52 protein-coding genes and 1 pseudogene (1 of these 53 running past the window's edge) are annotated in these 57,671 nt (G+C 64.8%); 33 read left to right on the forward strand and 20 right to left on the reverse strand.

The genetic code is table 11. The features are described from left to right. Positions 1–70: 70 nt before the first annotated feature. A complete protein-coding gene (locus M0R80_10335; GenBank protein MCK9460025.1) occupies positions 71–484 on the forward strand; it encodes a hypothetical protein in 414 nt (137 codons plus the stop codon). Between the two features lie 16 nt (positions 485–500). On the opposite strand, the gene M0R80_10340 is transcribed toward M0R80_10335, so the two are convergent. Further along, a complete protein-coding gene (locus tag M0R80_10340; GenBank protein ID MCK9460026.1) occupies positions 501–1,427 on the reverse strand; it encodes a peptidoglycan-binding protein in 927 nt (308 codons plus the stop codon). Positions 1,428–1,491: 64 nt separating this feature from the next. Between M0R80_10340 and M0R80_10345 the strand changes: the two genes are divergently transcribed. The 6 genes from M0R80_10345 (at position 1,492) to M0R80_10370 (ending at position 5,728) form a co-directional block, all read left to right on the forward strand. Next, positions 1,492–1,791: a phosphopantetheine-binding protein gene (locus M0R80_10345; GenBank protein MCK9460027.1), complete on the forward strand. Its 300-nt coding sequence runs from the start codon at positions 1,492–1,494 to the stop codon at positions 1,789–1,791. Next, positions 1,791–2,891, forward strand: a complete 1,101-nt coding sequence (locus M0R80_10350) for a hypothetical protein (GenBank protein ID MCK9460028.1) — start codon at positions 1,791–1,793, stop codon at positions 2,889–2,891. Before M0R80_10345 ends, M0R80_10350 begins: the two co-directional genes overlap by 1 nt. Before the next feature lie 19 nt (positions 2,892–2,910). After that, positions 2,911–3,333 carry an acyl-CoA thioesterase gene (locus M0R80_10355; GenBank protein MCK9460029.1) on the forward strand — a complete coding sequence of 141 codons (423 nt, stop codon included), beginning with the start codon at positions 2,911–2,913 and terminating at the stop codon, positions 3,331–3,333. Between the two features lie 35 nt (positions 3,334–3,368). Beyond that, complete coding sequence (locus tag M0R80_10360) at positions 3,369–4,595, forward strand: hypothetical protein (GenBank protein ID MCK9460030.1); 1,227 nt, start codon at positions 3,369–3,371, stop codon at positions 4,593–4,595. Positions 4,596–5,072: 477 nt separating this feature from the next. Further along, a complete protein-coding gene (locus tag M0R80_10365; GenBank protein ID MCK9460031.1) occupies positions 5,073–5,321 on the forward strand; it encodes an Arc family DNA-binding protein in 249 nt (82 codons plus the stop codon). Beyond that, entirely contained in the window at positions 5,318–5,728 is a 411-nt protein-coding gene (locus tag M0R80_10370) for a type II toxin-antitoxin system VapC family toxin (protein ID MCK9460032.1), read from the forward strand. Before M0R80_10365 ends, M0R80_10370 begins: the two co-directional genes overlap by 4 nt. Positions 5,729–5,745: 17 nt before the next feature. Here the strand turns inward: M0R80_10370 and M0R80_10375 are convergent, their stop codons facing one another. The 3 genes from M0R80_10375 to M0R80_10385 form a co-directional block, all read right to left on the reverse strand. After that, entirely contained in the window at positions 5,746–6,702 is a 957-nt protein-coding gene (locus tag M0R80_10375) for a hypothetical protein (protein MCK9460033.1), read from the reverse strand. Between the two features lie 3 nt (positions 6,703–6,705). After that, on the reverse strand, positions 6,706–9,459 hold the full coding sequence (locus tag M0R80_10380; GenBank protein MCK9460034.1) for a DEAD/DEAH box helicase: 2,754 nt from the start codon (positions 9,457–9,459) through the stop codon (positions 6,706–6,708). A 587-nt stretch (positions 9,460–10,046) separates the two neighbouring features. Then, complete coding sequence (locus tag M0R80_10385; protein MCK9460035.1) at positions 10,047–10,805, reverse strand: class I SAM-dependent methyltransferase; 759 nt, start codon at positions 10,803–10,805, stop codon at positions 10,047–10,049. Between M0R80_10385 and M0R80_10390 the strand changes: the two genes are divergently transcribed. Continuing rightward, a complete protein-coding gene (locus M0R80_10390; GenBank protein ID MCK9460036.1) occupies positions 10,806–11,054 on the forward strand; it encodes a hypothetical protein in 249 nt (82 codons plus the stop codon). It begins immediately after the preceding gene. Between the two features lie 26 nt (positions 11,055–11,080). On the opposite strand, the gene M0R80_10395 is transcribed toward M0R80_10390, so the two are convergent. Together M0R80_10395 and M0R80_10400 are read right to left on the reverse strand one after the other, a co-directional pair. Beyond that, positions 11,081–12,670, reverse strand: a complete 1,590-nt coding sequence (locus M0R80_10395) for a leucine-rich repeat domain-containing protein (protein MCK9460037.1) — start codon at positions 12,668–12,670, stop codon at positions 11,081–11,083. A 180-nt stretch (positions 12,671–12,850) separates the two neighbouring features. After that, entirely contained in the window at positions 12,851–13,051 is a 201-nt protein-coding gene (locus M0R80_10400) for a hypothetical protein (protein ID MCK9460038.1), read from the reverse strand. A gap of 314 nt (positions 13,052–13,365) precedes the next feature. Between M0R80_10400 and M0R80_10405 the strand changes: the two genes are divergently transcribed. The 10 genes from M0R80_10405 (at position 13,366) to M0R80_10450 (ending at position 25,975) form a co-directional block, all read left to right on the forward strand. Continuing rightward, positions 13,366–13,839: a hypothetical protein gene (locus tag M0R80_10405; GenBank protein MCK9460039.1), complete on the forward strand. Its 474-nt coding sequence runs from the start codon at positions 13,366–13,368 to the stop codon at positions 13,837–13,839. An 84-nt stretch (positions 13,840–13,923) separates the two neighbouring features. Next, entirely contained in the window at positions 13,924–15,030 is a 1,107-nt protein-coding gene (locus tag M0R80_10410; GenBank protein MCK9460040.1) for a hypothetical protein, read from the forward strand. A gap of 87 nt (positions 15,031–15,117) precedes the next feature. Then, complete coding sequence (locus M0R80_10415) at positions 15,118–15,630, forward strand: RNA polymerase sigma factor (GenBank protein ID MCK9460041.1); 513 nt, start codon at positions 15,118–15,120, stop codon at positions 15,628–15,630. Next, positions 15,627–17,027 carry a FecR domain-containing protein gene (locus tag M0R80_10420; protein ID MCK9460042.1) on the forward strand — a complete coding sequence of 467 codons (1,401 nt, stop codon included), beginning with the start codon at positions 15,627–15,629 and terminating at the stop codon, positions 17,025–17,027. Before M0R80_10415 ends, M0R80_10420 begins: the two co-directional genes overlap by 4 nt. A 106-nt stretch (positions 17,028–17,133) precedes the next feature. Then, on the forward strand, positions 17,134–18,567 hold the full coding sequence (locus M0R80_10425; protein ID MCK9460043.1) for a leucine-rich repeat domain-containing protein: 1,434 nt from the start codon (positions 17,134–17,136) through the stop codon (positions 18,565–18,567). Then, complete coding sequence (locus M0R80_10430; protein MCK9460044.1) at positions 18,564–19,454, forward strand: hypothetical protein; 891 nt, start codon at positions 18,564–18,566, stop codon at positions 19,452–19,454. The genes M0R80_10425 and M0R80_10430 overlap by 4 nt, the downstream gene beginning before the upstream one ends. 118 nt (positions 19,455–19,572) lie before the next feature. Further along, on the forward strand, positions 19,573–19,791 hold the full coding sequence (locus M0R80_10435) for a hypothetical protein (GenBank protein ID MCK9460045.1): 219 nt from the start codon (positions 19,573–19,575) through the stop codon (positions 19,789–19,791). Positions 19,792–21,213: 1,422 nt separating this feature from the next. Then, positions 21,214–22,539, forward strand: a complete 1,326-nt coding sequence (locus M0R80_10440) for a DUF1566 domain-containing protein (protein ID MCK9460046.1) — start codon at positions 21,214–21,216, stop codon at positions 22,537–22,539. A 170-nt stretch (positions 22,540–22,709) separates the two neighbouring features. Next, positions 22,710–23,894: a hypothetical protein gene (locus M0R80_10445; GenBank protein ID MCK9460047.1), complete on the forward strand. Its 1,185-nt coding sequence runs from the start codon at positions 22,710–22,712 to the stop codon at positions 23,892–23,894. 488 nt (positions 23,895–24,382) lie between these two features. Beyond that, positions 24,383–25,975, forward strand: coding sequence for a CapA family protein (locus M0R80_10450; GenBank protein MCK9460048.1), 1,593 nt, complete (start codon positions 24,383–24,385; stop codon positions 25,973–25,975). A gap of 930 nt (positions 25,976–26,905) precedes the next feature. Here M0R80_10450 and M0R80_10455 read toward each other — a convergent pair. The 5 genes from M0R80_10455 to M0R80_10475 all read right to left on the reverse strand — a co-directional run bounded on the left by M0R80_10455 (position 26,906) and on the right by M0R80_10475 (position 33,844). Then, positions 26,906–29,473 carry a DUF1566 domain-containing protein gene (locus M0R80_10455; protein ID MCK9460049.1) on the reverse strand — a complete coding sequence of 856 codons (2,568 nt, stop codon included), beginning with the start codon at positions 29,471–29,473 and terminating at the stop codon, positions 26,906–26,908. Between the two features lie 192 nt (positions 29,474–29,665). Next, complete coding sequence (locus tag M0R80_10460; protein ID MCK9460050.1) at positions 29,666–31,405, reverse strand: radical SAM protein; 1,740 nt, start codon at positions 31,403–31,405, stop codon at positions 29,666–29,668. Continuing rightward, positions 31,398–32,471: a HAMP domain-containing histidine kinase gene (locus M0R80_10465; GenBank protein ID MCK9460051.1), complete on the reverse strand. Its 1,074-nt coding sequence runs from the start codon at positions 32,469–32,471 to the stop codon at positions 31,398–31,400. Before M0R80_10465 ends, M0R80_10460 begins: the two co-directional genes overlap by 8 nt. Before the next feature lie 236 nt (positions 32,472–32,707). Continuing rightward, a complete protein-coding gene (locus tag M0R80_10470; protein MCK9460052.1) occupies positions 32,708–33,472 on the reverse strand; it encodes a hypothetical protein in 765 nt (254 codons plus the stop codon). Positions 33,473–33,505: 33 nt separating this feature from the next. After that, positions 33,506–33,844: a hypothetical protein gene (locus M0R80_10475; GenBank protein ID MCK9460053.1), complete on the reverse strand. Its 339-nt coding sequence runs from the start codon at positions 33,842–33,844 to the stop codon at positions 33,506–33,508. A gap of 431 nt (positions 33,845–34,275) precedes the next feature. Between M0R80_10475 and M0R80_10480 the strand changes: the two genes are divergently transcribed. Next, positions 34,276–34,953 carry a response regulator gene (locus tag M0R80_10480; GenBank protein MCK9460054.1) on the forward strand — a complete coding sequence of 226 codons (678 nt, stop codon included), beginning with the start codon at positions 34,276–34,278 and terminating at the stop codon, positions 34,951–34,953. 70 nt (positions 34,954–35,023) lie between these two features. Here M0R80_10480 and M0R80_10485 read toward each other — a convergent pair whose 3' ends face one another. Continuing rightward, entirely contained in the window at positions 35,024–35,665 is a 642-nt protein-coding gene (locus M0R80_10485) for a response regulator (protein MCK9460055.1), read from the reverse strand. Next, entirely contained in the window at positions 35,662–36,015 is a 354-nt protein-coding gene (locus M0R80_10490; GenBank protein ID MCK9460056.1) for a zinc ribbon domain-containing protein, read from the reverse strand. Before M0R80_10490 ends, M0R80_10485 begins: the two co-directional genes overlap by 4 nt. Positions 36,016–36,435: 420 nt before the next feature. Here M0R80_10490 and M0R80_10495 point away from each other — a divergent pair, with 420 nt between their 5' ends. Beyond that, on the forward strand, positions 36,436–37,968 hold the full coding sequence (locus M0R80_10495; protein MCK9460057.1) for a response regulator: 1,533 nt from the start codon (positions 36,436–36,438) through the stop codon (positions 37,966–37,968). Positions 37,969–37,979: 11 nt separating this feature from the next. Beyond that, positions 37,980–38,423: a response regulator gene (locus M0R80_10500; protein MCK9460058.1), complete on the forward strand. Its 444-nt coding sequence runs from the start codon at positions 37,980–37,982 to the stop codon at positions 38,421–38,423. A 30-nt stretch (positions 38,424–38,453) separates the two neighbouring features. Here the strand turns inward: M0R80_10500 and M0R80_10505 are convergent, their stop codons facing one another. Further along, positions 38,454–39,725, reverse strand: coding sequence for a hypothetical protein (locus M0R80_10505; GenBank protein ID MCK9460059.1), 1,272 nt, complete (start codon positions 39,723–39,725; stop codon positions 38,454–38,456). 226 nt (positions 39,726–39,951) lie between these two features. Between M0R80_10505 and M0R80_10510 the strand changes: the two genes are divergently transcribed. After that, positions 39,952–40,809 (forward strand): hypothetical protein, encoded by an 858-nt coding sequence (locus M0R80_10510; protein ID MCK9460060.1) that lies wholly within the window; start codon positions 39,952–39,954, stop codon positions 40,807–40,809. A gap of 323 nt (positions 40,810–41,132) precedes the next feature. Here the strand turns inward: M0R80_10510 and M0R80_10515 are convergent, their stop codons facing one another. The 4 genes from M0R80_10515 to M0R80_10530 all read right to left on the reverse strand — a co-directional run bounded on the left by M0R80_10515 (position 41,133) and on the right by M0R80_10530 (position 43,315). After that, on the reverse strand, positions 41,133–41,708 hold the full coding sequence (locus tag M0R80_10515; protein ID MCK9460061.1) for a hypothetical protein: 576 nt from the start codon (positions 41,706–41,708) through the stop codon (positions 41,133–41,135). 25 nt (positions 41,709–41,733) lie between these two features. After that, complete coding sequence (locus tag M0R80_10520; GenBank protein MCK9460062.1) at positions 41,734–42,315, reverse strand: hypothetical protein; 582 nt, start codon at positions 42,313–42,315, stop codon at positions 41,734–41,736. 29 nt (positions 42,316–42,344) lie between these two features. Further along, positions 42,345–42,764, reverse strand: a complete 420-nt coding sequence (locus tag M0R80_10525; protein ID MCK9460063.1) for a hypothetical protein — start codon at positions 42,762–42,764, stop codon at positions 42,345–42,347. A 137-nt stretch (positions 42,765–42,901) separates the two neighbouring features. Then, positions 42,902–43,315, reverse strand: coding sequence for a winged helix-turn-helix domain-containing protein (locus M0R80_10530; protein ID MCK9460064.1), 414 nt, complete (start codon positions 43,313–43,315; stop codon positions 42,902–42,904). A gap of 498 nt (positions 43,316–43,813) precedes the next feature. On the opposite strand from M0R80_10530, the gene M0R80_10535 reads away from it, so the two are divergent. The 7 genes from M0R80_10535 to M0R80_10565 all read left to right on the forward strand — a co-directional run bounded on the left by M0R80_10535 (position 43,814) and on the right by M0R80_10565 (position 48,333). Next, on the forward strand, positions 43,814–44,599 hold the full coding sequence (locus M0R80_10535) for a DUF1566 domain-containing protein (protein MCK9460065.1): 786 nt from the start codon (positions 43,814–43,816) through the stop codon (positions 44,597–44,599). A gap of 154 nt (positions 44,600–44,753) precedes the next feature. After that, a complete protein-coding gene (locus tag M0R80_10540; protein MCK9460066.1) occupies positions 44,754–45,302 on the forward strand; it encodes a BatD family protein in 549 nt (182 codons plus the stop codon). A gap of 207 nt (positions 45,303–45,509) precedes the next feature. Then, positions 45,510–46,013 carry a hypothetical protein gene (locus M0R80_10545; GenBank protein ID MCK9460067.1) on the forward strand — a complete coding sequence of 168 codons (504 nt, stop codon included), beginning with the start codon at positions 45,510–45,512 and terminating at the stop codon, positions 46,011–46,013. A 114-nt stretch (positions 46,014–46,127) separates the two neighbouring features. Then, positions 46,128–46,457, forward strand: coding sequence for a PadR family transcriptional regulator (locus M0R80_10550; GenBank protein MCK9460068.1), 330 nt, complete (start codon positions 46,128–46,130; stop codon positions 46,455–46,457). A gap of 16 nt (positions 46,458–46,473) precedes the next feature. Beyond that, a complete protein-coding gene (locus M0R80_10555; GenBank protein MCK9460069.1) occupies positions 46,474–47,271 on the forward strand; it encodes a pentapeptide repeat-containing protein in 798 nt (265 codons plus the stop codon). A 171-nt stretch (positions 47,272–47,442) separates the two neighbouring features. Further along, a complete protein-coding gene (locus M0R80_10560) occupies positions 47,443–47,724 on the forward strand; it encodes a hypothetical protein (protein ID MCK9460070.1) in 282 nt (93 codons plus the stop codon). Between the two features lie 180 nt (positions 47,725–47,904). Beyond that, entirely contained in the window at positions 47,905–48,333 is a 429-nt protein-coding gene (locus M0R80_10565; GenBank protein ID MCK9460071.1) for an OsmC family protein, read from the forward strand. A gap of 17 nt (positions 48,334–48,350) precedes the next feature. Here the strand turns inward: M0R80_10565 and M0R80_10570 are convergent, their stop codons facing one another. After that, positions 48,351–50,303, reverse strand: a complete 1,953-nt coding sequence (locus tag M0R80_10570; protein MCK9460072.1) for a PAS domain S-box protein — start codon at positions 50,301–50,303, stop codon at positions 48,351–48,353. 203 nt (positions 50,304–50,506) lie between these two features. Between M0R80_10570 and M0R80_10575 the strand changes: the two genes are divergently transcribed. After that, on the forward strand, positions 50,507–51,319 hold the full coding sequence (locus tag M0R80_10575; GenBank protein ID MCK9460073.1) for a fibro-slime domain-containing protein: 813 nt from the start codon (positions 50,507–50,509) through the stop codon (positions 51,317–51,319). A gap of 1,213 nt (positions 51,320–52,532) precedes the next feature. Here M0R80_10575 and M0R80_10580 read toward each other — a convergent pair. After that, a pseudogene (locus tag M0R80_10580) lies at positions 52,533–52,715 on the reverse strand (collagen-like protein). A 424-nt stretch (positions 52,716–53,139) separates the two neighbouring features. On the opposite strand from M0R80_10580, the gene M0R80_10585 reads away from it, so the two are divergent. The 3 genes from M0R80_10585 to M0R80_10595 all read left to right on the forward strand — a co-directional run. Further along, positions 53,140–54,819, forward strand: coding sequence for a hypothetical protein (locus M0R80_10585; GenBank protein MCK9460074.1), 1,680 nt, complete (start codon positions 53,140–53,142; stop codon positions 54,817–54,819). A 368-nt stretch (positions 54,820–55,187) separates the two neighbouring features. Then, positions 55,188–56,237, forward strand: a complete 1,050-nt coding sequence (locus M0R80_10590) for a DUF4062 domain-containing protein (protein MCK9460075.1) — start codon at positions 55,188–55,190, stop codon at positions 56,235–56,237. A gap of 209 nt (positions 56,238–56,446) precedes the next feature. Beyond that, positions 56,447–57,671 carry the 5' portion of a cold shock domain-containing protein gene (locus tag M0R80_10595; GenBank protein ID MCK9460076.1) on the forward strand. 587 nt of this gene lie beyond the right edge of the window, so only the first 1,225 of its 1,812 coding nucleotides appear in the window; it begins with the start codon at positions 56,447–56,449; its stop codon lies off the right edge, out of view.

The following is a 57,671-nucleotide window of genomic DNA, read 5'->3' on the forward strand; positions in this document are numbered from 1 at the left end:
AAGACCGGACAGATTTGAGTGCGCGCCCCGCAGAACGCGGTCCGTGTCTTTTCAGCAGGTTACGCAGGGCATGTCAGGAGATCTGGATTCGGACTCGGACTCGGATTCGGACTCGGACTCGGACTCGGATTCGGACTCGGATTCGGACTCGGACTCGGACTCGGACTCGGACACCGGCACGGCGGACGGCGCGTGCACGAACAGCGCGGATCTCGAGATCCTCGGGTCGACCGACGTCTCGGGCGCGATGATGACGTGCGCGATGGATTGCTACGGCAACGAGGAGTGTGTCTCGGGATGCATGGCCGACTCCACCGGCCTGTCCGCCGACTGCTCGGCGTGTTTCGGCGGCGTGGCCGGGTGTATCGCGGCCAACTGCCTCTCCGACTGCATGAGCCCGAGCTCGCCGGAATGCGTGACGTGCATCGCCGAGAGCTGCGGCCCGGGGTTCGAGGAGTGCTCCGGAGTCGCCTTCACGATGTGAGCCCCGCCGCGCCTTTCTACGACCAGTAGTTGTCGGGGTAGTCGGGGTTCCACTGCCTGGGGATCGTTCGGCCCTTGCCGATCTTGAACTTGGGCCCGCCGTCCGTCGCGCCGAGCCGCACCATCCACGGCATCGCGATCTCCTTCCAGATCTTGCTCCCCGGGTCTGCCTCGCGCGCCGCGCTCGCCTGCCGGTGCGCGTGGATCATGCGCCAGGTGGCGCCGTGGCCCGCGAACTCGCCCTCGAGCCATCCGAAGAGCTCCTCGAGCGCCGCCTTCTGGGCGGCCGACAGCGTCGTCGCCTCGCCGCCGCCCTTCCAGTGCGTTCCGGGCTTCTCCTCGATCCCGCGGAAGTTGCCGCAGATCTCGATGCCGATCGTGAAGCCGTTCAGCCCGTTGCCGTGGGGCGCCACGACCGTGGGGTCGTTGATCAGGATTACCTTCCCGTCCCCGGTGATCCCGGCGTGCGCGTGCACCGTGTCCCAGCGCGCGGGCGCGTTCGACAGGCGCACCCCGGTCTGGTGCAGCGTGACCCCTTCGATGCGGCTCCACGACCTCCTCGGCCAGCCCTTGGCGTTCTTGTGCGCGTCCCGCCTGTCGACGATCCGCGATCCCTTCGATGGCGCCGGATCAGCCGGTGCCACGGGCGCCGCGCGTGCGGCGAGCTTCGCCTCCAGGGCGCGCCACGTCGCCTCGTCGCAGCTGCCGGTCTCAGCGAGGCCGAACGCCGCCTGCACCGCCCGCACGCCGGCCTCGGTCCGCTCGCCGAAGACCCCGTCGATCTTGCCGAAGTCGAACCCGAGCGCGGTCCCGGCTTCCTGCAGCCTGCGCACCGCCGGCCCGCGCATCAAAGGCGTCTCGAGCTCGAGCAGGACGTCCGCCATGTCGCCACCTCCCGTGTGGTTTTCGTTGCGAACGGTGTCCGAAGTCGGGTCGGGCGTCAAGGTGGGCTTCCTGGGCCGCCGTACATTTGCTATCGTCCCCGGGTTTCGAGGACGGAGGCAATCGATGGACGCTGAGCTGAAACGCCGAATCGACGAACGCGCCGAGGTGCTGCGCGTGATCAAGAGCGACCTCATCACGCGGCTGAACCTCCCGTACGAGCCCGAGGATCTGCACGAGGACGTCTCGCTGCTCGGCTCCGGGCTCGGCCTGGACTCGCTCGACGCGCTCGAGGTGATCCTCGGCGTGGAGCACTCCTTCGACGTGAAGATCGCCGACGACAACATCGCGATCCTGCGATCGATCAACTCCATCGCCGACTACGTGCTGGCCGAGAGGGCCCGCAAGAAGGGGGAGGTGGCGTGATGCGGACGTCCCCGCTCAGGGATCTGCTCGCCTCCCGCGGCGCTGTCTTCGCGGAGCGCGCCGGCGCCGAGATCGCGGCCCGGTTCGGCGAGATCGACGACGAGTACCGCGCGGTCCGCGACGCGGTCGGCATCTCCGACTTCTCCTTCGCGACGCGCCACCGCGTGCCGGAGGCCGGGCTCGACGCCCTCGAGAGCTACGCCACGGGATCGGTGGCCGGGATCCGGTTCGGGCGCGTCCTGCACACGATGGCGGCCGACGACGGCGGGTTCGTCGAGTCGGATCTCTACGTCGCGAACGACGACGAGAACTTCTTCGTCATCGGCGAGAGCCTGATCGACGACGCGGCGACCCGCGCGGCGCTCGAGCGCGCCGGGGCGTTCGAGGCCGGGGCGGAGGACGTCTCCGGGACGACCGCGCTCATCGGCGTCGACGGCCTCCTTTCGTACGCGGTGGTGAAGCAGCTGTTCGGCCCGGACGTGCTCGGGCTGCCCTACCTGTCGATCGAGACCTACGATCTCGACGGCGCGAGCGTGAAGCTCATCCGCGCCGGCAAGACCTCCGAGTTCGGCTACCTCCTGCTCGTGCCGGCGGACGGCGCGGCGGGCGTCTGGGGGCGGATCGAGGAGGCGGGTGCCTCCTACGGCATTCGGCCGGTCGGCGCCGCGGCGCACTCGATGCTCCGGCTGGACGGCCGCTTCTTCAACGTCCACGAGGAGGGGAAGCGCGTCCGCGATCCGCTGGCGCTCGGCCTGCAGTGGATGATCGATCTCGGCGGGGAGCCCTGCCGCGGCCTCGACGCGATCCGGAAGCGGCGCGGGGAGGGCCCGGGCAAGAAGATCATCGGCGTGGTGCCGGCGGACGCCGGGGGAGCGCTCGCGGTCGGCGACGCCGTCCTCGCGGGAGGCGAGCGGGTCGCCGAGGTCGTGAACGCGGCGTACTCGCCGACGCTCGGGGGGCGCGTCGGGCTCGCGGTGTTCGACGCCGCCTACGCGTACGCGGGGCTCTCCTTCGAGGGCGCGGACGGCCGCGGCATCCGCACGGTCTCCATGCCGCCCATCACGCCGAAGAGCTTGGCCGTCAAGCTCGACGAGATGTGATCGCGGAGCGGGGGGCGCGGTGTCGCGGATCATCACGAGGCGGTCGCAGGTCGTCGTCGAGTTCCAGCACGTCGACATGATGCAGGTCGTGCACAACGCGCACTACCTGCGGTGGTTCGAGCTCGGCCGGCTCGCGGTGCTCGAGGGCGTGTTCCCGATGGCGTGGGCGGTCGAGCATCGGATCGCGACGCCGGTCGTCGTCAACCACTGCGAGTACCTGCAGCCCGCGGCGTACGGCGACGAGCTCGTCGTGGTCACCCGCCACAAGCTGATCGACAGGTGGGAGGGGCGGTTCCACTTCGATCACGCCATCTCGAACGCCCGCACGAAGCGCGAGCTCGCGGCCGGCTACTCGGCGGTGACGGTGCTCGACATGGTGAGCGGCAGGCTGATCAAGGATATTCCGGCCGCGATCTGGGATCGCTACCTCGCGCTTGAGTGACTCCGCGCGGCCCGATGGTGTGCTAAGCTCCGGCCATGGCACGCAATCATGAGCTCGCCCTCCTCCTGCTCACCGCGGCGCTCTTCGCGGGATGCGGGAAGGGATCGGGCGCGAAGGACGACGCCGGCACGGGCTCGACGGACGCCGACACGGACGCGGACACGGACGCGGACATAGACACCGACACCGACACCGACACCGACGGCGACACGGACACGGGCGCCGACGCTGGGGCCGACGGCGGCGCGGACGCCGGCCCGTGGAACGGCTGTGTGGAAGGGAGCTTCACGCCGTACTTCGGCAATCTCCACGCGCACACGTCGAACTCGGACGGTGAGGGATCTCCCGAGGAGGCCTTCACGATGGCCCGAGACGCGGCCGGCCTCGACATCATGGCGGTCACGGATCACCTCGAGCAGCTGTACACCCTGCTCGGCCTGCCGAGCGGCGAGTACCCGGCGTGCGCGGCGGCGGCGGCCGAGTTCACCGTGGACGGCGCGTTCCTCGCCCTGTGCGGCTACGAGTACGGGAGCGGCTTCGGCCTCGTCGGCTCCACGGGCCACGATGTCGTGCTGTTCAACGAGTGGCTTTTCCCCATGGTGCAGGTCGACTTCCACGACTTCTACCAGAGCGTGATCGAGTGCCCGTCGTGCGTCACCGAGTTCAGCCACCCGGGCGACGAGGCCGGCATGACGTGGAACAACTTCGAGTACGACGCGGCCGTGGACGAGAAGATGACCCTTTTCGATTTCAAGGGGAACGGCGACACGTGGAGCCTCTACTTCCAGGCGCTGGACGCGGGCTGGCACGTCTCGCCCACGCACAACCAGGACAACCACAGCGCGAACTGGGGCGTTGCGGACGACGCCCGGAGCGCGTTCTACATGAGCACGCTCTCGGCGGCCGCGCTGTTCGACGCGGCGCGTGAGCGGCGCTCGTTCATGACCCACGACAAGAACGCGACGCTGCGCCTCATGGCCGACACGACGTGCTGGATGGGCTCGATCCTCTCGGGGTTCGCCGAGCTCCTCCTCGAGGCCGAGGCGACGGACGCGGAGGCCGGCGACGGCTACGCGGCGCTCGAGCTCTACGGCCCGGGCCAGGCGCTCGTCGCCTCCGTCGACTGCGGCGGCGCGCAGAGCTGCTCCATCACCGAGACCGTCGACGTGACCGGGTCGGAGTACGTCGTGGCCCGCGCGACGCAGACCGACGGCGACGTCCTGGTGTCCGCGCCTGTGTGGATGGGGGAGCCGGAACCGTGAGATCGGGAGGGGGGCGGAGTATAAGGGGGATGAATCACCGAAGAAGAAGGGAGATGCCCCATGGGCGATAAAGGTGGCAAGAAGGACAAGGCGAAGAGCGAGAAGCAGAAGACTATCAAGCACGACCAGGAGACGAAGAGGAAGCTGGACAAGCAGCCGAAGAAGAAGCCCTGAGCAAGAAAACGGGCACCTGCGATATTTCGCAAGTGCCCGATTTCTCTGCGCACCCAGCGCGATTCGAACACGCGACCCTCGGTTCCGTAGTTCACACATTGAAGTAGTCGATAACCAACTGGAATATTTGAATATTCCACCAACGCGCCAGTGATCCGACAGCATCGCGACATCACGATCCGTCACCTGATGTCATGCGGACATCATTGAATGTCATGAGTTGGTACGCGTTGACAGGCCGGAAAAATGATTGCAAATTGGTACCAGGAAGGAGTCCAAATGGAACCACAGCCTCGAGAAAAGGTGTCACTGACCATCAAGGGCGTCCCCGCTCGACTCCGCTCCCGACTCGCCACGCGCGCGGCCGAATCGCACCGCAGCCTCAACGGTGAGATCCTCCACATCTTGGAGGCGGCGGTCGAGGACGAGGAGCCTGGTCGCCTGGCGTCCGAGAGCGCGCTCGCCCGCATCCGCGAGCTGCGGACCCGCATCCGCGGCCCGGGGTTGTCGCCGGAAGAGGTCGACGCCGCGATCGCCCTGGGGCGCCCGTGATCGTCGTCGACACGAACGTCCTGGTGGCGCTCTTGCTGCCCGGCCCCAAGGTCGAGGCCGCCGAGCGCGTGCTCGTCCGGGATGCGGCGTGGTCGGCGCCGGCGCTCGTCTTCTCGGAGCTGCGCAACGTTCTCGTCTCGTACGCGCGCAAGGTGCCGGAATCCAGCGCCCGCTGCGCGGAGATCATCGCCGAGGCGCGGCGCATCGTCATCTGCCCGCCCGCGGAGGAATCGGACGACGCGCTCGTGCTCGAGCTGGCCATGGGCTCGGGATGCACGGCGTACGACTGCGAGTACGTCGCGCTCGCGGAGCGGCTGCGGTGTCGACTCGTCACCTGGGACAAGCAGGTTGTCGTCGCGTTTCCACAACGGGCGACCACGCCGGAGCGCTTCGCCTCCGGCGAATGACCCGGGCCGATTCCGCATCAGGAACGCGGAGCTGACTTCTTCTTCGCGCCAGGTGAGCGCCGTCGGGATGGGGCGGGGAGCGTCACGATCTTCGCCGACCCCGTCGCTTCGGCGACCTTCGAGGCCCGGCTTCGTTTCGGCGGGTTCCCCTTCTTCGGCTCGCGCGTCTTTTCCGGTTCGGCCTTCGCCCGCTTGCGCTTCGTTTTCGGCTTCGGCGCCGCTTTCCCTTGCGCGGTCGCGATCTCGACGCCGAACAGCGCCGAGAGGTCGTCGATGTCGAGCAGCTTCTCCGCGGACGGCGCGCCCGCGCCGAGCGGCAGCCCGGCCCCGGCCAAGGCGACGAGCTCGTTGCCGTCGACGGCGCGCAAGCGGAACAGGAGCTCGGGCTCCACGTCGAGCCGCGCGCCGACGCCGTAAAGCGTCGCCGCGACGTGCTTGCACATCGACGCCCAGTCCGGGCACGAGCAGGAGAAGCGGATCTCCCCGGGCGACGGAAACAGCCCGGTTCGCTGCCGGCAGATCCGGTCCATCGCCGCCCTCGAGAAGCGGCCCTGCAGCAGCTCGACGAGCGAGTCGATGCCGCCGGCGCAGTCGGCGCAGAGCGATGTCCACGTCTCGTTGGGCACCGCGGCGACGGTCACCTTCACCTCGTAGATCCGCGTGCCGCTGACGAGCGCGGCGACGATCCCCTCGGCGATCCGCAGGTCGATCACCGAGCCGTTGCGGACGTAGGCGCGCCCGCGCGGGATGCGGTTCGCGAAGTCGCCGTACCCCTCGAGGTTGTCGCACCACGCCCGGCCCCAGAACGTCCGGGCGATGGCGCGCCCGTCGAGGACGATCGGCGAGAGCTGCTGCCCCTTCTTCTCGAGCTTCCTCGCGGCGCGCTCCGCCTTCTGCCGTCGCTCGGCGACCGGGACGTAGGCCGGCCAACCAGAGCCGTATTCGTCGTCCCTCCTATGGCGCCCTCTCCGCATCGGTCACTCCTCCACCGCCGCGCGCAGGTCGAGCGCGACGATGCGCATGATCTCGTCGTCCGGAAGCTCGCTCAGGGAGAGCTCGGCGCCGCCTTCGAGGAGATCGCGCGAGAGCTGCCGCTTCGACTCGATGAGAGCGTCGATCTTCTCCTCCACCGTGCCGCGACAGACGAGCTTGTGCACGAGCACGTTCCGCGTCTGCCCGATGCGGAACGCCCGATCCGTGGCTTGGTTCTCCACCGCCGGGTTCCACCACCTGTCGAAGTGGATGACGTGCGCGGCGGCCGTCAGGTTGAGCCCGGAGCCGCCCGCCTTGAGCGACAGCACGAAGAACGGCACGTTCTCGTCCTCCTGGAAGCGGCGCACAAGCTCGCGCCGATGCTTCACCGCCGTCGCGCCCGTGAGCACCACGCCCGGGCGACCGAAGATGCCGCCGAGGAACGCCGCGAGCGGCGCCGCCGCCTCGGCGAACTGCGTGAACACGAGCGCCTTCTCCTGCTTGGCGGCGACGATCTCGCTCAGCTCGCGCAGCCGCCCGAGCTTTCCCGAGTCGCCCTCGGCCCAGCCGCCGTCGCCGAGCCACTGCGACGGGTGGTTGCAGATCTGCTTGAGCCGCATCAGCGACGCGAGCACCACGCCCTTGCGCCGGATCCCATCGGCGTCGGCGAGCGCGTCCGCGAGCTCCTCGACCGCCTGCTGGTAGAGCGCCGCCTGCTTGCGGCTCAGCGCGCAGAACGCCCTCAGCTCGGTCTTCTCCGGCAGGTCGGTGATCACCGTCTTGTCGGTCTTCAACCGGCGCAGGATGTACGGTCGCACGAGGTCGCGTAGCGGACCGTACGGGTTGTGTGGATCGTCGGCGAGCCGCTTCGCGTACCCGGAAAACGCCCGCGCCGAGCCGAGCAGACCGGGGTTGATGAAATCGAAGATCGACCAGAGATCGCCGAGCCGGTTCTCCACCGGCGTGCCGGTGAGCGCGATCCGCGCCCGCGTCTTCAGCTCTTTCGTCGCGCGCGTCTGCCGGGTCCCCGGGTTCTTGATCGCCTGCGCTTCGTCGAGGATCGCGAGCTCCCAGCGGGCGTCGCCGAGCTTCGGCGACCGCAGCAGCGTCCCGTACGAGGTGATCACGAGATCCGCGCCGGCCACCGTCTGCTCGTCGAGCGCGGCGAGCGCGGCCGGCGGCTTCGCCGACGGGTGGGCGATCACGGCGCGCAGCGTCGGCGCGAACCGCTCCAGCTCCGCCGCCCAGTTGGCGAGCAGCGACGCCGGCGCCACGAGCAGGCTCGGCCGCCGGGTCGCCGAGCCTTCGCGGCGCAGCGCGAGCAGGAGCGCGATCACCTGCACCGTCTTGCCGAGCCCCATGTCGTCGGCGAGGCAGGCGCCGAGACCGAGCCGCGAGAGGAGGTGCAGCCAGCGCAGCCCGACCTCCTGGTACGGTCGTAGAGTTCCGTGAAGATCGTCGCCGGGATCGATCGCTGTGAGCCGCTCCGGGGAGCGCAGGCCGCGCAGCGTCTCCTCCAACCACGGTCCGGCGACAGCGTGTGCCCACGCGCGATCCTCCGCGTCCAGCGTCGCGTCGCCGATGCCTACGCCCACGAGCGTCCGCATCGCCTCGGCGAACGTCAGCCCGCCCGCGGCCGCGAGCGCCCGCGCCCGCTCGAACCGATCCAACACCCGCCCGAGCCGCGCCCCGTCGACCTCGACCCACTGCCCGCGGATCAACGCCAGCCCGTTCGCAGCGCGGAGGATCTCCTTCACCTCGCGCGCGCTGAGGCGCGCGCCGTCGATCGTCACCGCGAGATTGAAGTCGAGCAGCGCGTCCGCGCCGAGCGACGAAGGCACGGAGGCGCCGACGGTCGCGGTGGCGCGCGGCCGCGGCGGGCGCCCACCCTTCCACGCGGCCGGCATGCGAACCACCACGCCGGCGCTCTCGAGGCGCGGCACGTCGTTGAGGAGCCGGAACGCCTCGACCGGGCTCCAGCGCAGCGGGTGGAAGATCTCGCCCGAAGCGATCATTTCGGCGAGCCACGCGCAGCTCTCCGACGCACGCTGCACCGGGAGCAGCAGCGCGAGGAGGCGCTCCTTCTCGGCCGCGCCCGCGTACTCGCGCAACGCCTGCCCGAGCGGCTGATGCTGCGCCTTGCCGAGCGCCGACAACCGACTCGTGTAGGTGGCGAGGAACGCGAACGGCGCCGCCGTGTCGCCTCGGTTCTCCGCCAAGTGGAAGTGCACGCGCCCGACGACGTTCCATGCCGGGCTCAACGACGAGAGCAGATCCTGGACGGTCCCACCGCGCGCGGATCGTTCGGACGCGAACGCCGCGCCGATCCGCGACCAGAGCGCGCGCAGCACGTCCGCTGTGAGATACTCGGCGCCGGGCATGAGCGGGGCGGCAGAAGCGAGCTCCTCGAGCGATGCGTCGGACGGCGGCACCGGATCGCGCCGTTCCTCGACGTCCGGGAGGGTGCACACCCCTGTGAGATACCGCACCGCGAGCTCGCGCCAGTACGAGAAGACCGGCGGCAGCGCTCGCCCGACCATCGATCCGCCCAGGTGCAGCAGCCCGTTTCCGCTGTTCAGCGAGAAAGCCCGCTCGATGCGCTCGGCGGCTTCACCGTCGAGCGGCGGCGCGTCATCGCTCTGCGCGAGAACGAGATTGCCGTTTGGTGTGAGCCGCAGCGTCGGGTGGTTCGGGATCGGCGATCCCAAGTGATCGGTTCGCGCCGCGGCGGCTTCCCTCTTTCGCTTCGGCTTCGTCATCCTCGCGAGCGAGGTTGCTGGAGCGCGCGTCGCTGGTCAAGCCGCCCGTTCGCTCGGCGAGGCCCGACGCGATCTCGGTTGAAAAATCGGGTCTCGTGTCAACGGGCAAGAAAAAGGGCACCTGCGATGTTTCGCAAGTGCCCGATTTCATTGCGCACCCAGCGCGATTCGAACACGCGACCCTCGGTTCCGTAGTTGGAACAGGCGGTTTCTGCCGTGTTCCGCAACATCTTGAAATGCAACAGAAAACCCAAACATGGCGGGGATTTGCAAGACATCATGGCATCACGGTTCGTCACCTGATGTCAGGTCGAAATCACCTGATTTCAGACCCCCGTGTCAACGGCGTGTCAACGGGAAAGCCTCCACCGCGCGCAGGATCTCGAACCGTGCGAGGCGGTTCCCCACGTCTACGGCGCTACTCCGATCGCAGGTCGGGGAGAGCCGATCAGATACGCCGGCGAGCCGCGCCGCTGCTGCGTCGCACCGACAGAGCATCCAGCGTCGACGAACGCGCCACACCGATGAGAACGCGGGGCCCGCGCGCCGATTAAGTTGCGCGCACCATCAGGTTTTCGGGATCCCCCTCACGGCGCCTTCCGGAAGACGAGGAACGTTTGGTATGGGAGCAGGTCCGCACGCTCGGCATCGAGGGCGAGCCCGGCCTTCGCCGCCAGCTCCACCATCTGCGCGCGCGTGATCTTCACCGACTCGGGCGGCCCCTCCGGCAGGTTGCCCTCCTTGAACTCGACGAGCCCCAGCCGCGCGCCGGAGTGCATCTCGGCCGCCACCTTGCCCAGCCATGCGGCGCGATCCGGGACGTGGTGCAGCACGTCGCACACGAACACGAGGTCCGCGTCCTGGGGAATACCCGGGTCGTCGGGCTTGATGAGGACCGCCTCCACGTTCCTGATCCCTTCAGACGTCACCTTGTGGTGGATGTGCCGGATCATCTCGGGCTCGATGTCGGCGGCGACGACCCGCCCCTGCGGCAGCGCCTTGGCCAAGCGGAACGTGAAGTAGCCGGAGCCCGCTCCCAGATCGACGACGGTCTCGACCCCCGTGAGACCCAGTGCCGCAACGATCTCGTCGGGCTTCTGCCAGACCGCACGATCCGGCCGCTCCAGGAAGGTGATGTACTTCTCGACGTCCTCGAACGGGCGCAGGTGGTTCGGGTTGATGCCCTGCTTGCGCAGCGGGCAGTCGATGGGCGGGTGCGCCGGATCGTGGACCGCCTGCGCTGCCGCCTTCGACGCGGGAGGGTCACGCTGTTCGTTTGCCCGGCACGCGGGCAGGCACGCGATCACCGTGACCGTCAGTACGAGGCAGACGTTCCGAACCACCATGTGATCCTCCGCCGCGATCGAACATCCTCGGAGCATCCTACGAGTTCTGGACCGGCCCGGGAAGGAGACGACCGCCGCTGGCACCCCCGTGGAGGCGAGGACTCGATCACCGGCTACCTCGCGGCGCACCTCACGGACGCGATCACCGACACCACGATGGTCAAGCTCTCGCTGTGCCGCCCGCTCGATCCCCTGCGCGTCGACAGCGACGGCAGGCAGATCGCGGTGGTGATGCCGGTGAGGATGTGAACTCCGGGACCGTCCCGACTGCTGGTCTACTCGGGGCAGAACGGGCTGAGATAGACACCGCGGTCGCAAAGGGCGGTGATATTCTCGGCCTGTGCGACCTCGTCGACAGGGTTGTCGACGACCGAAACGGTGTCGCCACTATCGATACCGTCGTTCGCCACGAGCGGAGCGAGATCGCTGACCAGATTGTCATCGAAATACACGTAGTGTAGCAGCGTGAGCGACGTGAGCGGCGTCAGATCGGTTATCTGGTTGGACTGAAAGTGCAGCGAAGTCAACGACGTGAGCCCCGCGAGCGGCGTGATGTCGCTGACCTGGTTGGATTGGACATGCAGGTCGTGCAAGGACGTCAATACTGCGAGCGGCGAGAGGTCGCTGATCTCGTTGTTGTAGATGGAGAGATGGATTAGTGACGTGAGATCGGCGAGGGGGGTGAGGTCGATTATCTGGCTGTAGTTGAGGTCGAGCCACGTGAGCGAGGTGAGCCCCGAGATCGGTGTCAGATCGCTGACCTGATTACTACCGGCCGACAACCACGTCAGTGAGGTGAGGTCGGTTAGCGGCGTGAAGTCGACAATCTCGTTGCCGCCAACCCCGAGCCATATCAACGACGTGAGACCGGCGATCGGCGTCAGATCGCTGACCTGGTTGCCGGAAACGTGCAGGCTGACTAGCGAGATAAGCCCCGCGAGCGGTGCAAGGTCGGTGATCTCGTTCTGATCGAGCCGCAAACCGGCCAACGACGTCAGTCCTGCGAGTGGCGTGAGGTCGCCTATTTGATTCGAGTCCAACATCAAATCGGTCAGCGAGGACAGCCCAGTGAGCGGCGTGAGGTCGCTGATTTGATTGACACGGAGATCCAGGTGCGTAAGCGACGTGAGCCCGGCAAGCGGTGTGAGATCGCCGATCTGGTTGTCCTCTGCCTCCAGTGTCGATAGCGATGCGAATCCCGAGAGAGGTGCAATGTCGCTGATGTACAAGTTTACGGCAAGTGACAACCACGTGATCGAAGTTAGGTCGGCGAGCGGAGCGATATCGCTGATCTGGTTGAAGTCGATGAACAGTATTTCCAGCGAAGTGAGCTCGGCGAGCGGCCCGACGTCAGTGATTTGATTCACACCGAGGTTCAGAAAGGTCAACGCGGTTAGGTCAGCGAGCGGTGTGACATCGCTGATCTGGTTCACAAGCAAATCCAAATACTCCAAGGATGTGAGTCCGGCGAGTGGGGTGACGTCGGTAATCTGATTCTCCCACAATGACAGAGAGGTGAGAGACGTGAGCGCCTGGATGCCCTCAAGGCTGGTGATGCCCCTCAAGCCCGCCGGTAGATCGGTGAGTCCCTCCACGTCCTCGGTGCATAGGACGCCGGTCGGCTTATCGATCGCCTCTCGGACCACGGCCTCTAGGTTCTCGTCGGCGAACACGACAACATCGCCCTCACATTCCGTGCTCGCGTCGGCACCGCCGTCCGCGTCCGTGTCTGTGTCGGTATTAGTGTCCGTATCGCTGTCTGAGCTTCCGTCCGGTCCGGCGTCGCCGCTGCTTCCGTTGCCGCCGCCGCATCCGGCAGCGAGGCCGAACACGACGAGCCCCATGATCCAGGTCGACCACCGCATCACACACCCCCTTGTCTTGTAGCTGCTCCTCGAGCGTAAGCCGATCCGCTTCGACGCACAACCACGCCGCCCGCGCGCCTCGTCGGCGTCCGCGCCCCAGTACCAACATCAAGAAGTAGAAAGACGACGAACAAGACGTGCATGGGGCGGGGCTCCGCGTCGTCCCCCGCCGTCGTCCTCTCAGCCTTCGCCCTTGCGGTGCTGCACCTCACAGTCGTCGAACCAACAGCAGTCGGCGTAGCGGCAGCTCCCGTTGTTGGCGCCGAAGCACGGCGCGTTGCCCTCGGCGCGCTGGATCTCCAGGATGATCTCCCGCCTCGGCTTCTTGTCCGGCTGGATGCCCAGCGCCATCGCCCTCTTCTTCAGCTCGCTCGCGTTCATGGAACGCCCCCTTCCCTCGGCTGCATCAATTGCACCTAAAGAGTGCAACGGTTGGGGCCGTCCGGAGTTAATGGATGCGACGAGGGGAACTACGCACGGTTGCACTCGGCGGAACGCTCGATGACGTTGCGGGAGCGGACCCAGAAATCGACACTCGGTCGTCAATATCAATGGAGGGTCGATTACGACGATTCCGAGTTGGATCAGCAAAGAAGTAAGCACCTGGGGATTGGTAGTTGGTCTACTCGAAGGTCGTTTTCGGAGACGTTGGCTGGTCTCGGGCGAGCGCGCTCTTTTTGGGAAAGAGCTTCGTCATGGGCGAAAGTCTGCTGAACCGGATCATCGAGGACTTCGTCGTCGCGGTGCACCGAAAGCGCCTGGATGCCGACGAGGTGCTCGAAACCGCCGAGCACATCTATGCGTTGGCTACTCGACTGGATTGGAATGACGGGCTCGAGCCTGACATCGAGAGGCTCAAACGGCCTCTCGCGGCCGGTTGGGAAAGACGGTTCTGGGACGCCTCGACCAAAGCGAGGCGCTTCGTCGGATCGGGTGATCTGGTGATAGCTGCTTGCGCGATTCGGGGTGTCGTGCGCGAGATCGCGGTCAGCTCGAATTGGCGCCCGCTGGCGTTCTTCGGCTACGACGACATCATCGATCTCGAAGTTATCGAAAAGAACTTTCTGGACAGAAGCCGTCTCACCGAGCGCTGTCCGCATGTGGACGGCGAGAGAGTAGACGAAGCTCTCGGCTACGCGCGGCGTCTCCATGATCGCCTCGGCGAGTAGTTTGATCAGGGCGCTCAGCTCGTTTTTTCTCGTTTTGTTTGTTCGCTCCGCACCGCCACCAGCGGTTCCCTGCGTGCCGCGGCGATGAAAACCGTTTCGAAGCCGCCGCGTTCGTGGCAGATCAATTCGATGAAGAGTTTCGGTCTCGAGCTGCCACGCCTGGCATTGATCCTTGCCGTGCTCACCCGGAGCGCGGCCGCGATCTCTCAGGTGCCCGAGGACGAACGCGAGCTTCTGACCCTGTGCACGGACGACGACGAAAGCGCGTTCGCGGCCTTGGCCGGAGAGGTCCGGTCCGCCTCGCGCTTCGTCGAGCTCTCGCCGGCACCCAGTTGCGCCGATGCGTCATCTGCTCCCGGAGCGGAGGAGGCCTCCTCCCGGTTCCAGGGGCGCTTCGAGGTCGACGACAACGGACTCGTTGCCCTGGTCCTCACCTCGGGCGCGGCGCCCGACCAGAAGCGTTCGAGCCGTGTGCCGTGGCTCTCGTCGCCCGTGCGGCCGATCGAGGCGACCATCAGCGCGGACAAGACCCACGCCTTGGCGTTGCTCATCGACGGACTGGTCCTCGACTTCCGCAGTCTCTCTCTGCTGGCGCTGCCGGTGGCCCAACCGGTCGACGCTGCCGTCGCTCCGAAAGCAAAGCCTGCGCCCGCGCCACCGCCACTGCCCCCGAGAGAACCTCCCCGCGCCGAGATCGATTGGGGCCTCGAGGTCGGTGCGGGGGTCGTTTATATGTCTCCGGACGCCGTCGCGCCGCGCGTGGAGCTCGGCGGGTCGATCGGCACCGGCCGCTGGCGCGCGGTGGTCAATGTCCACGCGGAGCTCGATTCCAACTACGCGATCGGCTCGCGGACCTTCGAGACGTTCACCTCGGGGGCGCGCCTCGGCGCGCGCTACCTATTCTTCCGGGGCGACCGGTCGAGGCTCGGCGCCGAGCTTGCGGCCGCGTGGATCCAGAGCCGCTTTCGCCGCGACGGCATCGCCGATTCGAAGGTGCGGACGTGGGCCGACTTCGGCCTGTTCGTCGGTGTCTTCGGCCGGGTGAGGCTCGTCGGTCCCCTCGGCGTGTTCCTGCGCGTCGGCGTCGCGATATGTCCCACGGGGCGTTTAACGGAGATCGCCGACGGGCCGAAGAAGCAGGTGAACCTGGTCACCGTGCCGGGCGTCGCGGGGCTCGATTTCGATTTTTAGGCGCGAGATCGATCAGAAAGCCGATTTCGCGACATCTATTGTGGCGGAACGGCAGCGGGAGCCTCGAGCCGGCGACGGGATGAGCGCGTGAACGAACACACCCTTCTGGACCGATGCCGTCGTGGGGAGCAGGCGGCTTGGCGCGAGCTGTTCGAGCGGTATGCGGGCTCGGTATATCGCTGGTCGCGCTTCTTCGGCTTCGGCGCGGCCGGCGCCGAGGAGGTGACCCAGGAGGTGTTCGTGACGGCGTTTCGGCGCATCGGCGCTTGCGGTTCGGAGCGGCAGATCCCTCCGTGGTTGTTCCAGATCACGCGGCGTAAGGCGGCGAACGCCCGGCGGCTCGGTTGGTTCCGGCGGATGGTACGGCTGAGCGACTCGCGAATCGACGCGACGCTTCCCGGCGACGGCGTGCTGTCCCGCGATCTGGAGAACGTATTGCGACGGATGCCGTTGAAGCTCGTGGAGGTGCTCCTGCTCCACGACCTCGAAGGGCGTTCGCGATCTGAGATTGCCGAGGTGCTCGGTTTGGCCGAGGGGACCGTGGCCAGTCGTCTGGTCGGCGCACGCGCCCTCTTTGCCGAACTTTGGGAGGCGGAATGACAACCGAGAAACACGACGACCGTGCGCTGCGCGCCGTGGCCGAGCTCAAGACGGCGTACGAAGGCGCGTCGCTTCCGGAAGCGGCGAAGAGCCGTATCGCAGGCGCCGTCTTTGCGCCGCGTTCGCGAAAGCCCGGCCCGATGAAGCTCGCTGCCGCTTTCGGTCTGGTCGCAGTGCTCGCCGCCGTGGCCGCCGCGTGGGTCTTCTCTCCGCGGCCGAACAAAGACGTTCCGATCGCGACGAAGACGGCGCCCTACACAGCCATAGTGCAAGAGATCACGGGAAGCGCGGACGTCACCCTGCCGCACAGCACAACCACGGTGCCGGCGACCGCACGGATGCACGTCGACGGCGCGTCGATGATCGCAACGGCTCCGCACTCCGCGGTCGTCCTGGGCATCGGCCCGCACGAAGTCACAGTCATCAGCGACACCCGGCTCGATCTCATGTCGCTCGATCGCATCGAATCGAGCTTCAGGATGGAACGAGGACGCGCGCGCTTCGACGTCGCGCATCTCGCGCACGGAGAGCGCTTCGCTGTGACCGCGGGCGATCTGACCGTCGAGGTCGTCGGCACGCGTTTCGAGGTCTATTTCGACGGGGACTGCCCGGCCGTCTCGGTCGACGAGGGAAAGGTCCGCGCTTCGTTCCGCAAATCGATCTCCTTCGTCGTCGCCGGGGTCTCGCGGCGGTTCTGCGACCCGGCGAGCTCCGAGGTCGTATCTCTAGCGCCAGAGGCTTCCTCGGATTCCCGCGCTGATCTCGAGGGGGGCGCTTCGAAGGCGCGTTCGCCACAGGTGGCCATCGGCACCGAGGTGGCCGGAGCGCAGCTCCCACCGCCTACGTCCGCCGCGGACACCGGGACCGCGGCCGGCGCGCCCCCATCGGAAAAGGCTCCCGTCTCAGAAGAGGAGCGCCTTTACCTCGAAGCGCTCGCGAGCCGGGTGCGCGGTGATCTTCCGCTCGCCTCGGAGCAGATGGCCGACTACCTCGAAAAGTATCCGAACGGCACGTTCGCCGAGGAGGCGCTCTTCTCCCTCGTCCGCTTCGAATACCGCCGGCGCGATTTCGCGGAGGTGCAGCAGCGAGGCGCAGACTATACCGAGCAGTATCCCGGGCGGAACGCCAAGTCTGATGAGGTCAGGATTCTGTACGCCGAGAGCCTGCATCGACTCGGCGCGGGCTTGGGGACCGCGGTCGAGATGCTCGCGCCCTTGGTCCGGGATGTCGACTCCGTGGCGGGCCCCTACCGCGAGCAGGCGCTGTACCTCTACTTCACGTCTGTCGCCGAGATCGGCCGCACCACCGAAGCGAGGCGTGTGGCCGCGTCGTACCTCGAGCGCTACCCGAGCGGACAGTACGCGGGTGCCGCAAAGGCACTGGTGGAGGGAAAATGATCCGCGGCCGATCAGAACGCCTTTTCAGCGACATGACTTCGCTGGGAGATGGCGATCCGTTCGTTGCGAAGCGGCCCACCCGGGCCGGATTTGAAAGGGGAGACACATGAGATCGACAGCTTGGATAGTGGGCACACTTCTTGTCACCGCGTGGGCGGTTTACGGCTGCGGCGACGTCCAGTTCGAGGGTGACCCGGACGCGGGCACGGACACGGATGTCGATTCGGACACGGACACGGACGTCGATACCGACTCGGATTCAGACACGGACGCGGATGATTGCTCGGGCGTGCTCGTGTTCGCGGACAACAACCTCGAAGCGGCGATCCGCGACGCGATCGGCATGGGGTCGGGTGACATCTACGCCGCCGACGTCGCCGGATTGACGGCGCTGTGGGCAGGTGATCGCGAGATAGCGTCGCTCGACGGCATCGAGTGCCTGGTGTCGCTGACCATCCTGAGCCTCGACAACAACCAGATCAGCGATCTGACGCCTGTGTCAGCCTTGACCGCGCTCGAGAAGCTCTTCCTCGTGCAGAATCAAGTGGACGACGTTTCGCCCTTGGCGTCGCTCGCCACGCTGGAGGAGCTCCAGCTCGACGCCAACCTGGTGAGCGACCTCACGCCGATCTCCGGCCTCGCGTCGCTGCTCGTTTTGTACCTCTCCGGCAACCAGATCACTGATGCGAGTCCGTTGTCGTCGCTGACGCAGCTGACGCATCTCAACCTCGACGAGAACCAGATCAGCGCGTTGTCCCTTTCGGACCTCGAGCAGCTGATCGTTTTGGACTGTTCGAACAACCAAATCAGCGCATTGTACCTCTCGAACCTTCCGGATCTGAGCTTCCTGTACCTCGAGAACAACCAGGTGGCCGACGTCACGCCCCTGGCCGGACTTACGTCTCTTACCAATCTGAACCTTTCGAGCAATCAGATCAGTGATCTCATACCGATGGCAAGTCTTACCTCCCTCGAAGACCTGCGTCTCACCGGCAATCAGATCAGCGATCTCGAAGGGCTCACTGCAGTAAACCGACTCTGGCTCGGCGATAACCAGATCGGCGATCTCACGGGGCTTTCCGGTCTCACGTCGCTCACCTTTCTGGCGCTCTCTTCCAATCAGGTCGATGATCTCGCTCCGCTTGCGGGTCTCGTGTCACTAACCGAGCTGGACCTCGAAGACAACCAGATCGACGACCTCACGCCGCTCGCCAGCCTGGTATCTCTCACCTGGACTCGCCTCGTCGGCAACGAGATCGCCAACCTGACTCCGCTCGCCGGGCTCACGTCGCTGACGGGTTTGTACCTCGATTCCAACCAGGTCAGTGACCTTGCCCCGCTCGCCTCGAACGAAGGCATCGACTCGGGCGATGAGGTCTCGGTCATCGACAACCTCATCGACGAGGTCGCGCAGGCGGGAAATATCGCTGCGCTGTGCGACAGGGGCGTGTACGTTGATCCCTATTGCCCCTACAGCGACGGCAATTCGTTCGTTTCAAAACAGTGCAACCGCGCCGAGGACGAGAGGGGAGAAATATGAAATCGACAGTTTGGATAACGGGAACGCTTTTAACGGCTTTGTGGGCTGCCGCTGGCTGCGGCGACGTCCAGTTCGAGGGCGACCCGGACGCGGGCACAGACACCGATACCGACGCGGATACGGATGTCGACACGGACACCGACGTCGACACGGATTCCGACACGGACACCGACGCGGATACCGACACCGACACCGACGACGTCCTCGTCTCCTTCGACTTCGGCTACGGCTCCGCGGCCGTCGGCCTGCACTCCGGCTACGTTGTCTCGACGCTGGCGGGGCTGGAGTGCGTCATCGCGGACACTCCGTCGGACGACAGCTGGTCGCTCGCGCTCGTGAACTTCTTGGCAGGGTGCGTGCCCCCCGACCTCCTGCCCGGTATACCGTTCGCGGGGACGGCGAACACAACGGGGGCGGACGCGCTCGCGGTGAGCGCGATCTGGCAGGATGAGGGAGCCCTGGCGTGCGGCGACAGCCTCTACTATTTCGAGTATGTCCTCACGCCGTTCTCGATCGACGACGCCTTGGATCTCGAGATCACCGTCGAGTCGTGCACCGCGCCCGAATGCGATCAACCGGCGCGCGCGACTTCTCTCATTCCGATGGCCGACACGCCGGTGTTCTCGTGCCGCTACGTCGAGGGGGCCGAGCCGGGGTGGGGAGGATTGTCGATCGAAAGCGGTTCTCTCTATGGCGCGCCTTCGGACGGCGGATGCGACGAGGAGAACCTCGTGGCTCACACCGTGGACACGGCACTGGCGGGCACCATCGAGCTGTGCCTCTGGGCGTGCGGCATCGGCGACACCGACTGTCCGCACCCCGAGGTCGAGACGTGCGACGGCACGGCGTGCGTCATCGAGAACCCGCTCACGCTCACCGATATGTAGACGGTTCTTCGACAGCACCACGATTTCCTGTCGATCGATCGGCGGGGCCGACCCTGGTACAATCAGGCGAACGCACCGCCGGGTCGCGCGCGGCCTCGAACCAGGGGAGGGACTTTCTTTGAATTGGCTTTCGTGTGTACGCGGAACACTGGGGCTCAACCCATTCGACGACATCTACTCCGACCCGCACGACGTGATCGCCCTCGGCGAGGATCGCTTCGTCATCGCCGGCAGCTTCCACGGCGAGATCGAGCTCGGGGACGACACGGACGGCGTGTCCCAGTACTGCAGCTCGGAGGCCGAGGGAGCCTACGTGGCCAAGTACCGCCTGGAATGACGGGCGTTCTCCTTTCGGTTGGGGGGTCTTCTCGACCGTGAAACTTCGAGATCGTTTCGCTGCTCATCGAAGAGTGTCGGCAACCGCGCCACGCTGCGATTTTATTTTCCCCTCCCAGGCATGGCGAACCCCCTATATTAGTAGGAGAACATTATCTAGACGGTATGTCGGCTGGGAAGGGGACACGCGGACATGAACACGCACAGGCTCATGCACCCGGGCGCTGCGGCTGTCGCGGTCCTGTTCGTCGCCGCCTCCGGCTGTTGGCAGAGCGTGTTCCTTGCGTCGGGAGACGCACCGGACGCGGACACGGATACAGACACGGACGGTGACACCGACGTGGACACCGACGCGGATTCGGATTCCGATTCGGACGCGGATACCGATGTCGATACCGACTCCGACACGGACACCGAAACGGACACGGGAGTCGAGCCTCCTGTCGACTGCGGCACGGAAGTGCACGATGGCTCCGTCATCGTTTCCGGTCCCGCGGACATCGACGCGCTCGCGGGCGTCACGTACGTCACCGGCGATCTGCTCGTCGACGGTGCCTCGCTCTCGAACCTCGCCGGGCTCGAGAGCCTACTGTGCGTGGGCGGAACCCTCACCATCTACTACGGCACGGCATGGGGCGGCGATGACTGGCTTGACGGGCTGTCCGGGCTCGAGTGGATCGGCGGCGCCCTGACGGTCCAGGGCAACCAGGGAGCCGGCGGTGTCCCGCTCGGCCGCATCGGGTTGTCGAGCCTCGTCCGCGTCGAGGGCGACGTGACGATGCAGGAGAACCTCCTCTCGTCGCTGTCGGGCCTCGAGGCGCTCACGTTGATCGGCGGCAGCCTCGACCTGGGGATGATGCCGGACCTCGCGGATCTCGACGGGCTCGGGGCGCTCGCCTCGCTCGGCGGGGACCTGCGGATCGACAGCGTCGACGGCCTCGCGCGTGTCGACGGCCTGTCCGCCTTGGTCGGCCCGGTGCAGGCGCTCGTCGTCGCCGACTGCCCCGTGCTGACGAGCCTCGTCGGGCTGGGTGGGATCTCGGCGGCGACGTCGCTCGGCGTCTCGCACCTGGACGCCCTCGTGGACCTCGACGGGCTCGGCGGCCTCGCCGCGGTGACCAACCAGGTGGGCATCATGTACAACGATTCGCTGCAGAGCCTCGCCGGGCTGTCGAGCCTCGTGGAGGTGGGCGGAGATCTGGAGATCTCGTGGAACCCGGCGCTGCTCGATCTCGGTGACCTCCCGCTCGAGGCGGTGGGGGTGGAACTGCAGATCACGGGCAACGACTCGCTCGCGACGCTCGCCGGGCTCAGCCACCTCGCCTCGGTCGGAGATCTGTTTCAGATCGGGGGGAACGCGAGCCTGATCTCGCTCGACGGGCTCGAAGCGGTCACGGCGCTCGGCACCGCCCTGTTCATCCAGATGAACCCGGCGCTCGTCGAGGTCGACGCGCTCGACGGCGTCACCGAGTTCTCGGCGCACCTGGCGATCCGGGAAAACCTCTCGTTGCCGACCTGCGCAGCGGTGCAACTCGAGCAGCACCTCGAGGAGGTCGGCACGATCACCGAGCTCGAGCTGTGGGGCAATGCTCCGGATCCGGAGGGCGGCTGCGACGGCGTCGACCCGTGGGCCGGCGCCGACGGCGACGCCGACACCGACACGGACACCGACACCGACCCGCAGTGCGCCGCCGAGCCGGACTTCGCGCCGTGCGCGCTCGACACCACGGCGACCGCCGGCGCCGACCTCTCCTACGACCTGTGCGCAGACGGTGCGTGCGTCTCGCCCGGCACCTGCCTGAACGCGGCGTGCAACACGACCGGGCCGCACGGCCCGATCGCCGCGGACACGCCGTCCGGCTTCGTCCGCAGCGTGCCGGTGGCGGGCGAGCCGGTCGTCGGTGACCCGCTCACTGGGCTGACCTGGCAGGGCTGCGAGGCCGGCCTGAGCGGCGCGGCGTGCGACGTCGGCACCGCCGCCGAGTACGACTGGGTGCCGGCGATCCTCTACTGCGACGGTCTCACGTGGGGCGGTTACGACGACTGGCACCTGCCGAACCTGTACGAGCTGCTCTCGATCGCCGGTGTGGACGGTTCCGCCCCGGCGTTCGATCCGGACGCGTTCCCGGCGAGCAGCGACGCCGTGTCGCTCTTCTCGATCGAGAGCTGCTACACGGCGCCGGAGAAGGCGTTCTCCTTCGATCCTCTCTACCGGGCGGTGTGGGGCGTTCAGAAGAACCTTTGGGGATACCGGGTGCGCTGCGTGCGCGGCGCGGCGGCCGACCAGCCGCTCATCCGCTTCGCGCGCGCCATCGTCGACGGCCGCCCGGTCGTCGCCGACGCGGTGACCGGACTGATGTGGCAGGGCTGCGTCGCTGGACAGACCGGCGACCACTGCACCGGCTACTACCCGTTCGGCTACACGCAGCCCGGCGCCGCCGACTACTGCGACGCGCTCGCCTGGGGAGGTCACGACGACTGGCGATTGCCCGGCGCCAAGGAGCTCGCGAGCTTGAACGACCTGCGCGCCGGCCCTCCCGCGGTGCCGATCGACCCCGGCGCCTTCCCCTCAAACCCGACGCAATTCTTCTGGGTGTCGTCGGCCGGCCCCGCCGCATACGAGGACACAGGCCAGACGGTCGTCTTCGAGCGGGTCATCGTACTCGGCGGTATGTACACGGTCATCTGGCCGCAGCAGCGCCGAACCACCACGAGCGCCCTGGTCCGTTGTGTTCGGGAGGCGCCATGACAGAGGGTAATAGTCATGCTCTCCCTTCTCGGCATCCAACGGTCGCTCACTTCTAAATCCGCGCCCGGTTCTCACTCCAGCGTACAACGGGATTGTTCGTTGGCCGGACCAGCGCCGACAGGGTCGCCAGACGAAAACTAGAGCACTCTTTTCCAGGGGGAGGTGCGGTCATGTTCGGAAAATGGTTTGGTGTTTGGATTCTTGTTGTCACCGCATCGCTCGGGCTTGCCGCGTGTGGGGCTGACGGCAACGGCTGCAATCAGGACGCGAGCACTGGCGCGGACACAGACTCGGACTCCGACTCGGACTCCGACTCGGATACGGACGCGGACACCGATACCTCCGCCTTCGGGTGCCCGGATCCGATCGCGGAGACGTGCCCGGATGGAGTGAGCGACGTGCTCCCCCCACTCCTCTTCGAAGCGGCCGACTTCGGCGAGGGGACGCGCTTCATCGACGTGTCGCCTTGGACCGTGCTCGCCGAGCGAGATGCGGACGGCGTGCGCACGATCTCGGTCATCATGTGCGCAACGGCGGGAGAGACGTGTACCGCAGCGAACGCACGGATCGCGACGATGGACCTTCCCAGCGACTCCGGGCTGCACGCGGTCGCCGTGGCCATGAGTTACTACCAGCCGTGGGATGACGCCGAGGCGCCGTCGAACATGGCCGCCCTGTGCGGCGACACCGGCTGTGCGCTGTACAGCGCGGATCTCGCCGGCGAGAGCCCGAGCACAGAAATCACCGCGATCCCGGGCGGGGAGATCCCCGGGGCGACGATTGTCCACGGCCTCTGGTGGGGCGGATACGGCGAGCCGATCTGCGCGTACGGTGATGGGATCCACTGCTTCGACGGCACCGCGTGGACGTCGCCGATTACGGCGAGCACGGAGGACCCTCTCTTCAACGACATGGAGACCTTCCCCAACGATGTCACGGCAATCGTCGTCGCCGTGGGCGACAGCGGCCGCCTCGCCTTCTCCGGCTTCCCGGACTGGCCCAGCTACTGGGGCGACGATTCGGACTGGCTCACCGTGCAGCCGCTGTTCGACGGCGGCTTCGCGGTCGCCGGCGAGGACGGCGCCTTCGGCGTCATGGACGGCGCGTGGCACATGGAGTGCGACATCGCAGACGAGGACATAGTCCTGTTGGAGGGCGCGACCATCGGCGTCACCGCGTCGGGCCGTGTCTTCACCGCCGACGGCCCCATTACGTCGATCTCGGGCGCCTGCTATACGGGAGAGGTCATCGGCCCGAACGCGCGCGGCACCGGTTTCGAGTGCGGCATGGCGACCAACCTGTTCGTGATGGACGAGGCCACTGTGTACGGCACGACGGACTGCTGGATAGACTAGAGACGAGTCTCGGGCGGATCCCCGCCTCTTCCTGGACCTTCTTGGCCCTCACGGACGAGCGGTGGAAGCGGTCGAACTCGGCTATCACCGCCTTGTCGTTGCGAAACGCGGCGCGGGCCGCACGCAGCTTCTCTCTGATCCAGGAAACCCTTGCCCCTTGCGGCCTTCGCCGACCGGCGACCACGTGCCATGACCTCGCTGGGTTCCGTGCGGGGGGCGGCCCGAACCTTGTCGGCGAAGGGCCGTCCCTACCGCGACTTCTCCGTTGGGGGTCGGTGACGACGATACCGCATTTAGGTCACCGCGTGTGCACCGGGGCATTTTCAGGCGGTGCTTTCCCGGTGGCACAACCTGGCACAACCTGCGTCGGTCCGGGTCATCTCTAACCACCGGAAAACAGACGTGCTGTGCCGCGCCGGGGGCGGGGACACCGACCTGGCACGGTTTCTGCTCGGTCTCATGGGGGATCATGCTGTGGAGGCTGCGAGATGAGAGATGTGAAGAGACTGTCCGCCTGCGCCGTTACTCTCGCGCTTCCCGCCGCCCTGCTGCTCCTGACCGCGACCGCCTGCAGGCCAGACGAGAGGAACGACGTTGCCAGGACCTACACGATCTTCGGCGGCGGCGACTCGCTGTTGACGCGGCGGCTTCACAAGGAGGCCCAGACGCCGGTCAACATCGTCCTCGGCCGTGTCCTGCCGCTCGTGCGGAGGGCGGACATCGCGTTCCTGAACCTGGAGGGCCTCCTGTCGGATCGAGGCACGTGCTCCAAGTTCCAGCCGGCCGCCGCGCCCTTCTGCTTTCGCGGCAGACCGAAACTGGTGCGCCTTTTGTCAGAGGCGGGCATCGACGTCGTCTCGCAGGCGAACAACCACACCGGCGACTTCGGACCGAGCGCTCTGGACGACTCGCTGCAGATCCTCGCGTCGCAGGGCATTGTCGCGGTCGGCGCCGGTGCGAACGCCGAGGAAGCGAGGCGGATTCGGTACGTCGTCCGGGGCGACGTCGTCGTGGCGTGGATCGCCTTCCAGGAGGTCGCACGCAGGTTCGCCGCCCGTGGAAACCGCACGGGGAACTTCTTCATCGAGAAAGAGAAGGTCAGCGAGACCCTGGTGCCGCTCATCCGGCAGGCTCGAGAGGTCGCCGATCTCGTCGTGATCTCCGCCCACTGGGGCAACGCGCTCGAGAAGGTGCCGAGCGAGCTGCGCCGCCAGCACGCGCGGAAGATGATCGACGCCGGCGCGGACCTGATCCTCGGCCACTCGGCACATCACTTCCAGGGCGCGGAGGTCTACCGCAACGGGCTGGTCCTGTACGACACGGGCAACTTCATCCTCGACTTCAGCGGGGACGGGTTGGTTTTCGAGATCGCGTTCGACGCGAGCGGGGTCAGCCGGCTGACGGCCTACGCGACCCGGACGATCAGGACGCGGATCGATCTCCTGCAGAACGCGAGGGGAGACAAGGTCCTGTCGTCCTTCATCGCTCAATCGCGGGCGCTGAACCCGAATCTCGTCTACAGGATGGAGCGCCACACGGCCGTCTTCGATCTCGAGCGGGGGAGGAGGAGCCCGCCTCCGAAGAGGTACGTGGCGCCGAAGCCGGAACGCGTCGCCTTCGACTTTTCGAGGAAGCCGGCCTGCGTCGTGTCGAAGCTCCCCGGAAATCTGACCGACCGCCGGGAGCTCGCCTTCGGCAACGGGGTCCGCTACCTCGGCGCCGTGGTCCCGGCGACGGTGCCGCAGAAGGGGCCGTTCTTGCTGCGGCTCTACTTCTCGAGCGCCGGGGGAAAGGGCACCTCGCCGTGGCTGGTGTCGACGCGGCTGCGCCCCCGCGCCGAGGCCGCGAAGGGGGTCCCCGCTGCGACCCACGTCCCGACGGGCTGGATCTATCCGGTCGGCGAATGGGCGGCGGGAGAGATCGTGGAGGACGCGCCGCTCCTCCTGACCGGGGAGCTGCCCAAGGGCACGTACGATCTGCTGTTCGGGCTCATCGATGAGACCACCGGCACCCCGGAGGTCGCCAAGGGTGGCGACGGGGGCGCGGCCGAGCAGCTGATCGGATCCCTGGAGCTCATCTAGCCCGCGGACGGTCGGATCAGTAGGCGACGAGGCCCACGCCGCGGATCACGACGTCCGCGACGCGCTCGACCATCGGGAGGTTGAGGTTCGCGAACGTGTCGCTCGTGCAGGCGGTGATCCTGCTGGTCGCCCTAGCCGAGGAGATCATCGAACGCAGGGCCAAATCCAAGATGCGCGAGGGTGACGTTCCGCGGTAGAACATCATGGGGTGTTGCCCGGCCCGACCCGAGAGGGTTGGGTTTTCGTTCTAGCTGTTGGCCAGTTTCTCCAGTATCTCGCGCCCCTGCGAGAAGAGCTCCCGCTGCTCGGCGGACAGCTTCGCGCGGATCTCCTCCAGTGGCGCCACCTTGGCGGAGCTCATCGGCGGGCTGCTCTTTGTCCCGTCGTTCGTCGGTCAAACGTACCGGCGAGACAGCACCACCACTCGCGCGGCGCGGGACGTTCGGAGGGTGCTCGCAGAAGATCACGGGGAGAGTCATTAGCGACCCTCTTGCTCGCCGAGGATCGCGCGTTACGTTACAATAACGTCCTCCCCAACGAGCGAGCTGGATCTAAGGGCACATGTCGTCCTGGGAGGACGTCCAAGCCGAGGGGCGCGCTGGCCCCTCTAAAGCATTTCTGTCGTTGACCGTTCATCTTAGAGAGTACCGCAGACGAGAGCACGATTGGACCTCCAGGGCGCAAGGACCTGCCCGGTGGGACGCTTCACGAAGACCTGATCCAGCGCTCTTACGGCTTCTGCGCCGGTAGGGCTCTCAGTCGTTGGAACTGCCTACTGCAATTCCTACGGCTACCTCGGCGGCATCGGCGTGAAGCCGATCAACCCGGTGATTGAATAGCTGCGCACGATCCAGCCGAAACTCGCTGGTTGCGCTACGAAGTAGATCCTCGAGCGGAAGAGCAACGACGCGTATTGCTTAGTGCGACCGCCTACGGCATGTCGCGTACGCACCGGACGAAAGCCGCGGACGTCTTCTCCATGTGGAGGTAGTTGACGAGTATCGCGATGCTGAAATCGTGGTGATCGACATACAGCGCGCTGTCGCTCCCGTCATAGACATACGGTGTCGAGGTCCAGAAACTGCCGAATGGAACGTTGGGGAACACCGAAACGGCGATGTCCGCGACGACCGTCGCGCGCGGACGCCACAGGCTGGTCAGCTCCTTGACCGTCGGCAGGCGCCAATCGCTCCACCCTCCCCAAACCAGCGTGTCACAGTACGCGACGGCGTCTTCCCAGTTGTATCCGTAGGGTACGTAGGATGAACAGTCGTCGCCGATCTGCCCCGAGGCGCACCCCTGCCAGGCGAGCTCCGAAACATAGTCCGCCACGAGCGGGTCGCCCTCAACGACGGTTCTCTCGAACCTGTCCGGCAACTCAACTTCCCCTCGTCGTGCGCAACGCACCCGGAGAGCACTCGTTTTGAAGCTCGCGTTGCACGCGCCGTCCGCGAAGTGACAGCACCACGCGATCCCGGAGCTCTGAGCGTGAACGGTCATCGTCCAGTGCTGCAGATCGTCGGACGTGCCGGGGAAGGCCGTCTCGACGATCGACGGCGACGATGCGTCGAAATCGATGATGGAGACGAGCTCGTGGTAATCTGGAAGATACCAATCGCTGTATCCGCCCCACTCGAGTCCGTCACAGTAAAGAACGGCCGCGCCCCAACCAAGGGCGGAGGCTGTTCCAGTACCGCAAGACGCGCTGGTCAGGCCGGCGTTGCACCCCTGCCATACGAGCCCGGTCGCCGAGTCCTCGACGATGGGCTGGCTGGCGACAGGCTCGGTCCGAGTGTAGCTCGAAGGCGAGACGTCGCTGGCGGCCGGAGAATGAGGTCCGGGCGTGTTGCAGCCCACGGTCGAGCAGATCGCCGGTGACATGCAGTACTCACCGACACAGATGTCGTAGCCGAGATCGGCGCCGTACTCCACGGTCGTGTCCAACGAGCAGAACGCGAAATCACCCAGACCTTCACATTGCGGATCCGTGTCCGTCTCCGTGTCCGAATCCGTGTCCGTATCCGTGTCGGCATCCAAATCCACTCCCGCGTCCTCGTCGTATCCATCGCACCCGCCGTCCGGATCCGGGGCGTTCCCTTCCACCGAGAAGGAGTGATCCCATCCGAGCGCCTGCATCCTCTGGATGAACGCCAGCGCTTCGCAAGTGGGCAGGGAGGAGTTGTTGGCGATATTGATGTTGCTCTGGATCTCGGTCACGCTGTCCATCGATGAGATGTCAGTCAGCGCCTGGTTCTCTCGGATGCTCAGGTTGCCGCCGCCGACGGTGCTCAGAGAGGCGAGCCCTTCCAGGCTGGTCAGGCTGCCGTTCTCGTCGATTGCGACCCCCTTTGAATGCTGCAACCCTTGAAGCCCGTTCAGATTGATCAGGCTATCGTTGTTGTAGACGGTGAGGAGCCCTGCGACCTCTTCCAGACTCTGCAAGCCGGAAAGGCTCGCGAGGGCCGGATTCCCCCAGATCGACAACCCCGACTCGGGATCGGTCACCGCGGCGAGGTTCGCCAACCCCTGAATGCTATGCAACTCGCTGTTTTCCCGGATAAACAGTCCTGGTGTTTGCAGCAGACCGCCAAGCCCGTTCAAGTCGCTCAGCTTATCGTTCAACATGATCTCGATCTTGTCGTCGGTCCCCGTAATGCTCTCGAGTCCATGTAAGCTGACCATCACGTCGTTGTTCAAGATACGGAGCTCGACCACATGGGTGATACCGGCCAGAGCCGAGATGTCGGTCAGCTTCTTCGTCCCGTCCAGCTTCAGGCTTCCGGAAAAATCGGCGAGGTTGGCTAGCCCCGAGAGGTTCTGCAGTTCGTATTCGTTCTGGATCGTGAGACCGCCCTCGATCGTTTCGACCCCAATCAAGCCGTCAACATCTGAAAGCGGCTGATTGCCGGTGAAGGCCAGACCGCCTCCACTGATGAGCTCGAGGTTCTCGAGCCCGTTTATCGAAGCCAGCGCGTTCCCGTCGAAAACCACTCCACCCTCGACCCGGCGCAGCGCAGAGAGTCCGATTCGCGTCAGCGCCTCTCCCCCTTCGCCCTCATTGTACTCCACCCGGAAAGCGCCGGAGATCCGGTTCAGGTTGCACAGACCGTCCAGAGAAGAAGACGGAACCAGATTGTCGTTGTTGGTGATGAGCACGCTCCCGTCCACGCAAATGAGGCTCTCGAGCCCGTTCAGATTCGGCAACTGGGAACCGTTCATGACAAGGTCGCCGGTGATGCGAGTTACTCCGGCGAGAAGCGCGACGCTCGTGGTGTTGGTGATAGCGGCTGTCCCCTCGAAGACGACGTCGCCGCACTCGTCCGGACCCGCATCCGGATCCGTATCGGAATCGCCGTCGGTGTCCGTGTCGATATCGGTGTCGGTGTCCGTGCCTCCGCCATCCTCGGCACCGGACGGCTTTCTGTCATGGCTGCATCCCAAGAAGGCAGCCGCAGCAAGCAGCGCCACCCCAGCGATGGCCGCTTCGAACCCATCCAATTTACTTCTCTTCATTGGCCGACGCCGGTGCTGCAGTCACCCCTGGCACACCCCTTCAATTCTTCTACCGATTACCTCCCGTCCGAAGAAATGTGTCAAGACGTACACCTGTGACTCTCCCATCGGCCGACTACTTGTGAAATGATTGTCGTTTCAGAGGCGCGATGCGCTTTTGACCGAGACCCTGCCTGGCTATGCGGACGGTATCCGAGGCTGCCACCGCTCCGCGTCGTTCTCCCGGCCGATCCTCCGAAGCCCTGCAGCGACGACTCCGCGCATGAGCGCATGGTGCGAGTCCGTGTCGCCCCGGAGCGCGTCATCCAATGCGGCCCGGTACGTGTTCGGGAGACATCGGGCGGCACCGCGGAGCGTGCGGATCGCGGCGTCGTGCATCCCGGCGCCGAAGAACGCGAGAGGGATGTCCAGGTAGCCGGGCTCACATACCCGGGCGTGCTCGCACACGTCGACGTACTTCGCGGCCTCCGCGAGGCCTCCCTGCTTCTGCAGCGTCAACACGAGCTCCCAGGGATGCGAGAGATGCTCCTGGTAGCCGATGTGCAGCGGCGGGAGCTTCGTCTCGAAATTCCATTGCGGAACCGAGAACCCGAACTCGTCCAGGTAGCGCCTCACGAGGCTCGGGACGACGCTGTCCGGATCGAGGCAGGAGAGCGCCGACTCGATGCACTGCGGGAGCACGCGGCTCAATATCGAGAACTGGATGCAGTCGTTCGCCGTGCTGTCCTCTCGCGCGAACGGCCAGAGATAAGGCTGCAGCGACTCGGCCTGCACGGCGGAGAAGTCGACGCCCAGCGACGCCGCGTCGGCGCTCCCCGGCACGCACGTGTACGGGAACTGCACCGACGGCAGCCCCTGCGACCAGACGAAGCACGCGGTGCGGATCGACTCCTCGAGCGACGTGTCTGGGTGGCCGACGATGATGTCCGAGGACATCTCGAGGTCGCCGTAGCCGGCGTCGCGCATCATCTGCAGCGTGTCGAGGTAGTCCTGGAGCGTCTCCCGCCTTCCCCATTTCCGGGCGATACCGCGGTCGTGCGTCTGCAACGGGATGCCGACGTCGATCGTCCCGGCGGCTCGGATCAGCTCCGCGCGTTTCGGTGTGATCCCCAGCGGCTCGAAGCCCGCCCAGACGATCGTCGTCGTGTCGCGCTTCGCGAGCCCTGCGAACAGCCGGTCGGTCGACTCGGCCGCGGCGCCGCGAAACACGGAGGGCGCGTAGAGCGCCAGGAGCGAGACGCCCGACGCCATCATGCGATCCACCTCGGCGAGCACCTCGTGCTCCGGGTACGTCGTCGGCTTGCCGGTCTCGATCCTGTGGAAGGCGCAGTACGCGCAGCGGTTCGGGCAGCCGCGTCCGGCCACGACGAAACCGCAATGCCCGGCCTGCGCGCCGAGCGTCTCTTCCGATTCCGTGAGGATGCCGTGGTGCACGTAGTCGGCACCCATCCGCGCGCACTCTTCCGCGCACAGCGAGGCGTACGTTCCCCCGACCGAGACAGGCACGCCCGGGAGCGCGGAGCGCACGACGCGGATCGTCTCCTTCAGGAGGTCGCGATCGTAGGCGAAGAGCGACGTGATCCACACCTGGCTCGGTCTGCCCGCGGCAACGAGCCGCTCTCGAAGGTTCTCCTCGTCGAGCCCGAACGCGTAGCACTCCACGTCCTTGGGCTGCGCGGTGCGCGGCCCTGCCGGGCGCTGCCCGATACGCCGGGCGCCCGCACCCGCGTCGGTGTGGCAGTTGATGTGCGCGACCGTCACCCCTCTCCCCTCGAGCCAGCGGATGAGCCGCTGCGTGTGGAGGTTCACGGTGTAGAGATCATGGCCGTAAAGGAAGATCCGCGACTCGACGACGAGCGTCGGCGGCGTGATGAACACGACCGAGTCCCCGCGTCCCGGTAGAAGAAGATCACGCATCGTCGTGCTCCGTCGCCTGTGGCTCTCTTTGCGGGTCGAGCTGCGCCGCGTACGACCTGTCGACCGCGGGAAGCAACATCTTGAACTTCGTGCCTCGCGCGCCACTCGTCACGAGCTCGAGGCCTCCGCCGGCCGCGCGGGCGATCTGCGACGCCAGGTAGATGCCGAGCCCGACGCCGCGGCTCTTGCCGAACGTGTTGTACGGTCGAAACAGATTGTTGCGAACCTGGGCCGGAAGGCCGGGACCATCGTCCGCGATCGTGAGCGAGATCTCGGAATCGTTCTCCTCGCAGTCGACGCGCACACGGCGGGCACCCGCCTCGATGGCGTTGTCCACGAGGCTCTGCAGCGACAGGGCGATCATGCTCTCCTGACCGCTCACCCAGACGTCGGGGATCGGACCCCATTCGAGTCGATCCTCGTCGCCCGGGTCGGCGGTCTCCACGTTCGACGCGATCTTCGGGAGGTGGAACGACGGCGGCGCCTGGGCGCCGGAGCGCAGCCCGTCGAGGAAGTCGTCGATCAACGAGACCGTGCGCTCCAGGTTGCCGATCGCCGAGGAGACCGCGCCGGACGTGTCGTCCTTGCCGTTCTGCCACCTGCCGAGCTCCACGACGCCGTCGGCCGCCTTGTGCAGGCTCCCCCGCACGCGGTGCGCGAGGCTCGCCATCTTCACCTCCATCTCGGCGACGACGCCCGAACGGCAGGAGCCCACGAGCGTCTCGAGCCGGTTGAGCACGTCCTCGGAGCGGAGGGTGTGCATCTTGTGGCTTCGGCGGTGCCGGGTGATGCTGCCCATGGAGAAGAAGAAGACCAGACCTATCCCGTAGATCGTGACGCAGATCGGATCGATCTCCCCGCCCAGGAGAAAGAAGGCAAACGACCCGACGAGCGGGGCGAGCCCCACGAGCGTGAAGGAGAAGGAGATCCCCCAGTAGAGACAGCTGAAGGCGAAGAAGCCGGTGAACACGTACGAGGCCGGCGGCAAAGAATACGCCGCGGTGCTCAGGAACGCCGCCGAGTAGAGCGTATTCTCCACGAGCTGCAGAGCGCCAAGGACGTTCATTCGGGGGCTCCCGAATCTCCAGGACAACACGGAAGCCAACCCCGCCAGGAAAGTAACCAGAATCGGGAAGACGAAATTCCGCAAACCGATGGCGTTGTGCACACTCGGCACGAAACGAAAAACGAGAACAGCACCGATCCATACAACGACCGGGACAAATGCCGATGCGGGTCGGCACCCATCCACAATCGCGTCAGCGTCGAAAGAGTCGACGAATCGCTTCCACTCGCGACCCATCAAGCTGATAGAAGACGACATCGCTTCACCACACCTCGCGTCAGCTCGTTTAGGAACGATGCGGCATGGCCACAGGAATAGTCCGAGAGGTCGTTCGCTACGGTTCGGCTGAAACTGGTCACACGGTCGACTGGTAGACTCCGCAACCGACTATCATCGGTTTCATCGTCCGCGATGATTTGAAGCAGAGTGCCGAAAGACCTTCCGTACTCGACGAACGATGCGGGTTCGACATCGGCAACCGCTGCTGCGATCCGGAAATACGTGCCGAACTGCTCGCCTGCGCTGAGGCGCGCCACGCGTTCGTAGGTCGCGATGTCCCAGGGATCGCGGACCAGCTCGAGGCGTTGACCGGTCAGCATGATCGCGAGCGTCCGGTACGGCTCGAGCATCAGCGCGCAACGCATCCCCGGATCGAGTGTCTCGACGAGCTCCGCGAGTCGCACCGCGACGAGGCTCAAGAGCTGCACCTGCGCGTTAATCCGCAGCGACATCGGCACGTCGGAGAAATAAGCGTCGGTATCGCCGTCCTGGAGATCGTCGGTTACCGAGCACGCGGCGTAGAACATCTCGCACACCGAGCCGGCGACGAGCGCCCGCGGCTCATCGACTTTCAGCTCCCGCGACAGAGAGAACACGAGGCCCCCGGGGTGCACACCGCGAACCTTGTCGAGCACCGGCTGGATGAGAAGACGGCACTCCGCATCGAGCAGAGTCCCGGTCTCGGAGATCTCGCCGAGCCACGCGCGCGTGCACCGGCTCACGGCCGGGTTGTTGAGAAACGGGAGCACTGTCCCCTATGGCAAGTAGGGCATTACTTCGTCCTCGCCATCGCGAAGCTCGTTCGCCGTGCTCGACTCGCTCACCGCACGGTCGAACAGCTCTTCGAGCTTCGCGTACGTCGCGTCGCCTTGACGGACGACCTCGAGCCGGACGTCGCCGCCGGCGAGCACTTGGTGCATCGCTGCGATCACCTCGCGCACCTTGGGCTCCAGCGAGACGGTGCCGTCCGGTCCGTAGATCAGGGCGCCGGCCGCGTAGAGCGCCTCGAACCACTCGAGCGTGGTCTTGGTCACCGGCATCTGCGCGTCCCGGATGATGTCCGCAACTTTCGCTTCGGCAGTCTGGTTGCTCATCTGGTTTTCTCCTTTGTTTTGCGCCACGTCGAGGTGGCGGGCACGGTTGTTTCCGACAGTTCGAACATGCCACGGCTCTCCGTATCAGCCTCAACTGCTATCAGTGCCCAAAATTTGCGCATACACAAGAGGTACACCTGTGACATCATGAATCATCTGCACGATATGGTCGTCACCTGCACATCGTGGCAGTCGATAGAGTTTTTCGTCGTTATTTCGTCAGGTTGTAGATTAATCAACCCCATCGGGCGCCTTTGCGGTTCTCCCCTCTCGGGCGAGATCCCGATCAAGCCCGGTGAGAAAAATTCAGGGAAATTGACTTTCGAGGCAGCTCCAAGCCGCGCCGTTGCTGTCTCGCAGCAGATGTCACAGGTGTACCCCTTGGCCGAAGCCTTTTTTTTCCATAGAGTTACCCGATAGGAGAGGCACCGATGCCGACGAAAATGCACGAACCAGAGCCGCCTTCGGAGAGAAACGAGACGATCCTGGTCGTCGACGACGAGATCGATTTCCTTGAAGGTGTACGCAAGACGATGACGGCTTCCGGCTTCTCGGACGTCCTCATGGCGGTCGACATCGAGACCTCCCTTCGGCTCGTGGAGGCGTACGCCCCGGTCCTCGCGCTCGTGGATCTCGATCTCGGTAAGAAGGAGCGGAGCGGCATCGCGCTCATCCAGCAGCTCCTCAAGCTGCAGGGCGGCCCGATCCCGGTCGTGCTGTCCGGCGACCGCACGTTCGAGCAGTTCTTCCGCGCTGCGCGCGCGGGCGCGGTGGATTTCCTGGTGAAGGGTCCCTACGTCGACGTCCCGGGAGAGGTCGCGCGGATCCTCGACGGCGATCGAGGCGCTACGCGAGGGCGGGTGCTCCCCGAGATGATCTCCGACCTCGGATACCTCCGCTCCTTCGGTCTCACGGCCAAGGAGATCGCGCTGCTCATGGAGTTTACGAAAGGCTTCCCCAGCCTGAGCGAGCTCTCGATGCGCCTCGAACAACAGCCGGTGCAGACACGCAAGACTTTTTCCAGGATCTACGACAAGCTCCACATCACGGATTTGCACCAGCTCATCCGCACGCTCACCGTCTGCGAGCTGTTCGGCGCCGAGAGCTGAAAATCGATACGCGCATGCTCGGCGTCGAAAGCGCGCAACAGCTCGTCCGGTCTCTGGCAATCTGCGAAGCCTATCGGGAGGGGATCCCGAGGCCGAGCCTGCGCTCCTCCCGGTAGATCTCGCAGACCTCGAGCGCGCGGATGAGGTGGGGGACATTCTCCACTCCGAGCTTCACGCAGATCCGGGCGAGCGCTTTCGTGATCTGCGCCTGCGTGTCGTCGCGTCGAACGAGCTCCACCACCGCCGATACTTCCTGCGCGGTGAGCCCGAGGAATCGAAGGTAGTTGAGATCGGAATCGATGCGGGGCGCCGGTCGCCCCGGGATCGCGCCTCGCTCGCCGTCGAAGATCCGGCCGGCTTCCCGCGGGACGTCGAGGCTCGGGCCCTTGACGAGATAGTCGATTGCGCCACATCGCGCCGCGCGGAACTGCTGCGGCTGCGACCTGTCGCCGGAGAGCACCACCGGGAGGGCCGGCCCGTGCTCCTTCGCAATCTTCGTGATGAGGGAGAAGCCGCTCTTCTGGGCGGCGCCGAGGTTCAGGTCGATGAGCACCATCTTCGGGCGATGCTCCGCGACGAGCTTCTCCGCCTTGTCCACCTCGGTGGCGATGAACACCTCCTGGAACCCGGCGAGATCGAACGCGTGCCAGGTGTTGAGGAGGAACTCCTCCTCATCATCGACGAGAAGAATCGTCTTATCGCGCGACGTCATTGATCAGATCCGTCGATGCACAGTTGGGCATGAGGTCTGGTGATCGCATTCGAGTCCACTTTACGGTCGGGCATCTTCCACCTGTCGAGCCCGGCGAGCGAAATGAGCACTTGGGCGTAAGCATCTTCGCGCACCGGATCGTACGGCGCCTTAGGCGGGGAAGTGCGCCGTTGTGCCATCTGGGAGATCGTGACGTCCGGCTCCGTGAACACGCCGTCTCGGAAGCACGCCCGGCAGTACTCCGCGACGCGTTGTCCGGATCGGTCCGTCCCGTGCTCGTAGAAGTTCGTCATCACCCCGCCGCAGCTTTGGCATACGCTGGCTGCGCGGCTCTCGTTTGGTTCCGACATCGCATCTCCTCCGCGGACCAATCGCGCCCATGGTCGTGCGCACGACCATTCTGGGGCTGCTCTGCGCCGACCCGTCAAGCCGTACAGGTGTGACAATTCAACGATTACGGGGGGTTGGGTTGTTAACTTTTTTCGGAGGTGATGCCGAGTCAAGTGCTGCAAAACGAGATCGACGGGAAGTGAGCTGCGCGTGATATCTGCCGCCTCGTCCTCGCGCTTACGATCCGCAAGCTCCTCAATAAAGAAAACTGAAAATCGACCGCGCGGAAACCCGCGCCGTTGCTGGATTGTCACAGGTGTACCTCTTGACACCTGAGCACAGGCTAGTTCCATGAATCTGGTGAAGCGAATGCGATGAGCGAGAGCACCAAAATCCCCGAGCCGCTCCACGGGGCCGGCCGCGTACCGCCCGATGCCGGGTTGTACGCTTCGGAAGGCCGATACCGCCGCCTGTTCGAAGCCGCCAAGGACGGTATTCTGATACTTGATGCGGATAGTGGAAGGATCGTTGACGTCAATCCTTTCCTGATGGAGTTGACGGGCTATTCGCACGAGGAGTTCCTCGGCAAGCACCTTTGGGAGACCGGCCCATTCAAGGACGTTGCCGCCTCCATGGGCTCGTTCTCCCGACTGCAGACCGAGGAGCACGTTCGCTTTGAGGATCTTCCGCTGAGGGCCCGCGACGGACGGAAGATCGCCGTCGATTTCATCAGCAACATCTACCGCGCCGATGACGAGAGCGTGATCCAGTGCAACGTCCGCGACATCACGGCGCGCAAGCACGCGGAGGCGAGGCATTCCGAACTCGAGGCGCAACTCTTGGGCGCCCAGAAGATGGAGGCAATCGGCCGCCTCGCGGGCGGCGTGGCGCACGACTTCAACAACCTGCTCAGCGTCATCATCAGCTACGCCGAGTTCGCGATCGACCAGCTGCGCGAGTCCGACCCCGTGAGATCGGATCTCGTGGAGATCCACAAGGCGGGGCAACGGGCTGCGGCGTTGACGAGGCAGCTCCTGGCTTTCGGCCGCAAACAGATGCTGGCGCCCGAGGTGCTGAGCCTCAACGACGTGGTCACCGACATCGAGAGCATGCTCTCGCGGCTTCTCGGCGAGGATGTCGATGTCGTGACACACCTCGCAGAGGATCTCGGCAACGTCACCGCGGATCGCGGTCAGATCGAGCAGGTCATCATGAACCTGGCGGTCAACTCGCGCGACGCCATGCCCGAAGGCGGCAAGTTGACCATCGAGACCGCCAACGTCGAGCTGGACGAGAGCTACGCGGCGCGCCACGTCGCCGTCGTACCCGGGCGGTACGTCCTGTTGTCGGTGTCCGACACGGGGTGCGGCATGGACGCCGAGACGCAGAGCCGCATCTTCGAGCCGTTCTTCACGACGAAGGAGAGGGGCAAGGGCACGGGGATCGGCCTCTCCACCGCCTACGGCATCGTCAAGCAGAGCGGCGGCAACACCTGCGTCTACAGCGAGCCTGGACAGGGCACGGCCTTCAAGGTCTACCTGCCGCGCGTGAGCGCTCCCGTGGTCGAGGCGGCACCTAAACCGGTGTCCGAGGCGCCCAGGGGAAGCGAGACGGTGCTCGTCGTCGAGGACGAGGACGCGGTGCGCAGGCTGACGGAGCGCATCTTGCGGGCAGCAGGGTACAGGGTGCTCGCCGCGTCGAACGGAGGCGAAGCCTTGCTGTTGTGCGAGAAGCACGGGGACGCGATCGACCTCCTCCTGACCGACGTGGTGATGCCACAGATGGGCGGGCGAGAGCTGTTTGCGCGATTAGCGACGATCTCCCCTGGGCTCCGGGTTCTCTTCACCTCGGGCTACACGGACGACACCATCGTTCACCACGGCCTGCTTGCCCCAGGCACCCGTTTCATCGGCAAGCCGTTCAACGCGGCCGCTCTGGCCCGCAAGGTGCGGGAAGTGCTCGACGAAACGTGAGAGGAGAGGGAATGGAAAACGCACCCAAGGGCCGCGTCCTCATTGTAGAGGACGAGACGGCGCTTCGGCATGCCTATGCTCGGATGCTCGAGGACAGGGGATTTTCGGTGAAGCAAGCCGGAGATGGCGAACAGGCAATCGAAGCGCTCGCCACTCGAGCATATGACGTTATTCTGTCCGACATCGCCATGCCTGAAATGGACGGCATCCAACTCCTGCGCGAGTTGCGGCATCGCGATCTCGACGTGCCGGTGATCCTGATCACGGGGTATCCGACCGTGACGGCCGCGGTCGAGGCGGTCGAGTTCGGCGCCCTGCAGTTCCTCGTCAAGCCCATCGACGCCAAGGTACTGGTCGACGCCGTCGGAACGGCGGCCACGCGCAGGCGCATCGCGATGCTCAAGCGTGAGGCGGCCGACGTGACCTCGGACCGCGGGCGTCCCGGGGACGGCTGACGGGTCTCGCGGGCACGTGGCGGAGTGGGCCTATCGAACCATTTCTGCGATCTTCGCGCTGATCGTTTCGAACGCGGGCGACCAGTCCTCGTCGCAGATCGAACAGACGTAGCTCATTTCGCCGAAGCGCTCGTTTGCGAGCTCGACGTAGCGACGCCCCGGGGAAGCTCTCGTAACCTCGACCTCCCCGACCGAACGCGCGCATGCGGGGCGGTAGTACCAGACATCGCCGCCGAGCTCTTCGGCATGGAGCTGCATTTCGTCCTGTTCGAGGCAGCCGTCGAGCTCGTCGCCGAATCCCTGACATGCCGAGGCGCCGTCCTGTCCGCCGAACGGCACGCCGACGATCGCCGCGAAGAAGACCTCATCCGGCTCCTTGAACGACAAGATCTCCTCGTGGAGATGCGCCAGAGAGAAGAGGTGTTCCGGATGCGCGCCGCACGCGAGGTTCACCTTGAGCCCGTCGTACTCCTGGATCTCGCTTTCCGCGAACAGCGCGGCGCCGTCCTCCATGGAGCAGTCCTCTTCGTCGCTCACGACGACCAGCGCGAGCATGGATTCGTCGCGCAGAAAGTCGTCCTGGTCGTCCCGCCCCAACGCGACCACCGCCGATGCGAGCTGCTGCTCGAACCCACAGCCGCCCGTTCCCTGCATCGACAGACACGCTGCGCGCGCCGCGAGGTTCGGATCCGGATCGTCGGGAGTGCTCTCCATCCACGGTGCGGTCTGGCTCGGGCAGCCGATTGTCGTGCTGCCGTTCGTGTGGCACACGCCGACCCCGCCGCCGCCGAGGCCCTGGCAAGTCCACCCCGGAGGGCACTGCGCGGCGGTCTCGTCGCACTCGACGCTGTCGTTGGCGAGCGCGATGCTGGAAACTTCGATTGTCTGGAACCGACCGTAGTCTCCGAACGCCTGGCATTCGGGAGGAACCGTCCAGGGCCACGAGGCGTCGTTGTTCACGCCGTTCGACGAGAACCCCAGGTTGGAGGTCACCACCGCGACGCGGATGTCGTCGATCGCATCGTAAGACGAGGTCGGCAGTGGGTTCGCGAGCGACCCGACGAACGCGAACAGATCGGTAGCGAGCTCCGCCTGCTCCTGGTTCATCGACTGGGAGTCGTCGATGACCAGGAGGAGGTCCAACGACGACGGCCCCGTATCGGTGGTCGTGTCGGTGTCGCCGCCATCGACAGCGTCGTCCAACCACGGCATGGTCTTCATGCCGCAGCCGGCCAAGACAGCGCACAGCGCGAGCCCAAAGATGCGCGTCCACGTGCCTTTCGTCCTGGAGTCCAAGAGCATGATCCCTCAGGTCCGTGTCCCCGACATCACGTCCGGGCCACATTCCTCCAGTACAGTCTCATTCATGGAAAAGAGGGAAGAAATCGTATCTGTGAATACACGCACACCGATTTCACGATCGCTTACCCCGTGTTTCGCGAGGTCGGTCGTTCGTGTTTATATGCTCGAATTGATTCGTTTTTTCTAGCGAAAAGGTTGCGGCGTCCCCACCTCCGGAGCAGACTCGGTGGCACTTGGGGGGGGCATGGGCTCGGACAACGGTATCAGCTCCAGCGACGAGAATCTGTACTCCCGTCTGGGCAAGACGGACGAGACGCCCCGCCGGACTTCGCTCCGCACCTCAGAGCGCCGCGCTCGCTCTTCGTCTCGAAGCCTCCTGCAGCTGGACGAGCCGAGCTGCCACGGGATCACGCCGGCCAGCGTGTCGGCAACGCCGTTCACCGAGATCCTGGCCGAGATCGAGACCGCTCGGTTCGCCGTCGCGGGCGCGATCAAGAAGGTGATGGTCGGAACCCAGGCGATCCTGCACCCCGAGTGCACCGAGCCGGGGGCCGGCCCGCCTGAGATCGACGGCATCCTCGAGTCCGTCAGGGCGCTCGAGCTGAAGATGTGCGCCACTTCCAACGGCGACTCCGTTTTCTATATGCGCGATCCACCTTCTGCCGACGAGCCGATCCGTCAACCGGCGGAGGCCCGGCTCTTGTCGTTCGTGTCCAAGGATGTGCTGTACCTGTTCCCATGGAAGACCGGTGGGAGTGTCGGATTCGGTATCGCGGTCTCGCGCGACGATCTTCGAGCGATCCAGATCGGCGACACCGGCCGCATGTCCTACCCGTTCATGATGTCGCTCGGCGTCACGCCGTTCCTCGCGATGCCGCCCGACGGGATGCTCGCGGCAGCGCGCGAGAACGAGCAGCGCTATCGCGATCGGGCGGGGCACGGGTTTCACCTCCCCACCTTCGTTGAGGCCTATGTCGATTTTCTCGCGTTCGTCGTCCAGGAGACCCCTGCCGCGCTCGGAGCGCTGCTCCTCTGCGAGAGGCACCCGCGCGCGGCGGAGGAGCTGGTGATCGAGCACGACTAGCTGACCGCGAAGGTCTCCTCGGCGGCCCTCTATTTCCTCGGGTACGAGGAGACGGGTTATCGACCGAACGCCTCGCAGAGGAGGAGCCTGAGAGAATCCGAGGTCTCGCGGTCGTGCGGGCTGGCCTTGATCGACGCACTGGTCGGTTGGAAGAACCAATGCTGCCGGAGCTCGGTGCTCGGGGAGTTCGCGGACAGCTACCGCGATTTGCACGTCGACAAGATCGCCGACGTGCTCGTGCGGCAAAAGCCGTGATGAAGTGGGACCACGGCGACGCTGTGCTCGTTGCCTGACCGGAGAATCTTGTCGAAACGGCGCGCGGTCTATGGAGCAGGTGGTGGTGGTGCGTGATCCCCAGGACCGTTTCCGGGCGGCGGGGTCGGGCCTCCTGGAGGGTTCGGACCGCCGGTCGGCGGCTTGGGATCCGTCTTGGACCCCGGACCGTCACATCTCCCGGGATGCTTCGTCGGATCGCGCTGGCACTTCATCGCCGTCATGAAGTCGTGTCGCTGGCTCTCGCCCAGGATATCCAGGAGCGCGAGCTGGAATTCGAATCCACGCGCCTCGATCCGGTCGGCTACCTTGACGAGCTTCCGGTGCAGCCGTTTGAGATCTCCCGTATCCGGATCAGGAGAGATCCACTCCCGCTCGAACGCGTCTTCGAGTTTCCGCTGTTCACCGAAGAGCGGTTTCATGTCGCGCTCCAGCTCGATGAGCAGCTTCTGTACCTGTGCCTTCTGGTCCTTCGCCAGATGCAGCCTGACGAACACCTCGTCCTCGATCGTCGGGATCCGTCTCGGTGGCGGCGGTCCACCCTGCGCCGCGGCGACGAACGGGGCCAGGAGCATCAGGCAACCGATGGTTGCTCCGAGCAGGCGGTTCTTGGTTGCTGTTTCCATGTCGGGCTTCTCCTTCACGTGTGGGTTACTGCGCTGGTGCGCCCTTCGGCGCCGCCGCGGGGGCCGGCCGGTCCCCGATCGGCGGTTTCCCGTCCGATCCCTCCGGGGCAACCGGGCGGCAGGAGAGGCGTCCGCCCTCTGCTCCCTCGGGCGGAGCCGAGCAGGTGCCCTCTGTCGCACGGTCGCCGATCTTCATCGAGCAGGCGTCGCCGGTCTTCTTCCCGTCGCACGCGGCAAGCGCCTCCTCGGGCGGCCGACCTCCCCCTGGACCACCCGGCGGCGGCATCATCGCGTCTCCTCCCGGTGGACGCCCCGGCGGAGGCCCTTGAACGCGACACGAGAGCTTCTCTCCCCCCGCGTCGCCCGGCAGCGCGGCGCACTCGCCCGTCAACTTGCCCTCCCCGAGCGGCACCTCGCACGCGTCCCCGGCGCCCTTGCCGTCGCATGCCGCGAACGCCTCGGCGGGAGGTTGACCGGGCGGCGGTGCGACGCCCTCGGGCATGTCGCCCGGCGCGGCCGCGGTGCCAGCGGGTTCGCTGGCGGAGCTGCACGCTCCGAGCGCACAGCAGAGCAGGGCCATCGAGATGATGCGAATGCGGTTCCTCATTCCAGCCTCCTTCTGTGGAAAGTCCGGATCTAGTCCGTGTCGACGTCCGCGTCGTCGGTGGTCGTGCCGTCGAGACTGAAGACGAAAGTCTTCATGTGGGTCGAGGTGATCGAGTACGCCTTCTCGTAGAGGAGCTCGTCGTCCGAATCGAACACCTTGCAGGTGAGATCGGTCATGTCGGTCTCGTCGTCGTCGTCGGTATCGGCCGTCGCATCCGGGAACACGTCGATGGTGATGGCGTCCTCGATCTCGACGGTCTCCGAGAACAGGTACACGTCGGTGCTGGACTCCTCGCCGAGGAAGTCGACACCGTCGCCGTCGTCGATCGCGTAGATCCCGGAAAAGCTGGCGCCCTGGCCGTAGAGCTTGAACGTCACCTCGGTCGGGTACGACTCGCACCCGGCGAAGACGAGGACGGCTGCCGCCGCCGCGCGGACGATCCTCCACATCCCGTCACCTCATGGCCTGCGGCTCCTTCCCTGTCTTCAGCTCGGGAAGCGCCCTGCCGCAGTCTCGACGGAGAGTGGCGCCCCACGCGCGGCGGTATGACCGCGCGCCGAAGGTTTCCTGTAACGATTTGTAACGCTCAGGGGAGGTCGATCAGGTAGTAGCCGATCCCGCGCGCGGACCTGAGCTGCAGGCGCGCCCCGATCCTCTCGCGCAGCTTCCTGCGAAGCCGCCCGATGCAGACGTCGATCCCCCGATCACGGCCGTTCCACTCGTGCCCGTAGAGGCACAGGGAGAGCTCGTCACGGGTCACCGGGCGTCCCGGCTCAACGGCCAGCAGCGCGAGCGCGGCGAACTCAACGGTCGAGAGACGGATCTCCTCGCCGTCCAGCCAGAGCGTGCGCCGCCCCCGGTCGAGAGTCGCGTTCCCCAGCTCGATCCTGTCCTTCTGAGGAGTCGTCCGCCCGTCTCCTTCTCCGCGCCCAAGAGAGACGTGGTCGCTGACACGGGTTCGTATGACAACGATCCATGCTCTGGCGCGAATCTCTAACACGGATTGCGAGATAGAACGGATCGTCCTACCCTCATGCGGGCGACCTAAGATGCGAGCGACGGCCGACAGAACATAGCGGGGCTCTTCTCCTGGAGTCGGACATGCCAGACGGGGACCGAGGATCGACTACCCTCACAGAGGAGGAGACTGAGAAAATCCGAGGTCTCGCGGTCGTGCGGGCTGGCCTTGATCGACGCACTGGTCGGTTGGAAGAACCAATGCTGCCGGAGCTCGGTGCACGGGGAGTTCGCGGACAGCTACCGCGATTTGCACATCGACAAGATCGCCGACGTGCTCGTGCGGCAAAGGCCGTGACGAAATGCCACGCTGGTGCTTCCGAGGCAGCAACAGGGGAGCCTGTAGGGCGGACCGAGTTGCCGCAGGTCGTGAACGAAGTCGGTGCGCACGGCCACTGAAGGGAAGTGATCTTTCTACAAGGGGGGAAGTATGAAGCGGACCATGCAAACGCTTCTCACAGCGTGTGCTCTCGCCTGTTTTATGCTGGCTTGTGGAGAAAACGCTGGCGGTGACGGTGACGCCGACGCGTCCTCCGATACCGATGCGGACACCGACAATGACTCGGACTCGGACTCGGACAGCGATACAGATATCGACACGGATACCGACACCGACACCGATTCGGATACGGATATTGACACCGACACGGACACTGACACGGATACAGACACAGATACCGATTCGGATACAGACACCGACACGGACGCGGACACGGACACGGACACCGACATCGATACCGATTCGGACACTGACACCGACACCGACGCCGACGCCGACGTTTGCTCGGCGAGCGGCAACTGGTACGACCCTGCGACCGGGCTATGCTGGCAGAGCCCACCGTCGGACGGCACGTTCCCATGGGATGACGCGGTGGCCCACTGCGACGGTCTGTCCTCGGGAGGCTTCGACGACTGGCGCCTACCATTCATACAGGAGCTGATATCGCTCATGCGGGGCTGCGTGGACGGCACCGAAACAGGCGATCTGAGCACCAGCGCCTGCGTGGTGGCGGACCCCGGGTGCCTCGACCTAGCGTGCCTCGACTCGGGCTGCGAATATTGCGATGTTTTCGAAGGGCCGGATGACGATCCCTCGGGCTGCTACTGGGATCCGGCAGTGGGGGGTGAGTGCAGCTGGTACTGGTCGTCGTCGACCGTTACCGGATATTTTTCATTCTCGTGGCTCGTGAGCTTCAACACCGGCAGCGTGAGTAGCGGCGGCAATACTAACGCGGGCAATGTTCGTTGTGTTCGTGGCGGACCTTGATCTCGGCCCTTCATGTCTTGGAATCTCTAACTGGGAACTGGTGGGCCAGCACGGTGGCCGAGAACCGCGCGGAGTACGGCCGTGCACAGGACGCCTCGCGCCTCGTGTTCGAGAATGGTCCCGAGCGCTCGACTCGGGCAATGGGGAGCAGCCAATGAGGCACCTGGTCACCCTTCCGCTCGTCGGGTTCCTGGTCGCGTGCGGAGCCGGCCCGGAGGCGCAAAGGAAAGGCCAGATCCCGACGCCGGCCCTGGGGCCCGGCGAGGGACATCCGAGCCCGGGCCAGGTTACCGCGACGACCGCCCCGACGGCGACGAGCGAGCTGCCGCTCATAGGGGTGGCGGTGGACGAGTTGCCGATCCTCGTGGGGAAACCGTTTTCGCTCACGATCTTCATCAGGACCTTCGGCGGCACCGCCCCGATCCTGTTCGACCCGCCCCTCGATTGCCTCGAGCTGCTGAACGAGCCTATCATAGTTGAGGACGGCCTCGGCACCGGCGAAGGAGCCGACCATGTTCCTCTCCCGGACGGGGCCAGGAGCTTCTCGAGCACGTTCCGGTTGATGTCGGCCGAGCCGGGAAAGTACCTCCTGGGGCCGTTCGTGGCCGAGGTCGACGGAAAGAAGTACAAGGGGCCGGTGTACTCCCTCGAGGTCGTTCCGGCACAGGGTGCTGGCGATCACGGGGAAGGCGAGGTCGATTGAGCCGGTTCCACGCACACCGCGGTTCGGCCCGGTAGACCTCCGACGAGTGCGGCGACGATTGGGAGCACTGCTGCATCGCCGGCGACTCCTGCGCGTGAGGTCGACGCGGTTCCACTGGTTTCTCTTTGCTCGGCCCCGTGTTCCCCTCGACGGCTACTTCGACACGGCCGACGAGGCAGAATGCTTCGAGTGAAAGATGGTGGCGTCATGACGATGGAAAAAAAGATCGCTAAGGTCTTCCGCCTCGACGACGAGAGCTGGATGAGGCACGCCAACCCGTGGAGCGTCGGAACGCGCTACTCCGTGCTGCCGCTCATCGTTCTTTCCTTCTGGTCCCGGATCTGGCTCGGCTGGTGGTGCGCCGTGCCGGTCGTCCTTTTCCTCGCCTGGATGTTCTTGAACCCCGTCTTCTTCCCCAAGCCCCGCTCGACGAGGAACTGGGCCTCCAAGTCCGTTCTTGGGGAACGGGTCTGGATGAACCGCAAGACGATCCCCGTTCCGGCTCATCATCGTCTCATGCCGGGCATCCTCAACCTGGTTTCCGCTGCGGGCATGATCCTGTGCATCTGGGCCATCGTCATCCTCTCCCCGTGGATGGCCGCCCTCGGCGTCGCGCTGGCCTACCTGGGCAAGAGCTGGTACCTCGACCGGATGGTCTGGCTCCTCGAGGACATGAAGAGCCGGCCCGAGTACGCCCCGTGGCTCTACTAGGAAGCTCTACTGCTGCCTGCAGGTCGTCAACTTGGTGGGTCAAGTCAGGGAGGCCGGAAGTAGCGGCACACATAGTACCTTGACAGGCAGAGTACCATGCCCTAGAGTGCCCATATGGATTGGAGCAGGCACACCTCGGACCTCCTTCGCGGTCACATCGACACGATCCTCCTCAAGCTGCTGCTCGGCGGGGACAAGTACGGATACGAGCTGACGAAGCTGGTCTTCGAGGGTTCCGGGCGAGCCTTCGAGGTGAAGGAGGCGACGATGTACTCGTCCCTCAAGCGGTTGGAGCAGGAGGGCTCCATCCAGACCTACTGGGGGGACGAGACCCAAGGCGGGCGCCGCAAGTACTGCCGCATCACCCCCGAGGGCCGTGCCGCCTACGACGCCAAAAAGAAGGACTGGGAGCAGGCCAGGAAGATCCTGGATCGACTGCTCTGAAACGAAAGGGATCCCCATGGACGATCGACTCGCCTCATTCCTCGGCACCGCCTTCGCCCCGTATGGCGACTTCCCGGGACGCGCGGATGTCATCGAAGAGCTCCTCGCCGACATGCGGGAACGCCTCGCCGACCTCAAGGCCCAGGGCATGAGTGACGACGAAGCGTACGAGGCGGCCGTCGGTGGCTTCGGCGATGTCGCGGAGATCATGGAGCATGTCCCCCGGAGCGCGGGCGATGCCACGGCGCCGTCCTCTCGGACCCCGCAGGTGAGCACGTTGGTCCTCGATGATGCCGACCTCAGCGGATCCGTGCTGACCGGAGCGGACTTCAGCAACAGCGCGTCGCGTCGGACGAGCTACGAGGGGTCTGATCTCACTCGGGCCACGTTCAAGGGCACCGCGCTGCGAGGCGCATTGTTCGCGGGTGCCACGTTGACGGATGCGGAGTTCCGCCACGCTGATCTCCGTGGTGTGCGATTCGACGCAACGGATCTCACGCGGGCGCGATTCCTCGGAGCTGCCATGAAAGGGGCGACCTTCGTCGGAGCGACCCTCACCGACACCGATTTCGGCCGATCCGATCTCACCGACGTCTCGTTCGACTCGATGACGCTGCAAGGGGTCGCCTTCGACAGCGCTTCGCTGAGGGGAGCCTCGTTCAAGAAGGCGACGTTGCGAGGAGTGTCGTTTCACCATTCCGCCGTGAAGCGGGCGGCGTTCGACGGCGCGGCCATGGACAAGCTGATCTTCGCGGTGCTGAAGGGTGCCAAGGCGCGCCTCGATGACGTCCGGATCATCGGCGATACTCCCTAGAGCACCGAACAGCTGCCCGTCACGCATGCCCCTCGCAGCCTGTCGAGGGCGTGGAGGTTCTCGACCGTGCGGAGCGCGGATGCGAAACGCTGTTCGACGACTGGAAGGAAATGGGGTGGACGCGACATTGCTTGACCGTCCAGACAACGCTTTCACAAGGGAGGTATCTACATGGGGCGTAAATCAATTCTGGCCGTCTTGATCGTCGCTGCTTGTTGGCTCGTCTCTCCGCTCGGCTGCGGGGATGACGACAGCGGGCCTACGGATTCCGGCACGGACACGGACACCGACTCAGACACCGACACGGACACCGACACGGACACGGACACCGACACGGACACGGACACCGACACGGACACGGACACCGACACCGACACCGACACGGACACCGACGCTGACAGCGGCGCCCCTGATGGAGGCACCGAGGACGGAGGCGTGGACGCCGGCAAGTAGCCGTAGTCCCGTTTTTACCTCCGCGCGAGCACCCACCTGAGGATCGCCGGCTCGCTCTTTCCACAGCCATGTCCGCCTAACCGCCGGAACATGCTGCGTTTCGATCGTGCCCGAGCCTTTTCCCGGCGCACATCTCGGCGCGCGGCGGTAGAGTCCCCTTCGGGGGCAAGAGGTGGAGCCATGCCGTCCGAGATGACCGTCCACGCCACGTACGCCGGTGGGATGCGGGTGACCGCGACCAACGGCGAGCACACCCTGACCACCGACTACCCGCTCGCACCGGGAGAGAAGGCGGCCGGGTTCCGGCCCATGGAGCTGATCCTTGTCGCCCTCGCCGCCTGCGCGGGCAGCGCAGTGGGGCTGCTGCTCGGCCGCATGAAGCAGCCGATGCAGGGGCTCGACGTGAACGTGCGGGCCGAGCGCTGCGACGAGCATCCGACCGTGTTCACAGCCATCGCGATGGAGTTCGTCTTCCGTGGCGCCGGGCTCGATCCCGCTGCGATCGAGCGGGTGATCGCGCAGGCCGACGATCAGCTGTGCCCGGTCTGGGCCATGGTGAAGGCGTCCACACCGATCACGACGACGTACCGCATCGTGGAGGCGGGGTAGGGGGCACTGACGTCCTGTCAGGCGAGCGCGGATTGCATGACCGCCCTTATCTCCTCGACGGTGTAGGGCTTGACGAGAAAACCCGCGCTGTCGCGCAAGGTACAATCCGTGAGAACGGAATCGATCGGGTAGCCGGTCGTGATGACGATCTTCGCGTCCGGGAACCGCTCCCTGATCCGCTCCGCGGCTTCCGCACCACCCATGCCGCCTGGAACCGTCAGGTCCATGAGCACGGCGTCGAAGCCGGGACCCGACTCCCGAGCACGGGCAAACATGTCGATCGCAACCGCGCCGTCGGACGCCGCCTCCGTCTCGTAGCCGAGCGCGTTCAGGATGCGGCACGCGACCTCGCGGACGCAGTCTTCGTCGTCCATCACCAGGATGCGGCCGTTGCCTGCGACGTGAGGGCTCTCCGGCGGTTTGTCGACCGTCGCTCTCTTTGTCGCGACCGGCAGGTAGACGTTGAACGTCGTGCCCTCGCCCGGCGACGACAGGGCCTCGATGTGTCCATCATGCTGTTTCACTATCGAGTGGCAGATGGCGAGCCCGAGACCGCTCCCGGTCTTCTTCGTGGTGAAGTAGGGGTTGAAAATCCTGTGCAGGTCCTCGGGGGAAATGCCAGATCCCTGATCGTGGATCTGGAGCTTCACGTACTGGCCACTCGCGAGCGGACCCTCGCCCTGCGCCGAGGCGGCGACGTTTGCGGCTTCGATCCGTATCAGGCCGCCATGCGGCATCGCCTGAACGGCGTTGATCACCAGGTTGTTCAGTACCTGTGTGATCTGTCCCTCGTCGGCTTCTATGGGCGAGAGGTCGGGCTGCAGCCGGAACTCCGCCCGGATATTCGCACCATGTAGGGCGAAATCGACGGCCTCCCGGAGCAGCGGTTCGACCAGAACGGTCTTCTTCCTCGGCTCTTTGCTTTTGGAAAACGAGAGCAGCTGGCGTGTCAACGCGCGGGCCCGAAGGCACGCTTTTTCCGTCTCTCCCATGAGGTGAAACGCCTTGCCATCGTCCGAGACATAGTCCTGCGCCAGGCTCAGGTTGCCCAGGATAGCGGTGAGGATGTTGTTGAAGTCGTGGGCGATCCCGCCGGCGAGCAGGCCTATCGACTCGAGCTTGTCCGATCTCGCGAGCTCCTCCTCCAGACGGCGCTTGATCGTGATGTCGAACAGGATGCCCCGAATGCCCACGATCCGTCCTTCGGCGATGATGGGACCGGAGTGGATCTCGCCTATGAACTTCGTCCCGTCCTTTCGGAAGAAGGTGCGCTGTCCGGCGATGCTCGCACCCTGCATGATCTGGGCGACGTCGGCCATGGAGGCGGCCCGGTTCTCCTCCGTGATGAGGTCCGAGACGCGCAAGGTGAGCGCCTCCTCGAGGGAGTATCCGAAAGTCTCCGCGGCGGTCCTGTTGACGTAGAGGAACCGTCCTTGAATGTCGAACTCGTAGACGCCGACGGGCAGCGACTCGGTCAGCGTCCTGTACTTCTCCTCGCTCAGCTTGAGCGCCTCGACCGTCCGGCGCTGCTGCTCCTCCCTTCGCCGGCGTTCCGTCACATCGAAGATCACGCCTTCGACAAACAGCGGATTCCCGTCCGCCCCGCGCGTCGGCCGCCCGCGCTCCTCGAAGTGGAGCATGTCGCCCTTCCGCGTTCTGAAGCGGTACTCCACAACGAACGGTTCGTTCTTTTCGATCGCGATGCCGACAGCGCGGACGACGCGGGGCCGGTCGTCCGGGTGGATCAGCGGGTCGATCGAGCAGACCTCGCCGTGGACGAGGTCCTGCGGAGAGTAGCCCGTAAGCTCCGCCAGCATGTCGTTGAGGAACTCCATCCGGCTTCGCTCGCGCAAGTGGACCCGGTAGACGATGCCGGGGATGTTCTGCGCGAGCGACTTGCAAGCATCCTGAGCAGATCGCGGATCTTCAACAACTATCCCAGCCCGCCCGCCGTTCGTGTCTTCCTGCATAGTCTCGTACCCGCGATGCTTCTGTGTTCTCGTGACGCACGGCTATCGTTGCCTGTTCGAGGAATGTTCAGCAGTTGAAAAGCTTCGCGCCTCGCGACACGAAGGTCAAGGGTTGAGAACTGCCACGCGCCTGCACGATCGCCTCGTTCTTCCGCCTACGCCATCGTGATAGAATCCATGATCAACAGACCGGGGGTACAGACATGACCATGAAGTGGAGCGGGATGGTGCTGGCTTTGGCGGCGGCGATGTTCGCCGGGTGCGATGGAGGCGAGGCGCCCGGCAGCGCGGGGACGGACACCGACACGGACGGCGATTCCGATTCCGATTCGGACTCTGATTCCGATGTCGACTCGGACACGGACACCGACTCGGACTCGGACGGCGGCGCGGACACCGACGAATGCGAGAGCCTGGTCGAGGTCACGTATCACGATTTCGCCGACGAGCACCCCGACTTCGGCTGTCACATGTCCGGTGCGGGGATCACCTACGGCCTGGTGCTCGACACCCTCGATGCCGACCGCAAGCCCCAGTACAACCCGGACATCCCCGCCGTCACCGGCGGCTCCAACCCGATGATCACGTCGGCGGAGACGTTCGCCCAGTGGTTCCACAGCGTCGACGGGGTCAACACGACGTCGACCGGCACGCTCCCGCTCGTCGAGGATCCGCCGGGCTCCGGCGTCTACAAGTACGAGAGCACGGACTACGTCGTCGTACCCGGCCAGGGCTCCTTCACCTCGGAGATCCATTCGGAGTTCGTCTACGAAACGGGGCAGGTGTTCACGTTCTCCGGAGACGACGATGTATGGATCTTCATCGACGGGACGCTCGCGGTCGACGTCGGCGGGCTCCACACCGAGGAAACCGGCTCGATCGACCTCGACACTCTCGGCCTCACGCCCGGCGAGACCTACAACATCGACATGTTCCACGCGGAGCGCTGCTACCCCGTGAGCGTCTTCAAGCTCCAGACTTCGATCGACTGCTTCACGCCGGTCGTCGTCGAGTGAAAGGTGCGGCCCGCGAGCCTCCCCCCCTCCGGCAAGCGGTGAGCAGCCGATTTGACTGATCAGGATGCTTCCCCCTCGCCATTTACTGGAGAGGGGGACCGAGGGGGTGAGGTGAACGGAGCACTTCTTCGCGCGTTCAGAACGTGCAGCAGGCGATGGGGCGGGCCACGTTGCAGGAGTAGGTGGTGCTCATCTCCCCGGTTCCGGAGAGCATCAAACCGGTGTAGCTCGTGCCGGTGTGCACCCAGCTGTCACAGGTGCCTTCGTAGCTGACCCAGCGACCGAACGCCGGGGCGCCGCCCACGGTGAACGCTCCGGTGAGGGTGATGCTGGGCTCGATCCAGGCACCTCCTGCCGGGATGGGATCGGCCGACACCGCCCCGACGTATTCTGCGGCGTGGCACATGTGGGAGCCGGGATACTCGGCGACGCAGGCCGCGTGCATGGAAGGGCGCCCGGTCATGGGCGCCATCGCTGCCGTGAAGCCGGCGAAGGTGGCGCTCGACGCACCGTTGCAGCAGGCCAGCGGCCGGGCGGTGTTGCAGCTGTAGGTGGTGCTGAGCTCTCCGCTCGCGCCGAGCATCAGCCCGGTATAGGAGGTGCCCCCGTGAGACCAGGTATCGCAGGTGCCTTCGTAGCTGTTCCAACGGCCGAACATGGCGGCGCCACCCACGACGAAGCCGTCGTCCTGATCCACGCTGGGATCGATCCACGCCCCGCCGACGGGGATCGGCGACGCGGAGTTGGACAGCACGTACTCCGCGGCGTGACAGAGATGAGCCCCCGGGAACTCGGCGGCGCACGCCGCGTGCGCGACCGGCCTGCCGCCCATGTTGCCCGTGTAGGTGGCGACGGTGAATCCCGCGAAGCCCCAGTCGATCTCGCCGAGGGCGCCCGAGCCCGGCGGCCCCGATGGTCCCTGTGGTCCGGGCGGTCCCGCCGGCCCGTCGGCTCCGTCGGTGCCATCGACACCGTCGACGCCGTTGGTGCCGTTGGTGCCGGCCGGTCCCTGCGGTCCCTGGATTCCCTGCACGCCTTGTTCGCCTTGCAGCCCCTGCGAACCATCGGCGCCGTCCTGCGCGATGATCTGCCAGTCGACGCCGTCGAACACGTACGATGCGCCGGCGACCGTGTCGTAGTAGCCGTCGTTCACGGACGGTGAGGGGGGCGGGGCGTCGAGCTCGCCGAGCCACTCGACAGGCAGACCGTCCACGCCCGCCGGACCCTGCGGCCCCTGCGCGCCGGTCGCGCCGGTCTCCCCCTGCGGCCCGGCGATTCCCTGCGGACCTGTCGCGCCGGTCTCCCCTTGCGGACCGGTCGCGCCGGTCTCCCCCTGCGGTCCGGCGATTCCCTGCGGACCGGTCGCGCCGGTCTCGCCCTGCGATCCCTGCGGCCCCTGCTCGCCCTGCTCACCCTGCGGCCCGGCCGGACCCTCGGGCCCGACATTCTCCTCGTCGCTCCTGCCCTCGCTCCCGCTGCAGCCGAGCGCGAGGAGGCAGACCGCCGCGCCACATATGAAACGCTCTCTCATCATCTCGACACCTCTTTGGTTACCAAAGTACGTGCGCCGCGCCTGTGGAATTCACTCCGCCGAAATCGAACGATACGGTGATAGCACACCCGCGCAGGATTCTCCTTCGCCAAGGCTACGGCGGGACAGTGGGCCCGGCCGAGCACCCTTCCGAATGACTCAGAGCACTTTCTTCGGGGTATTCTTCCGGTCGTCGTCCGGCCGCGGACTCCCATCTCCTTGCGGCTCATGCCGACCGGCGTTAACGTGGTTTCGTAGCGTCACGAGAGGTCGGCGAGGGGGCAAGACGATGAAGCACCTGATAGCGCTCGCGCTCCTGTACGCGCTGGCATCGCTGCCGTCCTGCTGGAGGAGCGGGTCAGAGGACGGCGCCGCCGCGCCCGATGCCGACATCGACGCGGATACCGACACCGATGTCGATTCGGACACCGACGGCGACTCGGATACCGATGTCGACACCGACGGCGACTCGGACACCGACTCCGCCACGGACGCGGATACGGATGCGGACACGGATGCGGACGCCGACACGGGGACCGAAACCGATACGGGCGCCGACCCGGCGGCGCTGCTATGGGCCACGCGCGCCGGCGGAGCGGGCGACGACCACTGCCTGTCCATCGATGCTTTCGACGACGGCTCTTTCGCGACGACCGGCTACTTCGCCCAGACCGCCGTGTTCGGCGAGGGTGAGGCCAACGAGACCTCGCTCGAGGACCCGAACTGGGACGACGTCTTCGTGGCCAAGTACGCGGCGGATGGGACCCTGGTCTGGGCCCGACGGGCCGGCGCGGCGTTTTCGGAGTACGGCACGGCGGTGGTCGCGCTCGACGGCGGCGACGTGCTGGCGATGGGCACGTTCGAGGAGAGCGCCGTGTTCGGTGAGGGCGAGACCGACGAGACGACGCTCACGAGCGACGGCATCACCTACGGCGAGGAGATCTTCCTGGCCAGATACCTCGACGACGGATCCCTCGAGTGGGCCAGGCGCGTGGGCGACGGCCGCGTCGAGGGGATGGCGGTGCTCGACGACGGATCGATCCTCGCGGCCGGGGTCTACCACGACGGCGCGCTGTTCGGTCTCGGCGAGGCGACCGAGACCGCGCTGGGCTCGGCCGGCGAGTCGGACGTCATGCTGCTCAAGCTCGACGCGGCGGGAGCGCTCGTCTGGGTCGAGGGCGGCGGCGGCCCGGACTACGATTGGGCGGGCGGATTGGCGGCTTTCGGAGACGGCTCCTGCGCGGTCGCGGGCATCTTCTGGGAAACGGCCACGTTCGGGGCGGGCGAGGCCGAGGAGACCACGCTCGCGACCTCGGGTGACCACGGCGCCTTCCTGGCCAAGTACGCCGCGGACGGCGCGCTCGAATGGGCGAGGAGCGCGATCGGCCCCGAATCGGTCCGCGCCCTGGCCGCGGCCCCGGCTGCCGACGGGTCGATCCTGATCACCGGAGACTTCTGGGTGAGCGCGACCTTCGGCCTGGGCGAGAGCGGGGAGACCACCCTCGTTTCGGCCGGCGAGAGCGACGTCTTCATCGCCAAGTACGACGCCGACGGAAACCTGATCTGGGCCAGAAGGGCCGGCGGGCCGGATCCGGACATGTGCCGTGGGCTCGATGCGGCCGAGGACGGATCGTTTCTCTACGTCGGCGGGTTCGGCGTGTACGATGACTACGTATCGTCGACGACGACCTACGGGCCCGGCGAGACCGGCGAGACCACGCTGACCTCGAGCGGCTCCGGCGACGTGGTGATCGCGCGCTTCAACGCGGACGGGACCCTCGCCTGGGCCATGAACGAAGGCGGCTTCGGCGACGACTGGGGGGTGCGGATCCACGCCGCCGCGGACGACACGCTGCTGGTTACCGGCGGCATGTGGAGCGCGGTGACGTTCGGTGAGGGAGAGGTCAACGAGACGACGCTCACGAGCGCCGGACAGGGCGATCCCTTCTTCGCCAAGTACGCGTTCTGAGGCTTCCAACCGAAGCGCTTACTCGTCGATCGCGATCTCGTATCCGGTCGCCGTCCGGCCGCGGAGACCCCGACGCGGTGGTGCTCGCTTCCTGCCCGAAGGGCGTGCTCCGAGCGGCGTTGTCGCGAAGGAGCATCGTTGCCGCGGCTCTCGTAGCCGCGGTCCCCGCAGGCCCCGGCCGGGCCAGACTGTCACACCTGTACGGCTTGTGCGTTTCTTCGAGGAGCGCTAGCGTGTTCTTGTCGCCGACGGAAACAGTTATGGGAGTCGGCCGGTGCAAGCACGAGCCGGCCGAGCAGAAGCGGGCTCCTTTCAGGGAGGTGTTCGGCGGCGAGGACGGGAAGGCGGGGGAGGGGAAGGGGACCCTGGTGGATACTGGTAATCCCATTTTGGAGGCGGTGAGAGTTTTGGAAAAGCGGTTCCAGGTTTTTGTAAGCTCAACCTACATCGACTTGCAGGAAGAGCGACGTCAAGTGATGCAAGCTCTTCTGGAGCTTGACTGTATACCATCTGGCATGGAGTTGTTCCCAGCTTCTGATGAAGAGAAATGGGAACTCATCAGGCGAGTAATTGATGATTGCGATTACTATATTCTTATTATTGGTGGTCGCTATGGTTCTGTAGATGAGCATGGGGTTAGCTATACCGAACGAGAATACGATTATGCTGCGGAGGCAAAGAAACCATGCTTGTGTTTTGTGCACGCGTCACCGGGAGACATCCCGTTGAACAAATCCGAGATAAATCCAGTTCTGATACCTCGTTTGGATGCGTTCATACATAAAGTCGAGAGTAAAATGTGTCAACGATACACAAATCCAGACGAGCTTGGAGGAAAAGTATCACGTAGTTTAATTCAATTAATGAAAAGAAAACCCGCAGAAGGCTGGGTTCGCAGCAGGTATGCAACTGATCCGATACTGCTGAGTTCACTACGTGAACGAATAGCGCAATTGGAAAATAGTCGTGAGATGTCCTCTTCCAAAACGAAGGCAGCGACCGAACATCTTCAACAAGGCGAGGATGAATATGAGATCACGGTTAACTGCAGCGAATACCGAGGTGGTGAAATTTGTTCTTGGAGTCTAGTAATTAAAATGACTTGGGACAATGTTTATTGGGAACTTGGTCCTGTAATGATTGGCGAATGTTCTGAGCATGATTTAAAGAGAAAACTCGCAGAAGTAATTGTTTACTACCAACCTGATAGTCCTGAGAAACAAGTCGATATTTCTTCAGCCCATCGAGAAATCTATGATGACTGTTTTCATACCATTATGATTCAGTTGGCCGCTTTGAAACTAATTGAAAAAAGCATTAAAAAACATTCTGTTGATGACAAATCTACTTATTGGACACTGACTCAGTATGGGGAAGACTACCTTGTTAACATGCGTGCTTTAAAAAAGAAGCACTAGTTGAGTCGCAACGTCACAAAGGCGATGCTCGCGGAGGTGGACAGAGTGTGCATGCATGATGCGATGGTGAACATGGCGGTGGTGTGGAAGAGCATCTGGGAGAAGTTCTGAGGAGGACGGGACGGAGAGCGTTTAGGGTTCGACAAAATGTGTACCGCGGGTGTCTGACAACCATTTTAACCCCATGCACCCATAGGAGAGATTGAAAAATGCAAGAAATAGTGACCCCTGAAGCTCATCATTTCCAGAGTATTTGGAAGCTGAAAGACAATCCATTTGTTTTCTATAGTGCAGAGAATCTTGAAGAATCTGCAGTTCTAGATCTGTTTGTTGCCGATCCGGAATCTAGCCTCGGAGCGTTTAGTTACAACGTCAACAATATAATTCGCGGGAAGTATGGATGTGGAAAAACGATGTGTCTGCGTGCAGTGGAGGCGTTCTGCTTCTCGCAAGCAATAGTTGATCTGATTCAAGTTGGTCACACACCTGTTATTCCCGTCAAAGTGAATCTTTCAGAAATAGCTACCATTTCTGAGCCTGAAGAGATCTACAAGGCAATCATTCTTAGGGTATTCAAATCCTTAATTGATGCGGGGAGAAAGATCGAGCATTATGTTCGAAATCCAGGTTGGTTCTCCGCGTTCCGAGAATGGCGGGACAAATTGACACGCCAAGGTTTGTTTGCACAAGACATCCGATATACGCAGCTTTCTGCCAGTTCCGTTTCACAGCAAGCAGAAAAGTCGTTTAGATTGGGCGCATCCACTCCGGGGGGAGGATTTCTTCAAGCAATATTAGATCTTTCAAAATCCTATACTGAAACAGTCGTTACACAACCCCGTGTGTCAATAGTTGAGATAAACGAATTTCATGAAAAGTATTTGAAGAAATACTGTGACCGGGTTCTTCTGCTATTTGATGAAGTAGGTAGTTTGAATCCATCCTTTTTCGTAACCAAAGGAAATGCTCCAAGTCAGTATGAGAATCTATTGAATCAATTGCGCACAAGTCATCATATCTTTTACAAATTATGTGTGTATCCAGGACATTATAGTGATGCCATTCAAGAGTCTCGCTACGGCGTCAGGATAAATCTGGACTATTCTATTACTGATTTTCAATCCTTTGCGAAGTATCTAGGTTTGTGCGAGTCGATAATGAACAAGTATGTTCGAGCCTCTCAATATCCCGGAGACAAAAGAAAGTTAGAGGATATCATTGAAATTGCAAATGTTGTTGATAATAAAGTTGGCAAGTCAACCTCTTTCTCATGCGTAAAAGGTAATGGAAATGCTCTTGAGCAATTGTGCTTCGGATCGGGGGGTATCGTACGGCGCCTTTTCTCTCTGTCTGCAAAAGCAATGATGATCTCTTCTAGACAGGAAAGAAATAGTCCGAAAGTTGACAGGATATCCGTTTATAGAGCGTTGGAGG

The organism is Pseudomonadota bacterium (assembly GCA_023229365.1).
Classification (GTDB): Bacteria; Myxococcota_A; Polyangia; order JAAYKL01; family JAAYKL01; genus JALNZK01.

Coding starts and splice junctions, on each gene's coding strand:
- M0R80_10335 (MCK9460025.1), top strand. CDS start 71: ATGTCAGGAGATCTGGATTCGGACTCGGACTCGGATTCGGACTCGGAC.
- M0R80_10345 (MCK9460027.1), top strand. CDS start 1,492: ATGGACGCTGAGCTGAAACGCCGAATCGACGAACGCGCCGAGGTGCTG.
- M0R80_10350 (MCK9460028.1), top strand. CDS start 1,791: ATGCGGACGTCCCCGCTCAGGGATCTGCTCGCCTCCCGCGGCGCTGTC.
- M0R80_10360 (MCK9460030.1), top strand. CDS start 3,369: ATGGCACGCAATCATGAGCTCGCCCTCCTCCTGCTCACCGCGGCGCTC.
- M0R80_10375 (MCK9460033.1), bottom strand. CDS start 6,702: ATGCGGAGAGGGCGCCATAGGAGGGACGACGAATACGGCTCTGGTTGG.
- M0R80_10380 (MCK9460034.1), bottom strand. CDS start 9,459: ATGACGAAGCCGAAGCGAAAGAGGGAAGCCGCCGCGGCGCGAACCGAT.
- M0R80_10385 (MCK9460035.1), bottom strand. CDS start 10,805: ATGGTGGTTCGGAACGTCTGCCTCGTACTGACGGTCACGGTGATCGCG.
- M0R80_10395 (MCK9460037.1), bottom strand. CDS start 12,670: ATGCGGTGGTCGACCTGGATCATGGGGCTCGTCGTGTTCGGCCTCGCT.
- M0R80_10400 (MCK9460038.1), bottom strand. CDS start 13,051: ATGAACGCGAGCGAGCTGAAGAAGAGGGCGATGGCGCTGGGCATCCAG.
- M0R80_10405 (MCK9460039.1), top strand. CDS start 13,366: ATGGGCGAAAGTCTGCTGAACCGGATCATCGAGGACTTCGTCGTCGCG.
- M0R80_10410 (MCK9460040.1), top strand. CDS start 13,924: ATGAAAACCGTTTCGAAGCCGCCGCGTTCGTGGCAGATCAATTCGATG.
- M0R80_10420 (MCK9460042.1), top strand. CDS start 15,627: ATGACAACCGAGAAACACGACGACCGTGCGCTGCGCGCCGTGGCCGAG.
- M0R80_10425 (MCK9460043.1), top strand. CDS start 17,134: ATGAGATCGACAGCTTGGATAGTGGGCACACTTCTTGTCACCGCGTGG.
- M0R80_10430 (MCK9460044.1), top strand. CDS start 18,564: ATGAAATCGACAGTTTGGATAACGGGAACGCTTTTAACGGCTTTGTGG.
- M0R80_10440 (MCK9460046.1), top strand. CDS start 21,214: ATGAACCCGGCGCTCGTCGAGGTCGACGCGCTCGACGGCGTCACCGAG.
- M0R80_10445 (MCK9460047.1), top strand. CDS start 22,710: ATGTTCGGAAAATGGTTTGGTGTTTGGATTCTTGTTGTCACCGCATCG.
- M0R80_10450 (MCK9460048.1), top strand. CDS start 24,383: ATGAGAGATGTGAAGAGACTGTCCGCCTGCGCCGTTACTCTCGCGCTT.
- M0R80_10460 (MCK9460050.1), bottom strand. CDS start 31,405: ATGCGTGATCTTCTTCTACCGGGACGCGGGGACTCGGTCGTGTTCATC.
- M0R80_10465 (MCK9460051.1), bottom strand. CDS start 32,471: ATGAACGTCCTTGGCGCTCTGCAGCTCGTGGAGAATACGCTCTACTCG.
- M0R80_10475 (MCK9460053.1), bottom strand. CDS start 33,844: ATGAGCAACCAGACTGCCGAAGCGAAAGTTGCGGACATCATCCGGGAC.
- M0R80_10480 (MCK9460054.1), top strand. CDS start 34,276: ATGCCGACGAAAATGCACGAACCAGAGCCGCCTTCGGAGAGAAACGAG.
- M0R80_10485 (MCK9460055.1), bottom strand. CDS start 35,665: ATGACGTCGCGCGATAAGACGATTCTTCTCGTCGATGATGAGGAGGAG.
- M0R80_10490 (MCK9460056.1), bottom strand. CDS start 36,015: ATGTCGGAACCAAACGAGAGCCGCGCAGCCAGCGTATGCCAAAGCTGC.
- M0R80_10500 (MCK9460058.1), top strand. CDS start 37,980: ATGGAAAACGCACCCAAGGGCCGCGTCCTCATTGTAGAGGACGAGACG.
- M0R80_10505 (MCK9460059.1), bottom strand. CDS start 39,725: ATGCTCTTGGACTCCAGGACGAAAGGCACGTGGACGCGCATCTTTGGG.
- M0R80_10515 (MCK9460061.1), bottom strand. CDS start 41,708: ATGGAAACAGCAACCAAGAACCGCCTGCTCGGAGCAACCATCGGTTGC.
- M0R80_10520 (MCK9460062.1), bottom strand. CDS start 42,315: ATGAGGAACCGCATTCGCATCATCTCGATGGCCCTGCTCTGCTGTGCG.
- M0R80_10525 (MCK9460063.1), bottom strand. CDS start 42,764: ATGTGGAGGATCGTCCGCGCGGCGGCGGCAGCCGTCCTCGTCTTCGCC.
- M0R80_10535 (MCK9460065.1), top strand. CDS start 43,814: ATGCTGGCTTGTGGAGAAAACGCTGGCGGTGACGGTGACGCCGACGCG.
- M0R80_10540 (MCK9460066.1), top strand. CDS start 44,754: ATGAGGCACCTGGTCACCCTTCCGCTCGTCGGGTTCCTGGTCGCGTGC.
- M0R80_10545 (MCK9460067.1), top strand. CDS start 45,510: ATGACGATGGAAAAAAAGATCGCTAAGGTCTTCCGCCTCGACGACGAG.
- M0R80_10550 (MCK9460068.1), top strand. CDS start 46,128: ATGGATTGGAGCAGGCACACCTCGGACCTCCTTCGCGGTCACATCGAC.
- M0R80_10555 (MCK9460069.1), top strand. CDS start 46,474: ATGGACGATCGACTCGCCTCATTCCTCGGCACCGCCTTCGCCCCGTAT.
- M0R80_10560 (MCK9460070.1), top strand. CDS start 47,443: ATGGGGCGTAAATCAATTCTGGCCGTCTTGATCGTCGCTGCTTGTTGG.
- M0R80_10565 (MCK9460071.1), top strand. CDS start 47,905: ATGCCGTCCGAGATGACCGTCCACGCCACGTACGCCGGTGGGATGCGG.
- M0R80_10570 (MCK9460072.1), bottom strand. CDS start 50,303: ATGCAGGAAGACACGAACGGCGGGCGGGCTGGGATAGTTGTTGAAGAT.
- M0R80_10575 (MCK9460073.1), top strand. CDS start 50,507: ATGACCATGAAGTGGAGCGGGATGGTGCTGGCTTTGGCGGCGGCGATG.
- M0R80_10585 (MCK9460074.1), top strand. CDS start 53,140: ATGAAGCACCTGATAGCGCTCGCGCTCCTGTACGCGCTGGCATCGCTG.